Annotated in this window: 58 protein-coding genes (2 of these 58 only partly in view); 25 read left to right on the top strand and 33 right to left on the bottom strand. The window is 71.0% G+C overall.

Annotated features, from left to right (window positions below; translation table 11 throughout):
* Positions 1–394, top strand: partial view of a fumarylacetoacetate hydrolase family protein gene (locus EZM51_RS00285; RefSeq protein WP_136706091.1) — the final stretch only. Its footprint begins 596 nt before the window's first position; 394 of the gene's 990 nt are visible here — the last part of the coding sequence; its start codon lies beyond the left edge, outside the window; its stop codon occupies positions 392–394.
* Between the two features lie 38 nt (positions 395–432).
* The gene (locus tag EZM51_RS00290) at positions 433–1,668 is read left to right on the top strand and encodes an MFS transporter (RefSeq protein ID WP_136706092.1); all 1,236 of its coding nucleotides are present in this window, start codon (positions 433–435) and stop codon (positions 1,666–1,668) included.
* Here EZM51_RS00290 and EZM51_RS00295 read toward each other — a convergent pair.
* Positions 1,652–2,629: a LysR family transcriptional regulator gene (locus EZM51_RS00295; protein ID WP_136706093.1), complete on the bottom strand. Its 978-nt coding sequence runs from the start codon at positions 2,627–2,629 to the stop codon at positions 1,652–1,654. The genes EZM51_RS00290 and EZM51_RS00295 overlap by 17 nt on opposite strands.
* A gap of 127 nt (positions 2,630–2,756) precedes the next feature.
* Complete coding sequence (locus EZM51_RS00300) at positions 2,757–3,332, bottom strand: GNAT family N-acetyltransferase (RefSeq protein ID WP_136706094.1); 576 nt, start codon at positions 3,330–3,332, stop codon at positions 2,757–2,759.
* Positions 3,333–3,362: 30 nt separating this feature from the next.
* On the opposite strand from EZM51_RS00300, the gene EZM51_RS00305 reads away from it, so the two are divergent.
* Positions 3,363–3,755 carry a GNAT family N-acetyltransferase gene (locus EZM51_RS00305; protein WP_248305379.1) on the top strand — a complete coding sequence of 131 codons (393 nt, stop codon included), beginning with the start codon at positions 3,363–3,365 and terminating at the stop codon, positions 3,753–3,755.
* 42 nt (positions 3,756–3,797) lie between these two features.
* Here the strand turns inward: EZM51_RS00305 and EZM51_RS00310 are convergent, their stop codons facing one another.
* The 10 genes from EZM51_RS00310 to EZM51_RS00355 all read right to left on the bottom strand — a co-directional run bounded on the left by EZM51_RS00310 (position 3,798) and on the right by EZM51_RS00355 (position 13,756).
* On the bottom strand, positions 3,798–5,012 hold the full coding sequence (locus EZM51_RS00310; protein ID WP_136706095.1) for a multidrug effflux MFS transporter: 1,215 nt from the start codon (positions 5,010–5,012) through the stop codon (positions 3,798–3,800).
* Positions 5,009–5,872, bottom strand: a complete 864-nt coding sequence (locus EZM51_RS00315; RefSeq protein ID WP_136706096.1) for an ABC transporter ATP-binding protein — start codon at positions 5,870–5,872, stop codon at positions 5,009–5,011. The genes EZM51_RS00310 and EZM51_RS00315 overlap by 4 nt, the downstream gene beginning before the upstream one ends.
* Positions 5,862–6,638: an ABC transporter permease gene (locus EZM51_RS00320; RefSeq protein ID WP_136706097.1), complete on the bottom strand. Its 777-nt coding sequence runs from the start codon at positions 6,636–6,638 to the stop codon at positions 5,862–5,864. Before EZM51_RS00320 ends, EZM51_RS00315 begins: the two co-directional genes overlap by 11 nt.
* Positions 6,635–7,480 (bottom strand): ABC transporter permease, encoded by an 846-nt coding sequence (locus tag EZM51_RS00325; RefSeq protein ID WP_136706773.1) that lies wholly within the window; start codon positions 7,478–7,480, stop codon positions 6,635–6,637. Before EZM51_RS00325 ends, EZM51_RS00320 begins: the two co-directional genes overlap by 4 nt.
* A gap of 2 nt (positions 7,481–7,482) precedes the next feature.
* Complete coding sequence (gene menE / locus EZM51_RS00330) at positions 7,483–9,045, bottom strand: o-succinylbenzoate--CoA ligase (protein WP_136706098.1); 1,563 nt, start codon at positions 9,043–9,045, stop codon at positions 7,483–7,485.
* A gap of 78 nt (positions 9,046–9,123) precedes the next feature.
* Entirely contained in the window at positions 9,124–10,104 is a 981-nt protein-coding gene (locus tag EZM51_RS00335) for an ABC transporter substrate-binding protein (RefSeq protein ID WP_136706099.1), read from the bottom strand.
* A 97-nt stretch (positions 10,105–10,201) separates the two neighbouring features.
* On the bottom strand, positions 10,202–10,654 hold the full coding sequence (locus EZM51_RS00340; protein WP_136706100.1) for a MaoC family dehydratase: 453 nt from the start codon (positions 10,652–10,654) through the stop codon (positions 10,202–10,204).
* Between the two features lie 37 nt (positions 10,655–10,691).
* Entirely contained in the window at positions 10,692–11,819 is a 1,128-nt protein-coding gene (locus EZM51_RS00345) for an acyl-CoA dehydrogenase family protein (protein ID WP_248305435.1), read from the bottom strand.
* Positions 11,820–11,875: 56 nt separating this feature from the next.
* Positions 11,876–12,766, bottom strand: a complete 891-nt coding sequence (locus tag EZM51_RS00350) for an amidohydrolase family protein (protein ID WP_136706101.1) — start codon at positions 12,764–12,766, stop codon at positions 11,876–11,878.
* A gap of 54 nt (positions 12,767–12,820) precedes the next feature.
* A complete protein-coding gene (locus EZM51_RS00355; protein WP_136706102.1) occupies positions 12,821–13,756 on the bottom strand; it encodes an SDR family NAD(P)-dependent oxidoreductase in 936 nt (311 codons plus the stop codon).
* A gap of 94 nt (positions 13,757–13,850) precedes the next feature.
* Between EZM51_RS00355 and EZM51_RS00360 the strand changes: the two genes are divergently transcribed.
* Together EZM51_RS00360 and EZM51_RS00365 are read left to right on the top strand one after the other, a co-directional pair.
* Entirely contained in the window at positions 13,851–14,348 is a 498-nt protein-coding gene (locus EZM51_RS00360) for a MarR family transcriptional regulator (protein ID WP_136706103.1), read from the top strand.
* Between the two features lie 70 nt (positions 14,349–14,418).
* A complete protein-coding gene (locus EZM51_RS00365) occupies positions 14,419–16,128 on the top strand; it encodes a formate--tetrahydrofolate ligase (protein ID WP_136706104.1) in 1,710 nt (569 codons plus the stop codon).
* Between the two features lie 27 nt (positions 16,129–16,155).
* Here EZM51_RS00365 and EZM51_RS00370 read toward each other — a convergent pair whose 3' ends face one another.
* The 3 genes from EZM51_RS00370 to EZM51_RS00380 form a co-directional block, all read right to left on the bottom strand.
* On the bottom strand, positions 16,156–18,123 hold the full coding sequence (locus tag EZM51_RS00370; RefSeq protein WP_136706105.1) for an FAD-binding monooxygenase: 1,968 nt from the start codon (positions 18,121–18,123) through the stop codon (positions 16,156–16,158).
* Between the two features lie 104 nt (positions 18,124–18,227).
* On the bottom strand, positions 18,228–19,121 hold the full coding sequence (locus EZM51_RS00375) for a MarR family winged helix-turn-helix transcriptional regulator (RefSeq protein WP_136706106.1): 894 nt from the start codon (positions 19,119–19,121) through the stop codon (positions 18,228–18,230).
* Positions 19,122–19,128: 7 nt separating this feature from the next.
* Positions 19,129–20,337, bottom strand: coding sequence for an MFS transporter (locus tag EZM51_RS00380; RefSeq protein ID WP_248305380.1), 1,209 nt, complete (start codon positions 20,335–20,337; stop codon positions 19,129–19,131).
* Positions 20,338–20,548: 211 nt separating this feature from the next.
* Between EZM51_RS00380 and EZM51_RS00385 the strand changes: the two genes are divergently transcribed.
* The 4 genes from EZM51_RS00385 (at position 20,549) to EZM51_RS00400 (ending at position 23,302) form a co-directional block, all read left to right on the top strand.
* Entirely contained in the window at positions 20,549–21,577 is a 1,029-nt protein-coding gene (locus EZM51_RS00385; RefSeq protein ID WP_136706107.1) for an NADPH:quinone reductase, read from the top strand.
* Between the two features lie 95 nt (positions 21,578–21,672).
* On the top strand, positions 21,673–22,074 hold the full coding sequence (locus tag EZM51_RS00390) for a metalloregulator ArsR/SmtB family transcription factor (protein ID WP_136706108.1): 402 nt from the start codon (positions 21,673–21,675) through the stop codon (positions 22,072–22,074).
* The gene (locus tag EZM51_RS00395) at positions 22,071–22,508 is read left to right on the top strand and encodes an SRPBCC domain-containing protein (RefSeq protein WP_136706109.1); all 438 of its coding nucleotides are present in this window, start codon (positions 22,071–22,073) and stop codon (positions 22,506–22,508) included. Before EZM51_RS00390 ends, EZM51_RS00395 begins: the two co-directional genes overlap by 4 nt.
* On the top strand, positions 22,508–23,302 hold the full coding sequence (locus tag EZM51_RS00400) for an SDR family oxidoreductase (protein ID WP_136706776.1): 795 nt from the start codon (positions 22,508–22,510) through the stop codon (positions 23,300–23,302). The genes EZM51_RS00395 and EZM51_RS00400 overlap by 1 nt, the downstream gene beginning before the upstream one ends.
* Before the next feature lie 89 nt (positions 23,303–23,391).
* On the opposite strand, the gene EZM51_RS00405 is transcribed toward EZM51_RS00400, so the two are convergent.
* Positions 23,392–23,763: a hypothetical protein gene (locus EZM51_RS00405; protein ID WP_136706110.1), complete on the bottom strand. Its 372-nt coding sequence runs from the start codon at positions 23,761–23,763 to the stop codon at positions 23,392–23,394.
* Between the two features lie 274 nt (positions 23,764–24,037).
* Between EZM51_RS00405 and EZM51_RS00410 the strand changes: the two genes are divergently transcribed.
* Entirely contained in the window at positions 24,038–24,613 is a 576-nt protein-coding gene (locus EZM51_RS00410; RefSeq protein ID WP_136706111.1) for a TetR/AcrR family transcriptional regulator, read from the top strand.
* On the opposite strand, the gene EZM51_RS00415 is transcribed toward EZM51_RS00410, so the two are convergent.
* The 7 genes from EZM51_RS00415 to EZM51_RS00445 form a co-directional block, all read right to left on the bottom strand.
* A complete protein-coding gene (locus EZM51_RS00415; RefSeq protein ID WP_136706112.1) occupies positions 24,508–26,136 on the bottom strand; it encodes a cation acetate symporter in 1,629 nt (542 codons plus the stop codon). The genes EZM51_RS00410 and EZM51_RS00415 overlap by 106 nt on opposite strands.
* Positions 26,133–26,552 (bottom strand): heavy metal transporter, encoded by a 420-nt coding sequence (locus EZM51_RS00420; protein ID WP_136706113.1) that lies wholly within the window; start codon positions 26,550–26,552, stop codon positions 26,133–26,135. Before EZM51_RS00420 ends, EZM51_RS00415 begins: the two co-directional genes overlap by 4 nt.
* On the bottom strand, positions 26,549–27,325 hold the full coding sequence (locus tag EZM51_RS00425; RefSeq protein ID WP_136706114.1) for a LytTR family DNA-binding domain-containing protein: 777 nt from the start codon (positions 27,323–27,325) through the stop codon (positions 26,549–26,551). Before EZM51_RS00425 ends, EZM51_RS00420 begins: the two co-directional genes overlap by 4 nt.
* On the bottom strand, positions 27,322–28,494 hold the full coding sequence (locus tag EZM51_RS00430) for a histidine kinase (protein ID WP_136706115.1): 1,173 nt from the start codon (positions 28,492–28,494) through the stop codon (positions 27,322–27,324). The genes EZM51_RS00425 and EZM51_RS00430 overlap by 4 nt, the downstream gene beginning before the upstream one ends.
* A 16-nt stretch (positions 28,495–28,510) precedes the next feature.
* Positions 28,511–28,771 carry a YbdD/YjiX family protein gene (locus tag EZM51_RS20940; protein ID WP_349236049.1) on the bottom strand — a complete coding sequence of 87 codons (261 nt, stop codon included), beginning with the start codon at positions 28,769–28,771 and terminating at the stop codon, positions 28,511–28,513.
* Between the two features lie 8 nt (positions 28,772–28,779).
* A complete protein-coding gene (locus EZM51_RS00440) occupies positions 28,780–31,068 on the bottom strand; it encodes a carbon starvation CstA family protein (protein WP_136706117.1) in 2,289 nt (762 codons plus the stop codon).
* 199 nt (positions 31,069–31,267) lie between these two features.
* Positions 31,268–31,789: a MarR family transcriptional regulator gene (locus EZM51_RS00445; RefSeq protein WP_136706118.1), complete on the bottom strand. Its 522-nt coding sequence runs from the start codon at positions 31,787–31,789 to the stop codon at positions 31,268–31,270.
* Positions 31,790–31,836: 47 nt separating this feature from the next.
* Between EZM51_RS00445 and EZM51_RS00450 the strand changes: the two genes are divergently transcribed.
* Positions 31,837–32,307 (top strand): hypothetical protein, encoded by a 471-nt coding sequence (locus tag EZM51_RS00450; RefSeq protein ID WP_136706119.1) that lies wholly within the window; start codon positions 31,837–31,839, stop codon positions 32,305–32,307.
* A gap of 145 nt (positions 32,308–32,452) precedes the next feature.
* Here the strand turns inward: EZM51_RS00450 and EZM51_RS00455 are convergent, their stop codons facing one another.
* Both EZM51_RS00455 and EZM51_RS00460 read right to left on the bottom strand, forming a co-directional pair.
* Positions 32,453–34,789, bottom strand: a complete 2,337-nt coding sequence (locus EZM51_RS00455; RefSeq protein ID WP_136706120.1) for an Ig-like domain repeat protein — start codon at positions 34,787–34,789, stop codon at positions 32,453–32,455.
* Between the two features lie 153 nt (positions 34,790–34,942).
* Complete coding sequence (locus EZM51_RS00460; RefSeq protein WP_136706121.1) at positions 34,943–35,596, bottom strand: NAD(P)H-dependent oxidoreductase; 654 nt, start codon at positions 35,594–35,596, stop codon at positions 34,943–34,945.
* A 98-nt stretch (positions 35,597–35,694) separates the two neighbouring features.
* Here EZM51_RS00460 and EZM51_RS00465 point away from each other — a divergent pair, with 98 nt between their 5' ends.
* The gene (locus EZM51_RS00465; protein ID WP_136706122.1) at positions 35,695–36,165 is read left to right on the top strand and encodes a helix-turn-helix domain-containing protein; all 471 of its coding nucleotides are present in this window, start codon (positions 35,695–35,697) and stop codon (positions 36,163–36,165) included.
* Positions 36,166–36,281: 116 nt separating this feature from the next.
* Positions 36,282–36,758, top strand: coding sequence for a cupin domain-containing protein (locus tag EZM51_RS00470; protein WP_136706123.1), 477 nt, complete (start codon positions 36,282–36,284; stop codon positions 36,756–36,758).
* 28 nt (positions 36,759–36,786) lie between these two features.
* Here EZM51_RS00470 and EZM51_RS00475 read toward each other — a convergent pair whose 3' ends face one another.
* Positions 36,787–37,443 carry a response regulator transcription factor gene (locus EZM51_RS00475; protein WP_136706124.1) on the bottom strand — a complete coding sequence of 219 codons (657 nt, stop codon included), beginning with the start codon at positions 37,441–37,443 and terminating at the stop codon, positions 36,787–36,789.
* Positions 37,440–38,633, bottom strand: a complete 1,194-nt coding sequence (locus EZM51_RS00480) for a histidine kinase (protein ID WP_211195766.1) — start codon at positions 38,631–38,633, stop codon at positions 37,440–37,442. The genes EZM51_RS00475 and EZM51_RS00480 overlap by 4 nt, the downstream gene beginning before the upstream one ends.
* Before the next feature lie 133 nt (positions 38,634–38,766).
* Between EZM51_RS00480 and EZM51_RS00485 the strand changes: the two genes are divergently transcribed.
* Together EZM51_RS00485 and EZM51_RS00490 are read left to right on the top strand one after the other, a co-directional pair.
* Positions 38,767–39,297 (top strand): hypothetical protein, encoded by a 531-nt coding sequence (locus EZM51_RS00485; RefSeq protein ID WP_248305381.1) that lies wholly within the window; start codon positions 38,767–38,769, stop codon positions 39,295–39,297.
* A gap of 105 nt (positions 39,298–39,402) precedes the next feature.
* Positions 39,403–39,981 (top strand): helix-turn-helix transcriptional regulator, encoded by a 579-nt coding sequence (locus EZM51_RS00490; RefSeq protein WP_248305437.1) that lies wholly within the window; start codon positions 39,403–39,405, stop codon positions 39,979–39,981.
* A gap of 289 nt (positions 39,982–40,270) precedes the next feature.
* Here EZM51_RS00490 and EZM51_RS00495 read toward each other — a convergent pair whose 3' ends face one another.
* Positions 40,271–40,483 carry a hypothetical protein gene (locus EZM51_RS00495; protein ID WP_211195767.1) on the bottom strand — a complete coding sequence of 71 codons (213 nt, stop codon included), beginning with the start codon at positions 40,481–40,483 and terminating at the stop codon, positions 40,271–40,273.
* A gap of 18 nt (positions 40,484–40,501) precedes the next feature.
* Positions 40,502–41,080 carry a dihydrofolate reductase family protein gene (locus EZM51_RS00500; protein ID WP_136706126.1) on the bottom strand — a complete coding sequence of 193 codons (579 nt, stop codon included), beginning with the start codon at positions 41,078–41,080 and terminating at the stop codon, positions 40,502–40,504.
* Positions 41,081–41,277: 197 nt separating this feature from the next.
* Between EZM51_RS00500 and EZM51_RS00505 the strand changes: the two genes are divergently transcribed.
* On the top strand, positions 41,278–42,153 hold the full coding sequence (locus EZM51_RS00505; RefSeq protein WP_136706127.1) for an RNA polymerase sigma-70 factor: 876 nt from the start codon (positions 41,278–41,280) through the stop codon (positions 42,151–42,153).
* A gap of 8 nt (positions 42,154–42,161) precedes the next feature.
* Here EZM51_RS00505 and EZM51_RS00510 read toward each other — a convergent pair whose 3' ends face one another.
* Both EZM51_RS00510 and EZM51_RS00515 read right to left on the bottom strand, forming a co-directional pair.
* On the bottom strand, positions 42,162–43,694 hold the full coding sequence (locus tag EZM51_RS00510; protein WP_136706128.1) for a multicopper oxidase family protein: 1,533 nt from the start codon (positions 43,692–43,694) through the stop codon (positions 42,162–42,164).
* The gene (locus EZM51_RS00515; protein WP_136706129.1) at positions 43,678–44,160 is read right to left on the bottom strand and encodes a hypothetical protein; all 483 of its coding nucleotides are present in this window, start codon (positions 44,158–44,160) and stop codon (positions 43,678–43,680) included. The genes EZM51_RS00510 and EZM51_RS00515 overlap by 17 nt, the downstream gene beginning before the upstream one ends.
* A 198-nt stretch (positions 44,161–44,358) precedes the next feature.
* Here EZM51_RS00515 and EZM51_RS00520 point away from each other — a divergent pair, with 198 nt between their 5' ends.
* The 3 genes from EZM51_RS00520 to EZM51_RS00530 are packed head-to-tail and all read left to right on the top strand — an operon-like array spanning position 44,359 to position 47,605.
* The gene (locus EZM51_RS00520; RefSeq protein ID WP_136706130.1) at positions 44,359–46,458 is read left to right on the top strand and encodes an ATP-binding protein; all 2,100 of its coding nucleotides are present in this window, start codon (positions 44,359–44,361) and stop codon (positions 46,456–46,458) included.
* Complete coding sequence (locus EZM51_RS00525) at positions 46,451–47,143, top strand: response regulator transcription factor (protein WP_248305382.1); 693 nt, start codon at positions 46,451–46,453, stop codon at positions 47,141–47,143. The genes EZM51_RS00520 and EZM51_RS00525 overlap by 8 nt, the downstream gene beginning before the upstream one ends.
* Before the next feature lie 57 nt (positions 47,144–47,200).
* Positions 47,201–47,605 carry a nuclear transport factor 2 family protein gene (locus EZM51_RS00530; RefSeq protein ID WP_136706132.1) on the top strand — a complete coding sequence of 135 codons (405 nt, stop codon included), beginning with the start codon at positions 47,201–47,203 and terminating at the stop codon, positions 47,603–47,605.
* Between the two features lie 32 nt (positions 47,606–47,637).
* On the opposite strand, the gene EZM51_RS00535 is transcribed toward EZM51_RS00530, so the two are convergent.
* The gene (locus EZM51_RS00535; RefSeq protein ID WP_136706133.1) at positions 47,638–48,096 is read right to left on the bottom strand and encodes a DUF6194 family protein; all 459 of its coding nucleotides are present in this window, start codon (positions 48,094–48,096) and stop codon (positions 47,638–47,640) included.
* An 80-nt stretch (positions 48,097–48,176) separates the two neighbouring features.
* Between EZM51_RS00535 and EZM51_RS00540 the strand changes: the two genes are divergently transcribed.
* Positions 48,177–48,893: a MerR family transcriptional regulator gene (locus EZM51_RS00540; protein ID WP_136706134.1), complete on the top strand. Its 717-nt coding sequence runs from the start codon at positions 48,177–48,179 to the stop codon at positions 48,891–48,893.
* Positions 48,894–49,012: 119 nt separating this feature from the next.
* Here the strand turns inward: EZM51_RS00540 and EZM51_RS00545 are convergent, their stop codons facing one another.
* Entirely contained in the window at positions 49,013–49,723 is a 711-nt protein-coding gene (locus EZM51_RS00545; RefSeq protein ID WP_136706135.1) for an alpha/beta hydrolase, read from the bottom strand.
* A gap of 273 nt (positions 49,724–49,996) precedes the next feature.
* On the opposite strand from EZM51_RS00545, the gene EZM51_RS00550 reads away from it, so the two are divergent.
* From EZM51_RS00550 to EZM51_RS00565, 5 genes are all read left to right on the top strand, one after another.
* Complete coding sequence (locus EZM51_RS00550) at positions 49,997–52,126, top strand: helix-turn-helix transcriptional regulator (protein ID WP_136706136.1); 2,130 nt, start codon at positions 49,997–49,999, stop codon at positions 52,124–52,126.
* Positions 52,127–52,203: 77 nt separating this feature from the next.
* A complete protein-coding gene (locus tag EZM51_RS20945) occupies positions 52,204–52,617 on the top strand; it encodes an LLM class flavin-dependent oxidoreductase (RefSeq protein WP_248305383.1) in 414 nt (137 codons plus the stop codon).
* Positions 52,617–52,826, top strand: a complete 210-nt coding sequence (locus EZM51_RS20950; RefSeq protein WP_248305384.1) for a hypothetical protein — start codon at positions 52,617–52,619, stop codon at positions 52,824–52,826. The genes EZM51_RS20945 and EZM51_RS20950 overlap by 1 nt, the downstream gene beginning before the upstream one ends.
* 238 nt (positions 52,827–53,064) lie before the next feature.
* Positions 53,065–54,246, top strand: coding sequence for an ABC transporter substrate-binding protein (locus tag EZM51_RS00560; RefSeq protein ID WP_211195770.1), 1,182 nt, complete (start codon positions 53,065–53,067; stop codon positions 54,244–54,246).
* A gap of 86 nt (positions 54,247–54,332) precedes the next feature.
* Positions 54,333–55,133, top strand: partial view of a branched-chain amino acid ABC transporter permease gene (locus EZM51_RS00565; RefSeq protein ID WP_136706137.1) — the 5' portion only. The gene runs 75 nt beyond the window's last position; only the first 801 of its 876 coding nucleotides appear in the window; its start codon is at positions 54,333–54,335; the stop codon falls past the right edge of the window.

The following is a 55,133-nucleotide window of genomic DNA, read 5'->3' on the forward strand; positions in this document are numbered from 1 at the left end:
GTGGATCGCCACCGCCGACGAGTTCGACGATCTCGTCGACGACGACGGCTTCCTGCCCATCGTGATCGAGGCGTTCGTCAACGGCGAGCGCGTCGGCCACGACCTGCTCTCGAACATGGGCTGGCCGTTCCGTGACCTCGTGGCCTACGCGTCCCGTGATTCACGCGTCGTGCCCGGCGACGTGCTCGGCTCGGGCACGGCCGGGAACGGCGGATGCCTCGCCGAGCTGTGGGGGCGGGCCGGCTCCCTCACGCCGCCGCCGCTGGTCGAGGGCGACGAGGTCGTCCTGCGCGTCGAGGGCATCGGCGAGCTCCGCAACACCGTCGGACGTGCGGTTCACGTCCCCCCGATCCCTCCGGCACGGTCGCGCTCGCGCGCCCGCGCCAGAGGGTGATCCCACCCATCCGCACACCCATCACCCGAGGAGTCTCAATGGCGAACACCTCAGTCCAGACCGAGCCCGGCACTCGCCGGCCCGGTGTCCTCCAGGCCGTCCTGCTGCTCGCGGGCAGTTGCATGCCCGTGCTGGGGTCGGTGCTCCTGACGCCGATCCTGCCGCAGCTCTCGGCCGAGTTCGGCGGTGCCCCGGGGGGCGAGATCCTCGTGCCCATGGTGGTCGCCATCCCGGCGCTGATGATCGCGCTCTTCGCGCCGTTCGCCGGGCAGATCGTCGACCGACTCGGGCGCAAGAAGCTGCTCATCATCGCGATGTTCGCGTACACGCTCGTCGGCATCGCGCCGGCGTTCCTCGACACGCTCCCGGCGATCCTCGCCACGCGCGTCGGCGTGGGCATCACCGAGGCGGCGATCATGACGGTCTGCACGACGCTCATCGTCGACTACTGGCATGAGCCCGAGCGGCGGGCGAAGTACCTCGGGCTGCAGACCATCGTGACCACCCTGGCCGCGACCGCGTTCATCGCGATCGGCGGCGCGGCGGGCGCGGCGGGCTGGCGCACGCCGTTCTGGATCTACCTGGCGGCGGCGATCATCGCCGTGCCGATGATCTTCCTGCTGTGGGAGCCGAACAAGGCCGACCCCACCGATTCGCACGCGCGCGCGCCGAAGGTGCCGATTCCGTGGCGCCGGATCGCGATGCCCCTCATCGTCGGCCTGTTCGGCGGGTTCACGTTCTACGTGCTCGTCATCGAGGCCAGCTACCTCCTCGTCGACGCGGGCGTCGCACCCACCGACACCCCGACGATCGGCGGGATCGCGGCACTCGCCTCGCTGGCGACGGCGGCCGGCGGCTTCACCTTCACGCGGATCGCCAAGGTCGGCGTGAACCGGATCCTCCCCGTGGCGTTCGCCCTGCAGGCGGTCGGCATGCTCATCATCTGGTTCGTCGGGGGTGTTCCCGGAGTCGCGGTGGGAGCCATCGTCGGCGGCGCCGGTTCGGGTCTCCTGCTGCCGTCGATGCTCACGTGGGCGGTCGGGTCCACCCGCTTCGAGGAGCGCGGCCGCGTCACCGGGCTGTGGACCGCGGCGTTCTTCTTCGGCCAGTTCCTCACGCCGATCATCATGGGCGCGATCACGGCCGCCGTCGGATCGCTGCCGGTCGCCGTGGGCGTCGTCGGCATCGCGTGCGCGGTGGCGGCGATCCTGCTCGGCTTCGGCCTGCGGAAGTCGAACATGGCTCCGGCCGAGGAGGTCACCGCGACGGTCTGACCCCCGGACGGCGGGGCGGGGCGCCGGTGCGCACCGCCCCGTCGCCGAGTTCGGCCGCGGCCTCCTCGAACAGGGTGCGCATCCACTCGTGCTCGGGGTCGCGACGGTGCATCGGATGCCACCACAGCGCGTTCGAGATCGGGGTCGCGTCGAACGGCGGCTCGTACACGCGCACGTCGGCCATGGCCCGCGCGTAGCCGGCGAGTCCGGCCTGCAGGAGGCCGAGCCGCTGGGTGCCGGCGACGTACAGCGGCAGCGCGAGGAAGCTCTCGACGACCGTGCCGACGGTCGGCTCGACGCCGAGCTGCTGGATCTGCCGGCTCGCCGAGGTGAAGGCGGTCTGCGACTGGTACGTGAACACCCACTCCGACTCCGCGACATCCGCCATCGTGACCTCGCCCCGGATGCGCTCGTTGTCGGCCGAGGCGATCACGACCCAGCGGTCCTTCCAGAGGTCGGTGTAGGGCAGGTCGCTGAGGAAGCCGTGCGGGATCATCAGGGCATCCGCCGAGCGGAGCCGGTTCACGGCGTCCTCGATCACCTGCGGGGAGTGGTACATGAACCGGAAGCGGATGCCGGGCGCCCGTTCGGCGGCCAGCATCGCGACCCGGCGGCCGAGCGTCGCGAACGCGTAGTCGGACCCGTAGACGGCGAACTCCCGCGACGATTCCTCCGCGTTCCACTCGGCCTGGCTCTCGAACACCCGGCGTACCGCCTCGAGCGCCGCGGGCGCCTGCTCCGAGAGCCGGGAGGCGAGCGGCGTCAGTTCGTAGGTGTTGCCCCGTCGCGCCAGGATCGGGTCGTTGAAGTGGGTGCGGAGCCGCGCCAGCGACGCGCTGAGCGCGGGCTGGCTGAGGCGCAGGCGCTCCGCCGCGCGCGTGACGCTGCGCTCGGTGAGCAGGGCGTCGAGCGAGACGAGCAGGTTGAGGTCGAGGCGGGAGAGGGAAGGCTGGTCGGACACGTCGTCGTGGTCCTTCGAACGGGGCTGGGGTCGGGCCCCAGTCTATCGACCCGGCCGATTCTCGGGGGCTCGGGTATCGCGGTGGATGATTGCGATGGCCTTCGGCCTGACCGGTCCGTGCCCGTGCTCACCGCAGGTCGAGCCGCATGAGCACTCTCGGGAACCCGTTCAGCACCGAATCGGTGTCGGCGGCCTTCGTGAACCCCGCCCGTTCGAACAGGTTCCGGGTGCCGACGTAGGCCATCGTGAGGTCGATCCTGGCGCCGCGGTTGTCGAGCGGGTACCCCTCGATGGCGGGCGCGCCGTGCTCGCGCGCGAACTCCACGGCGCCGGCGAGCAGGTGATGCGAGATCCCGTTTCGGCGGTGGCCGGGACGCACGCGGATGCACCACACCGACCAGACGTCGAGGTCGTCGACGTGCGGGATCTTGCGGTTCTTCGCGAAACTCGTGTCGGCGCGGGGATGCACGGCGGCCCAGCCCACGACCTCGTCGCCGTCGTACGCGAGCACGCCGGGCGGCGGATCCTCGAGCACGAGCTCGCGCACGCGCTCGCCACGCGCGGGACCGCGGAGCGAGGTGTTCTCCTTCGAGGAGAGCAGGCGGTAGCTCAGGCACCAGCACACGCTCGCGTCGGGCCGCTTGGGCCCGACCATCGTCGCGACATCCTCGAACACGCTCGCCGCGCGCACCTCGATCGCCATACCGATACCCTGCCACCCGCCGCCGACAGCGTGAGGGCAGTCGAACCCGACGACAGCATCGCGCCCGAGCGTCGCGACGCCTACGAGCACGCCTTCGAAGCGATCGACGCAGACCCCGCCCAGACCCTCGTGGCGGTCGAGGCATCCGGCGGAGAGGCGGTCGGCACCATGCAGCTCACGCTCATCCCCGGACTCGCGCGGGGCGGCGCCACGCGGATGCAGATCGAGGCCGTCCGCGTGGCCGAGTCGGCGCGGAGCCTCGGACTCGGCACGGCGATGATGCGGTGGGCGATCGAGCGGGCGCGCGCGAGCGGGGCGGCCCTCGTGCAGCTCACGTCGGACGCCCGCCGCGCCGACGCGCACCGGTTCTACGAACGGCTCGGATTCGAGGCGTCCCACGTGGGCTACAAGCTGTTCTTCTGAGCGGGATGCCCCGGCCGCGGCATCCGGCGGACCGGAGCTCGGTCAGTGGCGCGTGCGCGATCCCGCGAACCAGGCGCTCAGCAGCCCGAGCACCGCGAAGCCCGTCATCGCCGCCATCGCCGGCAGTGCGGTCTGCGTGCCCGCGATACCGCCCAAGGGCGACGCGAACGCGCCGAAGACGAACTGCGTGAAGCCGACGAGCGCCGAGCCGGCACCCGCGGCGGCCCGGGCCTCGCCGACCGCGAGGGCGGAGGCACTGGACATCACCGAACCGCACCCGATCGCGAAGACGGCCACCAGCACGAGGTACGACGTCAACGTCAGGGTGCCCGTGAGCGCCAGCACCACCCCGGTCGCCGCGGAGAGGGCCTGCAGCGACTGCGCGATCCGAAGCGTCGCGTGCGCTCCGATCCGCTGTGCGATCACGCCGTTGAGCCACGCACCGGCCATGACCGAGACCGAGCTGAACGAGAACGTGAGCGAGTACCCGAGCGGAGTGATTCCGAGGACCTCCTGCACGATGAACGACGACGAGCTGATGTAGACCATCAGCGCGCCGTACCCTGCGCCGAAGGCGATCGTGTAGCCGACGTAGACGGGATTGCGCAGCAGCCGGCCGATGTTGCGCGCGAGCGCGCCGACGGTGAAGGGATGCCGGCGATCGGGCGGCAGGCTCTCGGGGATGAACAGCGCCGCGGCCACGAGCATGCCGGTCGCGAGCACCGCGAGGCCGAGCAGCGCCGCGCGCCACCCGCCCAGCTGCGTCAGCACCGCGCCGAGCGGGCTGGCGAGGGCGGGGCCGAGGGCGATCATGACGAAGATGGTGCTGAAGGCACGCACCGCCTGGGCGTGGTCGACGAGGTCGGCGATGACGGCGCGGGCGAGCACCGTGCCCGAGGCGCCGGCGAATCCCTGCACCGCACGGACCAGGATCAGCACCTCGATCGTCGGGCTGACGACCGCCAGGTAGCAGCAGAGCACGAACACGGCGAGCGCGGCCAGGAGCGTGCGGCGCCGGCCCAGCGCGTCGGAGACGGAGCCGATCGAGAGCTGCCCGAGCGCCGAACCCGCCAGCAGCGCCGTGAGGGTGAGCTGCACGGTCGAGGCGCCGACCCCAAGGTCCGCCGCGATGGCCGGGAACGCGGGAAGGTAGAGGTCGGTCGACAGCGAACCCGCCATCGACACGTAGCCGAGCACGAGCATCAGGCCCGGGCTGATGCGTCGCAGCCGGCCCTCCGCCGCTGCCGGTGTCGTCACTTCGTCGCGGCGACGTCCGGGCGGAACCCTCGCTTGGCCAGCTGGATCTGCTCGTAGACGTGGTGGCGGAGCTCGGTGAACCGGGGCATCGACCGCGTCTCGAGCTGGTCGCGCTCCTCGGGGAGATCCACCACGAGATCCTCCTGCACGACGGTCGGCGAACTCGAGAGCATGATGACGCGCTCCCCGAGGTACACCGACTCGTCGATGTCGTGCGTGACGAAGAGCACCGACAGCCCCAGCGTCTTGCGCACCTTGCGCACGAGGTCTTCCAGGTCGGCGCGCGTCTGCGCGTCGACCGCGGCGAACGGCTCGTCCATGAGCAGCACCTCGGGCTGGTACGCGATGGCGCGGGCGATCGCCACCCGCTGCTGCATGCCGCCCGACAGTTGCCACGGGTACGAGCGCGGGACGTGGTCGAGCCCCACGTTCGCGAGGGCCTCCTCGACCAGCTCGGTGCGCCTGGCCTTCGGCACCCCGGCGTTCTTGAGCGGCAGCTCCACGTTGTCGGCGACCCGGAGCCAGGGGAACAGCGACCGGCCGTACTCCTGGAAGACCACCGCCATCTTCTTGGGCGGCGCGGTCACGACCTTGCCGTCGAGCACGACCTCGCCGCTGGTGGGGGCAAGCAGGCCGGCGATGCACTTGAGCAACGTCGTCTTGCCGGATCCCGAGGGACCGACCAGGCAGGTCAGCTCGTTCTTGCCGAGGTCGAAGGTGAGGTCGCGGACGGCCTCGATGTCGCCGCCGTCGGTGCTGTAGACCTTCTTCAGGTTGCGCACCGAGAGCAGCGTTTCCTCGGCGGGAAGCGTGCGCCCGTGGGAGACGGTGTCGATGGGAACGGGTGTGTCATGCAGCATTCTCAAGCTCTTTCAGTCCGTGGTACCAGCGGAGGATGCGTCGCTCGACGTAGCGGAAGACGGCCGCGACGGCGAAGCCGATCAGTCCCAGCACGAGGATGCCCGACCACATCTCGGGGATGGCGAACCTGCGCTGGAACTGGATGATGCTGAAGCCCAGGCCCGACGACGACGAGAACATCTCCGAGATGACCATGAGGATCAGGCCGATCGGGAGACTCTGACGAACCCCGGCCAGGATCTGCGGTGCGGCCGAGGGCAGCACCTGGTATCGCACGCGATTCAAGCCGGAGATGCCGTACGACCGGCTCGTCTCGGTCTGCACGGGGTCGGCGGCGCGCACGCCCTCGATGGTGTTCAGCAGCACGGGCCAGATCGCCGCCAGGACGATGATGAAGACCTTCATCCAGTCGGTCGGGCCGAAGAGCAGCAGCAGCACCGGAATCAGGACGGGAGGAGGCAGCGCACGGAAGAACTCGAAGACCGGCTCGGTGAACGCGCGCAGGTCGCGATTGAGGCCGACGAGCATGCCCAATAGGATGCCGGCGACGATGGCGATCACGACGCCGATGCCGAACCGGGCGATGCTCGGGAGGATGTCCACCCACAGGCGCGGACCGAACCAGGTCTCGACGAAGGTGACGATGAGCTCACCCGGTGTCGGCACGAAGAAGCTCGGCGACACGGTCGTCGCGATCCACCACAGCACGACGAGGATCGCCGGAAGTCCCAGCGCGAAGCCGAGGGTGACGAACGCCTTCTTCATACCGGGATCTCCCCACGTACCGAGTGGTGCCACGACAACAGCGCCCGCTCCAGGAACCTGGCGCCGAAGTTGATGAGGACTCCGAGGAATCCGGTCGCCAGCACCAGCGCATACATCGTCGTGTAGAGGCCGGCGTTCTGCGCCCGCGCGATCTCGAGCCCCAAGCCGGGGGTTCCGATGATCAGCTGTGCGGTGATGGCGAGGATGAGCGCGACCGCGGCGGCCAGCCGGATTCCGGTCATCAGGTACGGCAGCGTCGTGGGGAACACGATGTCGCGAATGCGCTGCCACGTGGAGAACCCGTAGCTCTGACCGGTGTCCATCGCGATCTTGTCGACATCGGCGACGCCGTAGAGCACCTGGATGAAGATCTGCCAGAACGCGGCGTACACGATCAACAGCAGGCTCGCCTCGATCCGCACGCCGAACAGCAGCACCGCCAGGGGGATCAGCGCGACCGAGGGAACCGGGCGGAGGAACTCCACGGTCGAACTGGTGGCCCGTCGCAGGAACGGGGAGAGCCCGATCACCACACCGGTGACCGAGGCCAGCACGAGCGCGATGGCCAGGCCGAGTCCCCACTGCACCAGCGTGTCGCCGACCGCGATCCAGAACGGCGCGATCGTCGCGATCTCGAGCAGGCGCGGCAGCACTTCGGAAGGCGGCGGCAGGAAGCGGGGGTCGACGAGACCGACGCGGGCCGCGATCTCCCAGATGGCCAGCAGGGTCAGGATGCCGGCGAGTCCCAGCAGCGCGCGGCGGGGACGGTAGCGGCGTCGTCGGCTCTTGGCCTGGACGGCGGCGACGCTGCGCGTGACGGTCTGGTCGCCCGGTGATTGCACGGTCAAGAGCGGGGCCCCCCATCGGCCGGCCGGTCGGTCGACGGCACCGCGAACTCGGCGCGCAGGTCGGCCTTGCGGATCTTGCCGCTCGCGGTACGAGGCAACTCGTCGACGAACACGACGCGCTTCGGGATCTTGTACTTCGCGAGGCGCCCGGTGAGGTGTGCGATGACGTCCTCGGCCGTCAGGGACGCTCCGTCCTTCAGGGTGGCGACGGCGAGCGGGACCTCGCCCCACTTCGCGTCGGGCACCCCGATCAGGGCGACGGCGGAGACCTCGGTGAGTTCCATGATGACCCCCTCGACTTCGGCGGAGTAGATGTTCTCGCCGCCTGAGATGATCATGTCCTTCAACCGGTCGGAGATGTAGATGTAGCCGTCCTCGTCGAAGTAGCCGAGATCGCCCGAGCGGAACCAGCCGTCGACGAGGGCGGCCTCACTGGCCTCGGGACGGTTCCAGTACTCCGTGATGACGTTGGGGCCGCTGATCCAGATCTCCCCGACCTCGCCGGGCGGCAGTTCGTCACCGTGCTCGTCGACGATCTTCACGTCGGTGAAGAAGTGCTTGAGGCCCGACGATCCCAACTTGTGACGAGCCATGTGGGCGGGCATCGCGGTGGCCCCGGGCGCGGTCTCGGTCATCCCGTAGCCGCCGGTGAAGCCGAGCCCGCGCGCCTCGTAGGCCTGCAGCATCCGTTCGGGCATGGCCGACCCGCCGCAGGTCAGGTGTCGCAGGCTGCTGATGTCGGTGGAATCCCATGCCGGGTGTTCCTGCAGCATCTGGAACGTCGTCGGCACGCCCGAGAGCATCGTCACCTGTTCGGCCTCGATGGTGGACAGGACCCGACCGGCGTCGAATTTCTCATGCAGGATCACCGTGCCGCCCTGCAGGAGCACCGGGAGCGCTCCGTTGGTGAGCGAGGCGACATGGAACATCGGCGAGATGAGCAGGACGCGCTCCCCGGCGGTGACGCCGTAGTCGACCATGACGTTGAAGCAGTTCCAGGTCAGGTTGCCGTGCGTGAGCACGGCGCCCTTCGGGTGACCCGTCGTGCCGGAGGTGTAGAGGATGAGGGCGGCATCGTCGAGCGTGACGGGCTCGTCGCGATGGTCGGCGGCGCCGGATGCGACGACCGCTTCGTATTCCTCGATCCCCTCGACGGGGGGCTGCCCGGCGACGATGAAGCGGCGCTTCGCGCGGGTGGACCAACTGCCCGAACGGGCGAGGTCGGTCAGCTCGGAGTGGAAGACGAGGGTGGTTGCACCCGAGTCCTCGAGCGCGAACTCGATCTCGGGTGCGGCGAGGCGCGTGTTGAGCGGAACGAAGATGGCGCCGAGCGTGGCCGTCGCGAAGAAGGTCTCGAGGAACGACGGATGATTGTTGCCGAGGTAGGCCACGCGGTCCCCGGCCGCGACGCCGCGGTCGGCGAGGGCGTTGGCCAACCGGTCGATCCGCTCGGCGAGCACCTCGTAGCGGATGCGCTGATCGCGGTAGGTCAGGGCGATGTCGCCGCGAGAACGCTCGCGCCGACGCCAGACCCATGGCCCGATCCCGTGGTTGTGCACGGCAGTCCCTTCTTGACAGGGGGTACGGATGCGAGGGGATGGGCCCGGTGCCGCCGGGAGCGGCACCGGGCCCGGCCGTCACTCGAAGATGACCTTGTCGAGGTCGGGCTCGCTGTCGATGAAGCCGTACTTGAGCGCCATCGCGCTGAGCTCCTCGATGATGCCTCGGTCGAGGTCGCCCGACAGCCGTTCGAGGTTGATGTTCTCGACGACGTCGGCGGGCATGCCGGTGTAGTCGACGATGGCGGCGCGGTACAGCTCGGTGTCGTCCATCGCCAGGGCGGTGGACTCGCTGATGGCCGCGGCGAACGCCTCGACGACCTCGGGGTTGGCCTCCGCGTACGCCGTGGAGCTGAAGGTGACCATCGTGTAGAGGTCGTCGATCGCCGCGAGCGGGTCGCCGAGGAACGTCGCACCCTCGGTGGCGAGCGACGCGCTGAGGAACGGCTCGGGGACCCACGATGCGTCGATGTGCCCCTGCTCGAGCTGGGCGAGCTGGTCGGGGAACGCGATCTCGGTGAAGGTGACGGCATCGGGGTCGCCGCCGTCCTCCTCCACCATCGCCATGGTGGTCAGGTCGCCCTGCGTGTTCACGGCGTTCAGGGCGACGGTCTTGCCCTCGAGGTCGGACCAGGTCTGGATGCCCGAGCTCTCCATCACGACGATGCCGGACGGTGCCGGATCGGCGATCTGCGAGTAGCCGGCGACGATGCTCATCTCCAGGCCCTGGCTGGCAGCGACGAGAACGGAGAGCGGGTTTCCGACCGCGAACTCGATCGACTGGCTGGACACGGCGGGCAGCAGTGCCGCACCGCCCTGACCGAGCTGGACCTCGACGTCGAGGCCGTGCTTCTCGAAGATGCCCTCGTCGATGCCGAGCTGGACCGCCGCCGCCGGTGCGATCTGGAGCAGGCCGACCGTGACGGGGATCAGCTCGCCCGACTCGGTGCCGTCGGCTTCATCGGTGGGTTCGCCGCTGAGCGTTCCCTGAGAGCAGGCGGTGAGCATGAGTGCCCCCGCCGTGAGGGCTGCAAAGCCCGCGAGGCGCTTTCGCATCATTTCAGTGACTCCTTTGTGACTGTGCGTGTGAGTGCAGGATGCGCCCGCCGAGTGACGGTCGCCGGTATTCAGTTGTGGGTATGGGGCGCGGGCCCCGTCAGGCGTAGAAGCGTTGCAGGCTGCGGGCGACGACGGCGGGCTTGCTGCCGCCCTCGATCTCGATGGTGACGTCGACGGTGAGCTGGTAGCCGCCCGCAACCTCCGTCACCTCGGCGATGGTCGCCGTCATGCGGATGCGAGAACCGACCGGGACGGGGGAGACGAAGCGGACCTTGTCGAGGCCGTAGTTGACCTTGGTGCCGACGCCCTCGACGTCGAGGAGCTCGGTCCACAGCGGGATCAGCAGCGACAGCGTGAGGAAGCCGTGGGCGATGGCGGTGCCGAACGGGCCGTCCTTCGCCCGCTCGGGATCGGTGTGGATCCACTGGTGGTCGCTGGCCGCCTCGGCGAAGGTGTCGACGCGCTCCTGGCTGATCTCCATCCAGTCGGTGTAGCCGAGGTCGGCTCCCACCAGCGAGGGGAGGTCGTCGTAGGCGACGGTCGTGGTCATGTGGTGTCCTTTCTCAGTCCCCGAGCATGCCGAGGGGTCAGACGAATGCGGAGGCGCCGGTCAGCGCGCGTCCGACGATGAGGGAGTTGATCTCGTGCGTGCCCTCGTACGAGTACACGGCTTCGGCATCGGCGAAGAAGCGGGCGACGTCGTGCTCGAGCAGGATGCCGTTGCCGCCGAGCACCTCGCGTCCGAGCGCGACGGTCTCGCGGGCCATCAGCGACGTCTGCATCTTGGCCAGGGCCGAGTTCGTGTCGCTCCACTCGCCGGCATCCTGCCTGGCCGACAGCTGCACGGCCATGCCCAGCGAGGAGACCGCGTTCCCCAGCATCCGGGCGAGCTTCTCCTGCACGAGCTGGAAGCCGCCGATCGGTCGGCCGAACTGCTCGCGCGAGCGCACGTACTTCACGGCCGCCTCGAGTGCGCCGGCCTGGAGCCCTGCCGCGATCCACGCGACATCCGACCGCATCGTGCGCAGGATGCCCGCGACATCGCGCCACGAGTTCACGTTCTGCATGCGCCACCGCTCAGAGACGCGGGCGCCGTCGAGCGTGATGACGGCGTTCTGCATGGGGCGCAGCGACACCTTGCCCTGGATGATGTCGATCGTCACGCCCGGGGCCTCGCGGTCGACGAGGAAGAGCTTCACCTCGCCGTCGGCGACATCACGCGCGAATATCGCCAGCTTGTCGGCCGCCGCGGCGCCGCCGATCCAGCGCTTGGCGCCGTCGATGATCCATTCGTCGCCGTCGCGGCGGGCCGACGTGGCCAGTCCCCCCGCGACGTCCGACCCGTGATCGGGCTCGGTGAGGGCGAAGACGCCCTTCAGCCCGAACGTGCGGATCAGCGGGTCGAGCTCGTCGGCCTGTTCGGCGGACCCGCCGAGTCGGACGGCCGCGCGGAAGAGCCCCGACTGCGCGTTGTACACCGTCGCCACCGAGACGTCGGTGCGGGCGAGCACGTAGGTGCGGAAGCCGGAGAACATCGAGGATCGGGCCTCGTCGGCCGAGACGCCCCGTGGCTGCATCAGGTCGAGCGGGACGAGCGCGCCGAGGATGCCGTCGGGCATCGTGGCGGTCTCCCACGCGTCGTTCAGCAGGGGGCGCACGTCGCGTCGGAGCGTCTCGTCGAGCCGTGCGAGGGCGTCGAGCGCCCCGGCGCTCAGGTGCGACGCCGCATAGCCGTACGGATCGAGGCCGATCGCGGGCGAGGTGGCGATGCTCACGACGCCTCCCCGAGGCCGAGCAGTCGCACGGCGTTGTCCTTGAGGATCCGCGGCATGACCTCGGGCTTGAGCGCCGTCTGCTCGGCGTCGCGCAGCCAGCGCTCGGGGGAGATCAGGGGGAAGTCCGATCCGAACAGCACGCGATCGGTGATGACCGAGTTGGCGTAGCGCACGAGTTCGGCGGGGAAGTACTTGGGGCTCCACCCCGAGAGGTCGATCCACGTGTTGTGCTTGTGCGTCGCGACGGACAGCGCCTCGTCCTGCCACGGCACCGACGGGTGGGCCATGATGATCTGCAGGTCGGGGAAGTCCGCGGCGACGGCGTCGAGGAGCATCGGGTTCGAAAGCCCGAGTCGCAGGCCGCGCCCGCCCGGAAGCCCGGCGCCGATACCGGTCTGGCCGGTGTGGAAGAGCGCCGGCAGGCCGGCGTCCCGAATGACGCCGTAGAGCGGATAGTGGGCCCGGTCGCTCGGGTCGAACCCCTGCACGGTCGGGTGGAACTTGAAGCCGCGGACCCCGTGGTCCTCGATGAGTCGGCGCGCGCGGTCGACGGCATCGGGCCGACGGGGGTCGACCGACCCGAAGGGGATCAGCACGTCGTTGTTCCGCGCCGCTCCCTCCGCGATCTCGGCGCTCGAGACCGGCTCGTGTCCGAGCTGCGTCTCGGCATCCACGGAGAAGACGACCGCGGCCATCCCCAGCCCGCGATAGTGCTCCGCGACGCGGTCGAGCGTCGGCCACCCCTCGCCGCTGCCGAAGTAGCGGCTCGCCGCTGCGGACAGGTCGGCGGGGAGAGCACCGTGGCCGTGATCGTCCATGTCGACGTGCACGTGCACGTCTATCGCCTGGATCGCGTCGAGGTCGATCGCGGGTTCGTAGCGGGTCATGTTCTGCCGTTCCTGGTCCGGGTCGAAAGGCGGTCGTGAGTGACGGGACGCCGGTCAGGCGCCGACGGGCGCCGGGCGCTGAAGTTCGTCGGGCAGGGGCGGGAAGGTCTCGCCGACCGACTGCAGCTGCTCGCCCACGACCGACTGGAACTCTGCTCCGAGGGCCTCGTAGGACCAGCCCCCGTCGTGGTACGCGGTGACGACCGGCTCGGGGTGCGACCAGAGCTGGAGGCGGTCGCCGCCGACGCCGAGCGCCTGGCCGGTGACGCCGGCCGCGGCATCCGATGCGAGGAAGGCGACGAGCCCGGCCACGTCGTCGGAGGTGCCGAAGCCGAGGTCGTGGCGGAAGAACGCCGGCATCGGCTCGCCCTTGGACTCGGCTTCGACCGCTGCGGCGAAGTAGGGCACGGTCGCCGTCATCGCGGTCGCGGCGACGGGGATGACCGCATTCGCGGTGATGCCGGCCTTCTTGAGCTCGAGCGCCCAGGTGCGCACCATGCCGACGATGCCGGCCTTGGCGGCGGCGTAGTTCGTCTGCCCGAAGTTGCCGCGCTGCCCGGTCGGCGAGCCGATCGTGATGATCCGGCCGGCGATCTGGTTCTCGCGCATGTAGGTCGCGGCTTCGCGGACGCAGGTGAAGGTGCCGCGCAGGTGCACGTCGATGACGGTGTCGAAGTCGTCGTCGCTCATCTTCCACAGCACCGTGTCGCGAAGGACGCCGGCGTTGGTGACGAGGATGTCGAGCCGGCCGAAGTTGTCGACGGCCGCGGCGACCAACTGCTTCGCCGTCTCGGTGGGGCCGACGGGTGCGACCACCGCGACGGCCTTGCCGCCCGCCTGCTCGATCGACGCCACGGCTTCGGCGGCGGTGGCGTCGTCCACGTCGTTGACGACGACGGATGCCCCCTGCCGGGCGAGTTCCTGCGCGTAGGCGAGGCCGAGGCCGCGGCCGGATCCGGTGACGATGGCGACTTTGCCGTCGAGTGACATGTGGGGCTCCTTTGCTGCTCACGTCTATGAGAATCCACTTTATTGAGATTGTCAATAGTTACTTCTTCCAACTGGCGCCTGCTAGCATGCTGCAATGCTGAATCCGACCGAGTCGCTGGCGACGGCGCCGATGCTCTCCGGTTCCGAGCGCCTCTGGGCGACGTCCGTCGTGCGTGACCTGGCGTTCCTCCTGGCCCGCGCGAACGCACTCTCCCTCGCGCAGGCGAACGCCGCCGCCGCGACCCACGGCCTGAAGGTGCGCTCGTACACCGTGCTCGCCATCGCCGTGAGCGACACGCGGCCGACGCAGCGGGAGCTGGCGGAGTTCCTCCGGCTCGATCCCAGCCAGATCGTCGCGCTCGTCGACGAACTGGAGTCGCGCGCCCTCGTGCGCCGGGAACCCGACCCCAGCGACCGGCGCGCCAACGTCGTCGTCGCGACCGACGAGGGTCGTGCGACCTACGCCTCGGCGCATGCCACGGTGGCCGACTCCGAGCGCGCCATCTTCGCGGCGCTCTCCGCAGAGGAGCGCACGACGCTGATGGAGATGCTGCGCCGCCTCGCCGGCGCGCCCGACGCGCTGTCGGCCTGAGCGCCATCGGATCGTCTCGCGCCGTAGGCTTGGCTGGCGCGGGCAGCGGCGCCCGCTGACAGGAGGACTCGTGGCGCTCAGCAGCATCGAGATCGGTCAGGCGGCGGAGCTCCGACCCATCGGCGCGATCGCGGCCGGCCTGGGCATTACCGACGAGCACCTCGTGCCGTACGGCCGCTACAAGGCGAAGGTGCCGCTCGCCTACCTCGAGACCCTGACCGACCGCCCGCTGGGCAGGCTCGTGCTGATGACCGGGGTGTCACCCACCCCGGCGGGCGAAGGCAAGTCCGCGACGTCGGTCGGGCTGGGCGACGCGCTCCGACGCATCGGCGAGCGCTCGATGATCTGCCTGCGCGAGCCCGCCCTCGGCCCGGTGTTCGGCATGAAGGGCGGCGCCGCCGGCGGCGGGTACGCGCAGCTCGCGCCGATGGAGGACATCAACCTGCACTTCACCGGTGACTTCGCGGCGATCCAGATCGCCACGAACCTGCTCGCCGCGATGATCGACAACCACGTGCACCACGGCAACGAGCTCGGCATCGACGTGCGCCGGGTCACGTGGCGCCGCGTGCTCGACGTCAACGACCGGGCGCTGCGCGACATCGTGATCGGACTCGGCGGAACCGGCAACGGGTATCCGCGCGAGGCGGGCTTCGACATCGTCGTCGCGAGCGAGGTGATGGCGATCTTCTGCCTGGCCACGAGCCTCGCCGACCTCAAGGAGCGGCTCGGCCGGATCGTGGTCGCCCATACCCGCGACCGCAGGCCGGTGCGCGCGAGCGACCTGCGCGCGCACGGCGCGATGGCCGCCGTCCTGCGCGATGCGCTCGCACCCAACCTCGTGCAGTCGCTCGAGGGCACCCCCGCGTTCGTGCACGGCGGCCCGTTCGCGAACATCGCGCACGGCACCAACTCGCTCATCGCGACCCGCTCCGCGCTGCGGCTCGCCGACTACGTCGTCACCGAGGCCGGGTTCGGCACCGACCTCGGCGCGGAGAAGTTCGTCGACATCCTGTGCCGTTCCTCGGGCCTGCGGCCGTCGGCGGCGGTCATCGTGGCGACCGTGCGGGCGATGAAGTACCACGGCGGGGTCGCCGTCGGCGACCTCACCACCGAGGACGTGGCCGCCCTCGAGCGCGGGCTGCCCAACCTGGAACGGCACGTGCACATCCTCCGCGAGGTGTTCGGGATCCCATGCGTCGTGGCGATCAACGAACGCGCCGAGGACACCGAGGCCGAACTCGACGCGCTCGTCGCGGGGGCCGCCCGGTTCGGGGTTCGCGCCGTGCGGGCGCGTCACTTCGCCGAGGGCGGCGCCGGGGCGGAGGACCTGGCCCGCGAGGTCGTCGCCCTCTGCGGGGACCGCCCGGCCGAGGCATCCGGTGCCGTGGCGACCTCCGGCGACGGCCTGAGGTTCACCTATACCGACGACGCGTCGCTCTGGCAGAAGATGAAGGCCGTCGCCACGCGCATCTACGGCGCGTCCGACGTCACCGCATCGACCGCGGTGCGTGCGCAGCTGAAGCGGCTCGAGGAGGAGGGATACGGCCACCTGCCGGTGTGCGTCGCGAAGACCCAGTACTCCTTCTCGACCGACGCCAAACTGCGCGGGGCGCCCACGGGCCACGTCGTCGACATCCGCGAGGTGCGGCTCGCCGCCGGCGCGGAGTTCGTCGTGATGGTGTGCGGCGACATCATGACGATGCCGGGGCTGCCGGTGCGTCCCGCGGCCGAGTCGATCGACGTCACCGACGACGGCCGCATCGTCGGGCTGTACTGACGCGTCGCCCCGGGCGGGCGAGTCCGCTCAGCCGGCTGACCCTCCGGCCATCGCGGGCGCCCGCTGCGGCAGCAGGAACCGCGCGAAGAACTCCTCGAGTTCGTCGTGGGAGTCCAGCGGCAGCACGTGCGCGACGTACTGGTCGGGCCGCACCACGACGAGGCATCCGTGCTCGCGGTCGATGCCCCGAGCGTCGAAGACGTCGTCGCCGCGCACCGACGGCGCGAAGGCCTTCTCGTAGTCCGCCAGGCCGTAGCGTCCCTTGTGCGGTCGCAGCAGTTCGGGCAGCGACGTCGGCTCGACGTCGCGATGGCTCTGCTGCAGGATGCCGCGAACGTCGACGACCGCGTCGGGGTCGGCGCCGTCCGGGGTGAACCGGGCGCCGGGCCCGGCACGCCAGGACTCGGCGAACGCGCGCAGCCGCGACCGCGGGTCGTCGATCGGAAGGCGGTCGCCGAAGGCGTAGATGCGCCAGCGGCCGTCGGCCCGGTGGACATGGCCGAGCTCGAGGGGCTGGGCGTCGCCGACCCGGGCGACGGGCGCGGAGTGGAAGCGCTCGCCGATCGGGAAGCCCGTCGCGAGGTGCTGCCACGTGCCCTCGCCGGTGAGCAGGCCCGGCTCGTAGCGGGTGGCCATGCCGGCCGTGTAGCGCCCCTGCTGCTGGAAGTGCCGCTGGAGGGCGGCGGGGTCGACGCCGTCGTCCGTGCCGGATGCCGTGTCGAGCGGCTTCGCGCTGAGCATCGCGGCCCACTCGCGGTCGAAGTCGATGAGGTCCTGCGCGACCGACTGGCGCTCCGCCGAGTAGGTGTGCAGCAGTTCCGGCGCGCTGCGGCCCTCGAGCACGGCCGCGAGCTTCCAGCCCAGGTTGAAGGCGTCCTGCATCGACACGTTCATCCCCTGACCGGCCTTGGGGCTGTGCGTGTGGCAGGCGTCGCCCGCGACGAACACGCGCGGCGTCCGGGTCGCGAGCGCGTCGTCGGGCACGTCGTCGAACTTGTCGGTGAGGCGCTGGCCGATCTCGTACACCGACCACCACACGATCTCCTGGACGTCGAGCGAGTGCGGATGCAGGATGCGGCGGGCCGCCGCGATGAGGTCGTCGGACGTGATCGCCCGCCCGGCCACGCGCTCGCCCGGCTCGAGCTCGTCCATCTCGATGTAGAGCCGCACGAGGTAGCCGCCCTCGCGCGGGATGATGACCATGTTGCCGGCGTCGGCGGACTGGATGACCGACTTGAAGCGGATGTCGGGATAGTCGGTGACCGGGAGCACGTCGATCACGCCCCACGCCTGGTTCGCCGAGTCGCCGCGCAGTACCCGCCCGATCGACCGCCGCACCGTGCTGCGAGCACCGTCGCAGCCGACGACGTAGCGGGCGCGGATCGTGAGCTCCTCGCCGTCGTCGACCCGCCGCATCCGCACCGTGACGGGGTGGTCGCCCGCCGCGTCGCCCGCCGCGTCGCCCGTATCGGCGGCCGTCTCGGCGATCTCGACGTCGACGACCTCGAGGCCGTAGTCGGGTTCGAGGCGGCGGGGCGAGTTGCGCATCTTCTCGAGCAGGAACTCCTGCACCCGGGCCTGGTTCAGGATGAGGTGGGGGAACTCCGACAGGCCCTCCTCGACGTCCTGGATCCGGCCGCTGCGTACGATGCGCGACCGATCGTCGGGGTCGGGCCGCCAGAACACGGTCTCGGTCACCTGGCACGCCTCGGCGAGCAGGCGGTCGGCGACGCCGAACGCCTCGAACATCTCGACCGAGCGGCAGGCGACGCCGTCGGCCTGCCCGAGTTCCAGCGGTCCTTCCCGGCGCTCGACGATCCTGGTGCTGATGCCGGGGAAGGCTGCCAGTTGCGCGGCGAGCACGCATCCGGCTGGCCCCGTGCCGACGATCAGCACGTCGACGGTGTCGGGCAGCTCGGCCGGGTTCGCGAGTGCGGGATCCGCGGGCGGGACGGCCGGATCGCCGGTGTGGAACCCGTTCAGGTACGCCTGCATGCTGCTCCTCGTCGTCGATGACGCATTCGCTTCGGGAATTAATACGTATACTGAGGATATGTGACGGGCGATGGTGCCGCAAGGCCGGACTCGGATTCGCCCGCCTAACCGGTCGCGAACGCGATGGGCACGAGGAGCGCGAGGAAGCGCTCACGCTCGGCGGCGTCGAGCGGTTCGAGGAGCCGATCCTGCACGGCGGCGACCCGTGGCGCGAAGGCGTCGGCGGCTCGGCGCGCCGCCGGGGTCAGCGACAGGACGCGACGCCTGCCGTCGGAGACATCCCGCGCCCGCAGGATCCAGCCGCGCCCGACCAGCCGCTGCACGAGGTCGGCGGCGGTGGACCTGTCGAGGCCCGCGCGATCGCCGAGCTCGCGCTGGCTGATCGCCGGATGCTCGACGAGCACGTGCAGCGCCGCGTACTGCGGGCCCGTGAGCTCCCGGCCGAACTCGTCGGCGAACAGCGCGGTGTGCACCTGCTGCGCGCGACGGAGCAGATGGCCGGGGATGTGCATGGGCGAGAAGCCGGCGCCGTGCGCGGGTTCCGCGCGTGCGACCCGGCGGAGCAGGTCGACGAAGGCCTCACGCGCCCCCGGGGGCAGCGGTTCGAGCAGCCGGTCCTGCACGCGCCGCACCCGCGGCCGGAGTCCATCGAGGGCGGCGGCCGCCCCGTCGGTCGTCGTCAACATGTCGCGTCGCCCGTCGGCAGGGTCGCGCTCGCGTGCGATCCAGCCGCGACGAGCCAGGCGCGCGACCACGTCCATCGTCGAGGACGTGTCGAGCGAGGCGAGCTCGCCGACCTGGCGCTGATCGAGGCCGGGGGATGCCGCGATCGCGGCGAGCACGGCGTACTGCGGGCTCGTCGGCGCGGCGCCGACCTCGTGGAGCCAGAGCGCGTTGTGCACCTGTTGCGCGCGGCGCAGCAGGTGGCCGCACACCGCGCCGAGCGGCACGCCGCCGAGCGGCCGGGATGTCGCGTGCTCCGACGCCTCCTCCGTCACGCTCGCATCACCGCCCCTCGAGCACGTACCGGTCGCGTCCGGCGAGCAGCCCGGTGACGACCTGGCCGGCCATGACGAACAGGAGCAGTCCCAACGGCGCCACCCAGCCCCCGACGGTCGCATGCAGCCACCCGAACGCGACGGGACCGATCGCCGCGAACAGGTACCCGATCGACTGCGACATCCCCGACAGCGCCGACGACGCCTCGTGGTCACGCGCGCGCTGCGCGATCAGCGTGAGGGCCATGGCGAGGGACGAACCCGAGAACAACCCCATGATGATCGCCCACAGCGGGACCCACTGCGGCGCGAGCATGAGGCCGACGGTGGCGACGATCCCGAGCACCGGGATGAGCGCGGGGATGAACCGCTCGGCGCGTGCCCGCAGCGCGAGCGGCAGGATCAGCGATCCGGCCAGCGAGAGGAGCTGGTAGATCATCACGTCGAAGCCGGCCACGACCGGACTGCGTCCGATCGAGGTGGAGATCGTGGCGAGCCAGGTGACCACCATGTAGAACGTCGCCGACTGGAACGCCATGTAGCCCGCGACCTGCCACGCCACCGCGTCGCCCCAGATGCCGGTTCGGCGGTGCCGGACCCGTGGCGCACCGCGGAGCACCGGGTGCGTGCCGCGGTGCGCCCACGCCCATGCGACGATCGCGAACGGCAGGAGCGCGCCCCCGGTGACGAGCAGTGAGATGCGCCATCCCGCGGACGGGTCGTCGGCGAGCTGCGAGATCGGCACCGCGACCCCGGAGGCGACGGCCCCCATGCCCCCGAGCAGCGCCGTGTACACCGACATCATGAGCGGGACGCGGCGCGGGAAGTCGCGCTTGACCGCGGCCGGCATGAGCACGTTCGCGATCGCCAGGGCGACGCCGATGAGTGCCGTGCCGAGCCAGAGGCCCACCGTGGGGCCCGGCAGCGATCGCACCGCGGTGCCCACCGCGAGGAGGAGCAGCGACCAGAGCACGACCCGCGACATCCCGAACCGCCTGCTCAGGCCGTGCGCGAGCGGCGAGACGACCGCCCAGGCGACCAGCGGCACCGAGGTGATCAGGCCGAGCGTGGCGAGCGGCATGCCGGTGTCCGCGCCGATCGCTTCGAGCAGCGGTCCGACGGCCGTGATGGTGGGCCGCATGTTGGCGGCCACGAGGCACAACGCCACGACGAGCGCGATGACGGCGCCGCGCCGGTTCCCGCTCTCGTTGCCCATGACTACCGGACTCTAGTCGAGGTCTCCCTCGTTCCCGACTTCGTCCCTCCTGAGTCCGTCCCGACCTCCTCCGGTCCGGCCCCCCATTCCGCCGACTGTTGACGTTCGCCGGCGAGTGACGTCGGTAGGGAGCGGTCCCAGGCTGCGAACGTCAACACTCGGGGTTGGCGTAGTGCGGAATCCCAGGCGGGTGCCGCCGGTTGCACCTGCCATGAGAGCGATCGTCTACCGCCTGCCCGGAGATTCCTCGGTGCTCGAGCTCGCCGAGCGAGACATCCCCGAGCCCGGCCCCGGAGAGCTGCGCGTGCGCCTCGTCGTCTCGGGCGTGAACCCCACCGACTGGAAGTCGCGACGCGGCACGGGCACGGCGGCCGCCGCGGGCGGCGAGAGCGTGCCGAACCAGGACGGCGCCGGCATCGTCGACGCGGTGGGCGAGGGTGTCGCCGGATTCGCCGTCGGCGACCGGGTGTGGCTCGCGATCTCGGCGTGGCAGCGCCCCGCGTCGGGCACGGCGCAGGAGTTCACGATCACGCTCGCCGAGCGGGCCTTCCCGCTGCCCGACGAGGTGTCGTTCGACGTGGGGGCGAGCCTCGGCGTGCCGGCGGTCACCGCGCACCGCGCGCTGACCGTCTCGGAGGACGGCCCCGACCGGCTGCGTCCCGGTGCGCTCGACGGGAGGACCGTGCTCGTCGCCGGGGGAGCCGGCGCCGTCGGACATGCGGCGATCCAACTCGCGCGCTGGGCCGGCGCGACGGTGATCACGACGGTGAGCAGCGCCGACAAGGGCGCGCTCGCTGAGGCCGCCGGCGCGCACCACGTCGTGGACTATCGAGAGACGGATGCCGCGGAGCGGATCCGCGCGATCGCGCCGGGCGGCGTCGACCTGGTCGTCGAGGTGGCCGCGGGCGCGAACGCCGGGCTCGACCAGGCCGTGACCCACGAGCGTTCGACGATCGCGAGCTACGGCAACGACGGCGGGGCGCCGGTGACCATCGACTTCGGCCGGGCGATCATGCAGAACCTGCGCTATCAGTTCGTGCTCATCTACACGATGGGCGCGCGCGCCTGGGCCGCGGCGGGCGAGGACGTGACGGCGGCCGCCCGCGACGGCGCGCTGGCGGTCGGCGATGCGGCGGGCCTGCCTGTGCACCGGTACCCGCTGGAGCAGACCGCGGCCGCCCACGACGCGGTCCAGGGCGGAGCGGTGGGCAAGGTGCTCATCGACGTCGCCTCGCGCTGACGCGGCATCCCGTCTGCCGGATCGCTCGACCTTCCGGATCGCTTGACCTTCCGGATCGCTTGACGCCGCCGACCGGCGTGCGTATATTCACCCATATGGGTGAACATCAACTCGACGCCGTGCTCAGCGCGGTGGCCGATCCGACGCGGCGGGCGATCCTCGATCGGCTGCGGGCGGGCGACGCGCGGGTCACCGACCTCGCGAGCGCCTTCCCGATCTCGCTGAACTCGACGAGCAAGCACATCAAGGTGCTCGAGCGCGCCGAGCTCGTGCACCGGGAGGTGCGCGGTCGCGACCACGTGCTCTCGCTGCGGGCCGAGGCGCTCGGCGAGGCCGTCGCCTGGATGCAGCAGTACCGCGAGTTCTGGGAGCAACGCCTCGAAGCCCTCGAGGCGTTCGTGCTGGCGGGCGACGCGGGCGAGACGGGGGATGCCGCGGCCGGGGCATCCGGCCCCGAGGCATCCGGTACCGAACCGAGCGACGGAGGCGCCCGATGACGGCGGCCGTGACGGTGAGCCGGCGCATCGCGGCATCCGCCGAGCGCCTCTTCGACGCCTGGCTCGATCCGGCGGCGATCGCGCAGTGGATGCGCCGCGACGACAGCGGCCGGCCGTCGGTGGTGGTCTCCGACCCGCGCGTCGGCGGCACCTACTCGATCACGATGATCGATCGCTTCGGCGAGAACGTGCACGTCGGCGCCTACCGGGTGATCGACCGGCCGCGCGAGCTCGAGTTCACGTGGCGCTCGGAGCACACCGTCGGCATCGACTCGGTGGTGCGCGTCACCTTCGAGCCCGACGGCGACGGCACCGTCGTCGAAGTGCATCACACGAGGCTGCCCGACGCCGCGGCGGCCGCAGTCCACGAAGCAGGCTGGACCGAGCTCCTCGGCCGGCTCGAACGAACCATGAACGGAATGGAGGCGGCGTGATGCTGCTCGACGACAAGGTGGCCGTGATCCACGGCGGTGGCGGCTCGATCGGACGCGCCGCGGCGCGGGTGTTCGCGCGCGAGGGCGCGCGGCTGTTCCTCGCCGGGCGGTCGGCGCCCCGGCTCGAGGAGGCGGCATCCGCTGCCCGTGCCGAGGGCGCCGAGGTGTCGACGGCCGTCGTCGACGCGATGGACCAGGCGGCCGTCGACCGGCACGTCGACGAGGTGACGGATGCCGCGGGCCGCATCGACATCGCCCTCAACGCGGTCGGCTTCGATCACGTGCAGGGCAGGTCGATCGCCGACACGTCGCTCGAGGACTACCTGCACCCGATCACGGGGTACCTGCAGACGAACTTCGTGACGGCGAAGGCGGTGTCGCGGCCGATGATCGCGCGGGGGAGCGGCGTCATCCTCACGATCTCGACGCCCGGAGCGCGGCTCACCGGGAAGGGGCTCATCGGCAACGCGGCGCAGTCGGCCGCGCTCGAGGGCTTCTCGCGGGCGCTCGCCGGGGAGCTCGGCCCGTCGGGGATCCGCGTCGTGTGCGTGCGACCGAACGCGATGTCGGATGCCGTCGCGACGTCGTACACGGGCGAGATGTTCGGCCGCATCGCCGAGGTCGGCGGCATCTCGATGGACGAGTGGCTGACGGGGCTCGCCGGCGGCACGCTGCTCGGGCGGCTGCCCGTGCTCGACGAGGTGGCCGAGTACCTCGCATTCGCGGCATCCGACCGCGCGGGCTCCATGACCGGGGCGATCGCGAACCTCTCGGCGGGCATGCTCGTCGACTGAGCCGGTCGGCGCGGCGGCGGCCGCTTTTCGCGGCGGCGGCACGAACTCGGGCCGCCATTGCGAGGGGCAGCCGCCGCCACGCGCCTGAGTCACGTTCCCGTGCGGCCGACCGGCTTCCGCCCGTGCGCCGACCTGCCGGATGATCGCAACAGGCGGATCGCCGTGGCGGTCACGGCGATCGCCGCGCCAAGTTCGAGGACGCCGGTCACCTCGAAGAGCACGTCGTCGGGAGGGAAGTGCTCGTCGGGGTTGAGGAGGACGTAGAGGTCGGCCGGCCCGCCCGCGAGGAAGACCACGTCCTTGTAGAGGTGCGAATACGCGCTGTGCACGACGCCGAGGAGGCCGGCGAGCACGAGGGCGATGGTCGCATACGTCTGCAGGGCAGCCCGCCGCCCGGTGCGCCCGAAAATCCCGAGCGCCGTCACGGCGGCCGCGACGGGGAGCCCCACCAGTACGGGCACGAGCAGGCGGTTCGGCGAATCGAGCGCGAGTCTCCGTAGAGGTGATGCGCGGTGGTGACCGCATAGAGCGCCAGAAGAGTGATCAGCGCGGGCCGGGTCGCGGGCGGTGCCGCGACGGCGGGGTCGAGGCGGGCGGTGGTCATGGCGGTCCCTTCTGTCGGAGACATCCGTCGACTATTTCGACAGGTGTAGCCGAGACGGTAGTCTGGAGCCCGGCGAGCCGCGAGCGTCAGCCGGGCCCGCTGCGTCGAGTATCCCGACACGGAGGGTGCGAATGTCGAACAACGTCGCTCACGATCGGGTCGACCTGCGCAGCCGCCGCACCGAGCAGCACCTCCGCGACGCGCTCGTGGCGCTCATGGCGCAGCGCGGCTACGACTCGATCACGGTCGTCGACATCTGCGACCGGGCGATGGTGCACCGCACGACGTTCTACAAGCACTACGAGGACAAGTTCGATCTCCTCGACGACGTGCTCGACACGAGGCTGCTCGAACTCCTCGGACCGGATGTCCTCGCGGGCGATCCTGCACGACCCGGACCTGACGAGGTCGCCCACCTGCTCCTGCGCATGGCCGGGAGGATCCAAGCCGATCGGGACTTCTTCGGACTGCTCGCCAGCCCGGATGCAACGAGCCTCGTGCCGCGGCTCACCGAAGCGCTGCGACGGCGACTCCTCGAGACGCCGCGGGGAGCGCGCGCATCCGCCCACGATCGCGAACGCGCCGAGCTGCAGGCCCACCTTCACGCCGCGCTCATCGTCAATGCCATCACGTGGTGGATGGCCCGCCCCGACCGGCTCACCCCCGCAGAGGTCGCCGAGGTGCTCACCGGCGAGCTCACGCGTTGATCGGCGACCGCGTCGGCGCCACGCCGCGTGGCCGCCGCACGGTCAGCCGACGCCGCCGCTCGGCCGCGCGGCAGCTCGGGCGAGTGCAGCCGGCTGAGCATGCGCTCGGTGTTCAGCGGCGCGCGCCGGTCGAGCAGCGAGACGACGATGGTGGTGATCGCGGCGGCGGCGATCGTCCACGCTCCCGGCTGCGCGAGCAGCGCCGCCGCGGGGCCCGCGCCGGTCCCGAGTAGCGGCGACGCGAAGAGCGCGCCCGAGCAGAGCACCGACCCGACGAGCATGCCGGCGATCGCACCACGTGCGGTCAGGCGGCGCCACCAGATGCCGAGCACGATCACGGGCGAAAGCGCCGAGGCGGCGAAGACGAACACCGTGCCGACCGACGTGACGAGACCCTGCGGGACGGTGGCGAGCGCGACCACGAGCGGCACGGCGGTCGTGAACACCGCCGCCCAGCGGAACGAGCGCACCGTGCCGCGGAACAGGTCCTGGCTGACCGTGCTCGAGAGCGACACCACGAGGCCCGACGACGTGCCGAGGAACGCGGCGAGCGCGCCGGCGATGACGAGCGCCGTGAGCAGGTCGCCGGCCATGCCGGGGATCAGCCGCGACGGCAGCAACAGCGCCACGGTGTCGGCGATGCCTGGCTGTGCGAGGTCGGGCGCGGTCGCCCGGGCGATGAGTCCGACCGTGCCCGAGACCATGTAGAAGGCGCTGATCATGACGATCACGATCACGGTCGTCCATCGCGCCGAACTGCCGGTCGGGCTCGTGTAGAAGCGCACGAGCACATGCGGCAGGCCGATCGTGCCCAGGAGGAGCGCGACGAGCAGCGAGGCCGTGGTGTACGTGTCGAGTCCGCTCGGACCCCGTTCGGGCGGGAAGACCAGGGACGGGTCGATCGCCGGCTCGTGCGCGCCGAGCGTGATCGCGAAGAAGACCACGGGCACGGCCAGGGCCGCGAACTTGAGCCAGAACTGGAACCCCTGCACGAACGTGATCGATCGCATGCCGCCCGCCGCGACCGAGCCGCTCACCACGACGGCGACGGTGACCGCGCCGACCCACGGCGGGATGTCGGCGACGACGTTGAGGGCGAGTGCCGCGCCGTGCAGCTGGGGGACGATGTACAGCCAGCCGATGACCAGCACGAGCACGCTCGTGATGCGCCGGGCGACGACCGAGTCGAGGCGGGCGTGGATGAAGTCGGGGATCGTGTAGGCGCCGCTCCGGCGCAGGGGAGCGGCGACGAACATCAGCACGAGCAGGTAGCCCGCCGCGTAGCCGATCGGGAACCAGAACGCGTCGGAGCCCGAGAGCAGCACGAGGCCCGAGAGGCCGAGGAACGTGCCGGCCGACAGGTACTCGCCGCTGATGGCCGACGCGTTCCAGATCGGGCGCACGGTGCGCGAGGCCACGAAGAAGTCGCTCGTGGTGCGCGAGATGCGCAGGCCGTAGACGCCGATCACCGAGGTGACGACGAGCACGAGCGCGATGGCCGCGATGGGCAGCAGCGGGTTCATTCGTGCTCCACGAGGGCCCTGAACCGGCGTTCGGTGCGCATCGCGGCGACCGTGTAGGCGACGGCGAAGACGATGATGATCGGGTAGTACCCGTACGCCTGGATCAACCACGGCAGGGGGACGCCGGCGATCGACTGGTCGTGCAGCGACGGGATGCCGCTGATGACGAACGTGACGAGCACGACGGCCAGGACGAACGAGACGACGAAGACCAGCGCGAGTCGGCCCTGCGCGCGCATGAGGCTTCGGGTGAAGAGCGTCTCGGCCTCGCTCACGTGCGCCCGGCCGGCGCGGGCGAGCGGTTCGGTGCGCGGGGCGGGCCGGTCGACGCTGGTGACGCGCTCGCGTGCCGGTCGCCCCGGCCGGTGCCGACGGTCGGCGGCGGGCGCCGTGCGCGTGGCATCCGGATCGCTCACCGTCGCTCCTCGCGGGGTTGCAGGATCGCCTCGCGGACGACGGGGATCGACCGGCGGCTGACCGGGATCTCCTCTCCGGCGACGGTGAGGGTGGGGTGCGCGCCGATGAGCTTCACGGTGGTGATCGCGCGGCGGTCGACGAGGTACGAGCGGTGCACGCGGATGAAGCCCGCGTCGGCCCACCGCAGTTCCAGGTCGGAGATCGGCTCCCGGATCAGGTGGCTGTCGGTCTCGGTCACGAGCCGGGAGTAGTCGCCCTGCGCCTGCACCCAGCGCACGTCGCTTCGGTGCACGACGCGCATGACGTTGCCGATCCGCACGGCGATCGACTCGTCGGCGATCGGGTCGGGCTCGGCGTTCGCGTCGCGGCCCGCGAGGATCCGCCCGACGGCGCGCTGCAGCCGCTCCCGGCGGATCGGCTTCAGGATGAAGTCCACCGCCTGGAAGTCGAACGCCTCCACGGCGCCCGCCTCGTCGGCGGTGACGAACACGATCGCGGGCGGCACGTTGAACCGCGACACCGCGCGGGCGAGGTCGAACCCCGAAAGCCCCGGCATGTGGATGTCGAGGAACGCGGCGTCCACCCCGTGCTCGGCGAGCAGGCGCACCGCCCCCGAGCCCGACGAGGCCCGCCAGATCCGCCCCACCCGGGTGTCGCGGCGCAGCAGCAGCTCGAGCTCGTCGAGCACGGGGCGCTCGTCGTCGGCGATGAGCACGTCGATGGTGCGGGTCGCCGCATCTCCCGCGCGAGCGCCCGCGTCAGCGGCCGTCATCCGACCACCTGCCTCTCCGTCTCGTTGAAGGGCTGGGACTTGGGGATGCGCATGCGCACCATCGTCCCGGCCCCCGGGTTCGTCTCGACCACGAGCGCGTGGTCGTCGCCGTAGATGCCGCGCATGCGCGAGTCGACGTTGCGCAGGCCCACGTGGTCGGTGGGCTCGCTGTCGGTGAGCAGCGCGCGGAGTTCGGACGGTCGCATGCCGACGCCGTCGTCGTCGACCGTGATCTCGGTGTGGGTGCCGTCGTCGACCGCGGAGATCACGACGGTGCCGCCGTGCTCGCGCGGCTCGAGCCCGTGCCGGATGGCGTTCTCGACGAGCGGCTGCAGGCTGAGGAACGGGATGACCGTCGCGAGCGTCTCGGGGGCGATACGCAGCGTGACGCTCAGTCGCTCCTCGAAGCGGGCGCGCTCGAGCTCGACGTACGAGTGCACGCTCTTGAGCTCCTCGGCCAACGTGGTGAACTCGCCCTGGCGTCGGAACGTGTAGCGGATGAAGTCGGCGAAGTCGAGCAACAGGTCTCGCGCGCGCTCGGGGTCGGTGCCGATGTACGACGCGATGGCGCCGAGGGCGTTGTAGACGAAGTGCGGGCTGATCTGCGCGCGGAGGGCTCGCAGTTCGGCTTCGGCGAGGGCGGCTCGGGATGCCTCGAGCCCGCCGAGCTCGATCTGCGCGCCGCTCCACTTCGCGACCTCGGTGGTGGCCCGCACGAGCGGGGGGCGCACTTTCGCCGCGAACGCGACGATCACCCCGACGACGCGTCCGTTGGCGATGATGGGCGCTCCGACCGCGTCGCCGGCCTTCGTGGAGAGGAGCTGTCGCTGGCCCGTCTCGATGACGCCCGACGCGAGTTGCCAGGCCTCGGGCCCGAGGTCGAGCCGCCCGTCGACCGACACGATGCCGTTCCGGTCGGCGATCGCGATCGCGTCGCTGCCGAGGAGCGCCTTCAGCGAGCGCGCCGCCCGGTGCGCCTCGCCCGTGTCGAGGCCGCCGCGCAGGTGCACGGCGGCCCGCGACGCGAGCGAGAGGGTGCGGAACGTGGCGCGTTCCGCGTCGCTGCCGAGGTCGCGTGAGCCGCGCGCGAGGCGCCAGGCCAGCTGCGCGAGCAGCGTGACCGCCACGCTGATCGCGGCGACGACGGGAAGCCACATGGCGTCGATCATGCGCCTCCTCGTCACGTCAGCAGCAGCGGGCCCCGGGGTTGCGGTCCTGGTCGTCCATCCTCTCCCGCCAGAACTCGCGCTCGGTCAGTGGCGGATGCTCCGCGCCGTGGTTCGCGAGGTGATGGTCGAGGTAGACCCGGTAGGCATTGTCGCCCATCAAGTTGTGCACGTACCACGCGATGCCGCGGCATCCGCGGATCAGCAGGTCGAGGGCGACGGGGGCGCCCGCCCGAACCTCGGAGGTTCGGGCGGGACGCCGCTCGGTGGTGTCGGTCACGTCGGACATCAGTGGCGGGTCGACTCGGGCTGCCGCTCGGCGGGCAGGGCGGCCCACTGGCGTTCGAGCGCCTTCTCGGCCTTCGTGGCGAACAGTCCGGCGGGAGCGAAGCGACGGGATGCCACGGCCGGGTCTTCGTGGTTCTCGCCGCCGCCGTTCCGCCACGCCTTCACGGTGGCGACGACCGACGTGATCAGCACGATGATCGCGAGCGTGACGAACACGATCGACAGGGTGCCCTGCACGAAGGTGTTGCGCACGACGGCCTCCATCGCCTCGACGGTCGGCGCGGTGCCGAACGAGGTCTCGCCCGCGTCGAGTGCGTTGCGGAACGCGACGTGGTTCGCCCAGTAGCCCACCTGCGGCACCGGCGAGAAGATCTTGTACATCGACGCGGTGATGGTGACGACGGCGGCGAACGCCAGGGGAAGGGCCACGATCCAGAGCCAGCGGTGGTAGCTGCGACCGCGCTTGGCGACGATCGCGAGCACCACCGCCAGGGCGATGACCGCGAGCAGCTGGTTCGCGATGCCGAACAGCGGGAAGAACGTGTTGATGCCGCCGAGTGGATCGGTGACGCCGAGGATCAGGATGTAGCCCCACCCGGCGACCATGATCGCGGTGGTGATCCAGACTCCCGGACGCCAGGCCGTGTCCTTGAACCGGGGGATGACGTTGCCGATCGAGTCCTGCAGCATGAAGCGCGCGACCCGGGTGCCCGCGTCGACCGCCGTGAGGATGAACAGCGCCTCGAACATGATGGCGAAGTGGTACCAGAAGCCCGCCAGCGCTGCGCCGCCGAACGCCTGCTGCATGATCTGCGAGAGGCCGAGCGCGAGGGTCGGGGCGCCGCCCGTGCGGGAGACGATCGACTCCTCGCCGACCGCGGCGGCCGTCGAGGTGAGCACGTCGGGCGTGAGGTTGACGCCCGTGAGCCCGAGCGAGTTGACGAACGCGACCGCACCCTCCACGGTGCCGCCGGTCGCGGCGCCCGACGAGTTCATCGCGAAGTAGATGCCCCGGTCGAGCGAGATCGCGGCGACGAGCGCCATGATCGCCACGAACGACTCCATGAGCATGCCGCCGTAGCCGATGAAGCGGGTCTGCCGCTCTTTCTCGATGAGCTTGGGCGTGGTGCCCGACGCGATCAGGGCATGGAAGCCCGAGAGGGCGCCGCACGCGATCGTCACGAACAGGAACGGGAACAACGAACCCGAGAAGACGGGGCCGAGCTCGCCGCCGGCGAACTCGCTGAACGCGGGAACCGAGATCTCGGGGCGCACGAGCACGATCGCGCCGGCGAGCATCACGATGACGCCGATCTTCATGAACGTCGACAGGTAGTCGCGGGGGGCGAGCAGCAACCACACCGGCAGCACCGCGGCGATGAAGCCGTAGACGATGATGCCCCAGGCGATCGTGGTGCGATCGAGGTGGAAGATCTCGGCGCCCCACGGGGTCGCGGCGACCCAGCCGCCCGCGACGATCGCGGCGAGCAGCAGCACGAAGCCGATGATCGAGACCTCGGTGATGCGGCCGGGCCGGAGGTATCGCAGGTAGATCCCCATGAACAGGGCGATCGGGATGGTCATCGACACGCTGAACACGCCCCACGGGCTCTCGCCGAGTGCGTTCACGACGACCAGCGCGAGGATCGCGATGATGATGAGCATGATGAGCAGCGACGCGACGATCGCGGCGGTGCCGCCGATGCGACCGAGCTCGTCGCGCGCCATCTGGCCGATGCTGCGGCCACCGCGGCGCGTCGAGAAGAAGAGCACCAGGTAGTCCTGCACCGCGCCGGCGAGGATGACGCCGACGATGATCCAGATCGTGCCGGGCAGGTAGCCCATCTGCGCCGCGAGCACGGGGCCGACGAGCGGGCCGGCGCCGGCGATCGCGGCGAAGTGGTGGCCGAACAGCACGCGCCGGTCGGTGGCGTGGAAGTCCTTGCCGTCGGCCTTGACCTCCGCCGGGGTGGCGCGCCGGTCGTCGGGGCGCGCGATGTAGCGCTCGATGACCTTCGCGTAGAAGCGGTAGCCGATGAGGTAGCTGGCGACCGCGGCGAAGACGAACCACATCGCGTTCACGGTCTCGCCGCGCACGATGGCGATCATGGTCCAAGCGATGCCGCCGACCAGGGCGATGGCGCCCCAGAGCAGGATCTTCGGCCAGGTCCACTTGCGCTCGCGCTCGAGTTCGGCCTCGGGTACGGCCGTCGGGGGAAGGGTGGGATCGGGTTCGAGTTCGGCGACGGAATGCCCGTCGTTCGTCGTTCGCGGGGGTTGCGACGTCATTGTGCTCCTCCTCGGAGTGCCTCGTTGCGTACGGTGAGTCACCCTACGAACGCCGTTGCACGTCGAACCGCCCGTCGCGGTCAGCGGCGGCTTCGTGCGACAGGCGGTCGGATTCTGCGACGAATGGCGGTGCGTGATACGTCGATCTGCGTGCCGCCCCGGGGCAGCCCTGACCGTCCGGGTGCCCCTCCGGCCTGTGTCAGTCCGGCGGCCGAGGCGGAGCGGCGGATGCCCCGCGGGGCCACGACTCGACGAACCGATCGAGCAGCTCGGCCAGCACCCGGGCCTCCTGGTCGGTGAATCCGGCGAGCGCCTCGGTGACGTTTCGGCGGCGCGCGTCGTGCACCCGGTCGACGATCTCCTTGCCGTCGGCGGAGAGCTCGATGCGCGCGTAGCGGGCGTCGTCGGGCGCCGTGGTGCGCCGGATGAGCCCATCGGCGAGCAGTTCGGTCGTCAGGCGGCTGGCTCGGGGCCGGTCGATGCCGATCGCGTCCGCGATCTCCGAGATGGAGCGGCCGTCACCGGTCTCGTCGAGCGCATCGAGGTAACGGAAGCGTGCGGCATCCGCGGCCGCCGCCCGCGCGCGTGAGTCGCCCGCGTCATTGGCGTCGCGTGCGTCCCGGCGGTGCAGCCGGCGTGCCTGCTGGTCGCGCCGGATGCGCACCAGCGCACGTTCGATCACGATCTCGGGCGCGATGGCCCCCTCGTCGGGGACGGGCATGTGTGCTAGTTTACAACAGTTGTAAAAACACAACTATTGGAGGAGCAATGTCCACGCTCGCACGCGATTCCCGATCGGGCGACGATGCCCGACAGGGGAGGATCCGCACCGGCCTGCTGCGTCGCCTCGCCATCGGCGTCGGGGCGGTCGTCGTCTACGTCGCGGTCGCCGTCCTCGTCGCTGTCGGGGCTCCCGCCGGCTGGCCCGCGATCGGAGCCGCCGGGTACGCGCATGCGCAGGCGACGATCGTGCCCGCGCTGAACGTCTTCGGGCTCACCGCGATCGTGCTGAGCATCGTCGGCCCGGTCGTGCCCGCCGTGCTCCGCGCGTCGGTCGCCGCCGTGCTCGCGTTCGCGGCTGCTCTGGCCGGGCCGTTGGCGGCGGTCGCCGACGGCACGATCGGTGCGGGTGCGATCGTGTCCGTCGGAACCGCCGTGCTCGCGGTCGCCGGGGCCGCGATCGGCGTGGCACTGGCGCTGCTCGTCGGCCCGGCCATGCGATCGACCGAGCCGGCCTGACCGCGCCGACATCGTCGGTCGGCGGCCGCGATTCCTCGTGCCGGCGACTCGAACTCCGCCGCCGGCTCGAATTCGGCCGCCGACGAGGAGGAGTCCTGCCGCTCGGGATGCCACGGCGTGCTGCCGCGGCATCCCGAGCCCAGTATCACGAGTCGCCGGTGCTCCGGCTTCGCCGTCGGTGATGGAGCAGGAGCAGCACGCCCCCACTGATCAGGGCGATCAGCGCGAGTGATCCCGCGCCCAGGGCGAAGGGTCCAGCGTCGAAGCCGGTCCGGGCGAGGGTGCCCTGACCGTCGGCGGACGGTGCCGTCGAGGGATCGGCCGGGGGCGGCGTCGGTCCGTTGCCCGGAGTCGGCTGCGGCGCCGGCGCGGCGACGACCTCGTACATCGTCTCCTGCGTCGTCGTGTTGCCGGCCTCGTCGATCGCCGTGACGACGAACTCGAAGGTGCCGACGGCGTCGGTGGGGATCGCCTGGCCGGAGGGCACCGTGCCCTCGCACGACTCGATGCCCGAGACCTCGTCGTGGCACGTGTAGTCGGCGAGGAGTTCGCCGCCGACCTCGACCCGGGCGATGCCGGTGTCCCCCGCGCCCTGCGTGCCCGCGGAGGGAGAGCGCAGCGCGACCCGTGGGGCGGTGCCGTCGATGCGCACGTCGATCCGGGTCCAGCCGGTGGTGTTGCCCGCGCGGTCCCGCGCTTCGACCTGCACTTCGTGGTCACCGTCGGCGGTGAAGGTGTGCGAGTATGCGAACCCCTCGGCAGAGACGGGCACGCCGCCGTCGATGCGCACGACCAACGACTCCATGCCGGAGTGCGCGTCGGTCGCCTTCAGCTTCACCCTGACTGGCTCGTCGTACCACCCCGTCGGCGGTTGTTCCGGCATCGTGACCTCGACGGCCGGGGGCACTTGGTCGGCGGCGATCGTGTACGACACCGTCCGACTGACGGTGTTCCCCGCTTCGTCGATGGCATCGACCGTGAATGCGTGGTCACCCGGCTGCGACGTGTCGACCGGTGTGCCGCTGGCGAGCGAACCGTCGCACGATGCGACGCCCGAGGTCGCATCGTCGCACTCGAAGTCGGCGATGACCTCCGCGCCGATGTCGTATCGAGCACCGTCGGCGGGAGCTCGAAGGTCGATCGACGGCGCCGTCTCGTCGATCCGGATGGTGGCGGCAACGGGATCGCTCGCGTTGTCCTGGTGATCGATCGCGCGGAAGACCAGTTGGTGCGTCCCATCGCCGGCGACGGGTACCGCGATGGAATCGCCGTACCCGGTCGTCTCTGCGGAACCATCGAGTCGCCAGCTGATCCGGGAGACTCCCGGGGCGTGGTCGACGGCGTGGATCGTCGCGGTGATATCCTGCGTGAACCAGCCGGATGGTCCGGGCTTCGCGGGGTCGGTCGTGATGCTGGTCATCGGCGCGGTGGAATCGGCGGGGACCACGAGCGCCGATGCGGTGCGCGAATAGGTCTCGTCGCCGATGGTCGCCCAGACCTTCACGAGGTAGACACCCGGTTCCAGCGTGCCGAACCGGGCGCGGTAGCCTCCGTTCTCGAGCGTCATTGCCGCCTCGCTGGAACCGCCCGTCGAGTCGGTGATCCGCGCCCGGGGCTGCAGGTCACGCCGTGCGACGCCGTCTACGGCGAACCCGGCGGTGACGTCGACCGTCGGCTGTGACGGGCGCACGCCGACGTTCACCGTGGTGCGTGTGGTATGCCAGCCCCACTCGTACGATGCCTGCGCGGCCTCCCCTCCGGTGTTCGTCAGCCGCAGGATCCACACGCCGCTGACCGGAGTCTGGAGCGACAGGGTGAGCTGCTTCACCGCATCACCGGACGTGTCGCCCCAGGCGGTCGGGCCCGATGGCGGGATGAGCGACAGGTGCACGCTCGGGTCGCTGACCGAGTAGGCGTTCACCGACGTTGCGTCCGTCGTCCTGAAGACGAAATCGCGGGCCTCGCCCGCGGCGATGACCCCCGCCGACAGCTCGGTGCTCGGCGTGACCGCCTCGTGTATCGAGTCGGCAGTTGCCGGTTGATCGGACACCTGCTCCACGGGCTCGGGTTCGGCGGCGTCACCGTCGGTCGCCGCGGCATCCCCGGATTCGAGGTCGGCCGGGTCGGCCGGGTCGATCGGTGCGGAGTCGACGGAGGCCGCCGGCGTGTCACGGGACGCGTCCGAGAGGCTCGATGAGCTCGTGGCATCCGACTCCGCCGGGGCCGCTGCCAGGGCATCCGGGGACCGGTCGGCGGGCGCCGCGGGCGCCGCGGCCGAATCCGATGCCGTGTCGACCTCAGCGGCCCAGACCCCGCTGGTCAGCAGCGACGCGGTGAGCAGCGCGGCGACGGTCGCGGAGACTGCGCCGACGATTCGACGTCGTGAGGATCGGCGGGGATCGCCGATGTGTTCATCGTGGACAGCGGAGGGAGCCGGCGCGACGAGCCGGTTCGCGCGTCGGCCGCGGGTGGGTGGTGTCATGGCTGCGTGTTCCTGGTCGGGTGACCGCGCGCGCCGGCGGACGCGCGTGGGCGACGGATGTCACGGCTCGACGGTCCCGCGCGCGGCGTCCCGACGGCCAGAGACGGATGTCCCGGATCATCCGGGCGCCGCCGTCATCACCACGCACGCCGCTCAGGAGGCGCGGCGCAGCGGCATCCGGCCGAACTCGGCACCCATGCGGCGAGCGGCCTCGTGGGCGGCGGAGCGACCCGGCTCCGCGTCGGCGACGGCGAGGTTCGGACGGAATGCGATCGACGAGACATCCGTGATCCCCGCCCAGTTCAGCCAGTTCTCGAAGTAGGGCTGCTGGAAGTCGCTGCCGAACGCGGGCGGGCGGTCTTCGCCGTACACGGCGCTCGTGTACACGACGACGGCGCGCCGGCCCTCGAGCAGCCCGCTGTACCCGGCCTCGGGGTCGAACCCGAACACCATGCCGGGCTGGCTGACGACGTCGATGAACTGCTTGGCGATGTACGGGATGCCGGCGTTCCACATCGGCAGGCTGAAGAGGTAGAGGTCGGCCGCCGCGAACCGCTCGAAGGCGAGGCGCGCGCGGTGCCAGGCGACCTCCTGCGGGCCGACGGGCTGCTCGCCGGCGAAGATCCGCATCTTCGCGCCGGCGCCCTCGGGTCCGAAGTCGGGCAGCGAGCCGTCCCACAGGTCCCATTCGTCGACGGATGCCGCGGGGTTCGCCTTGCGGAAGGCGCCGACGAACGCACGGGCGATCGCGAGCGACTCGGATGCCTCGCCGCGAGGCGATGCCGAGACGTGGAGGAGGGTGGTCATGGTCCGATCCTTTCTTGCGTGCAGACGCACATAAATGAGGATGAGCGCCACCATAACATGTACGTGCGCACGCACACAATCTCGGATAGGATGGCCGCATGCCGAAGCCGAGCGATGCCGAACGCGCGTGGGAGGCGGTGCTGCGCCTGCACGCCGCGCTGCTGCCCCGACTCGACCGGGTGGTCGCGCGCGAGGGCGGCATGCCGCTGGGCTGGTACGACGTGCTGCTCGAGCTCAACGACGGGGGCGGCCGGCTCACGATGGGGCAGCTCGCCGAGCGGGTCGTGCTGAGCCGCACGCGCGTGAGTCGTCTCGTCGACGAACTGACCGGTGCGGGTCTCGTGGCCCGAGAGGCGAACCCCGACGACGGGCGGTCGGCATTCGCGGTGCTCACCGCCGATGGGCGGCGCCGGTTCCTCGCCGCCGCACGCGCATACCTCCCGGCGATCGAACGCGAGTTCGCGCCGGTCGACGCCGACCGGCTCGCCGAGGTCGCCGACGGGCTCGAGGCGGTGCTCGGAGCGGTGACGGGGGAGCCGGCTGCGCGCGAGCGTCGCAGCCGTCGGTAGCACCGCGTCCGCGGCATCCTCTCGTCCGCCGGGGCTGCGCCGCGCCGCGCGCCGCGGCTACGCTGAGCAGAGAAGGGGGCGCCGGTCGGCGTGCCCGAACAGGAGGGGGACGACCGATGGACATCACCGACAACGGGCCCGAGCCGAACGCGTTCGACATCGAGACCGCGACCACGGAGAATACCAACTACCGCGTCGCGGCCTGGACCGGCAAGTACCTGCAGGTCACGCTGATGTCGATTCCCGTGGGCGAGGCGATCGGTCTCGAGGCGCACCCCGAGACCGACCAGTTCCTGCGGGTGGATGCGGGCCGGGGCCGCGTGAAGATGGGCCCGTCGAAGGACGAACTCACCTTCCAGCAGGATGTCGCGGACGGCTGGAGCATCCAGGTGCCGGCGGGCACGTGGCACGACCTCGAGAACACGGGTGACGAGCCGCTTCGGCTGTACACCATCTACGCGCCCGTGCATCACGGGGCGGGCATCGTGCAGCCCACGCGCGAGGACGCGGAGCGCGACGAGGAGGCGGGCGTCGACGAGCCGCCGTCGTGGAGCGTGCAGCCGCCCAAGGCCGAACCCGACAAGCACGCCTGACTGCACGCGCCGCGATCGCGTCGACCGGTCAGTCGACGAGCCCGGCGCGGTGGGCGAGGATCGCGAGCGCGGTGCGGTCGCGAACCTCGAGCTTGGCGAGCAGGCGGCTGACGTAGGTGCGTGCGGTCGCGGGGCTCAGGAACAGGGCGGTCGCGATCTCCTCGTTGGTGTCGCCGTGCCCGACCCGCACGAGCACCGCCCGCTCGCGCTCGGTGAGGAGGTCGAGTCGCGCGGCCGCCGCCGGCGGCGGCGGTGCCGGTGACCGGGCGACGTGCTCCATCACGCGTCGGGTGATCGCGGGCGAGAGCAGGTTCTCTCCCGCGGCGGTGGTCTTCACGGCGCTGCGGAGCGCGTCGGCGGGCGTGTCCTTCAGGAGGTAGCCCGCCGCTCCGCGCGTGATCGCCTCGATGATGTCGTCGTCATCGTCGAACGTGGTGAGGATGACGATGCGCGACGCGTCGAGCGCCGGGTCGGCGCGGATGGCCTCGGTCGCCTCGAGCCCGTCCATGACCGGCATCCGGATGTCCATGAGGACGATGTCGGGGCGCAGCGCCCGCGCCTGGGCGACCGCGGTGCGCCCGTCCGCCGCCTCGCCGACGACCGCGAGCTCGGGATCGTTCTCGAGCAGGGTCCGGATGCCGGCGCGCACCAGCGCCTGGTCGTCGACGATCAGCACGCCGATCACGGGGCCTCCCCGAGCGGCAACACGGCCTCGACCGTGAAGCCGTCCTGATCGGCGCGGGCGGTGAGCCGTCCACCCAGGGACTCGGCTCGCTCGCGCATGCCGCGGATGCCGTGGCCGCCGCCCCCGCCGCCGGCGCCGTGGTCGCCCGTCCCGCGGTCGCCGGCGCCGCGGTCGACCGCACCGTCATCGTGCACCCGCACCCGCACGTCGTGGTCGAAGGCGGTGACCTCGATGCCCAGACGGGTGCCGCCCGAATGCCGGACGGCGTTCGTCACCGCCTCCTGCGCGATGCGGAAGACGGCCGCCTCGACGAGCGGCGGAAGCACCGGCGCGTCGATCGAGACGTCGACCTCGAAGCCCGCGACCCGCGCGGCATCGGCGAGCGACGGGACATCCGCCACTGAGATGACCGTGCGCCCGCGCTCGGCCGGATCGCGCAACAGCGCCACGGTTCGCCTGAGCTCGGCCATGGTGGTCGCAGTGGTCGCCGCGATCACGTCGAGCGCACGGCGGATCGCGTCGTCGTCGCGACCGACGGACTCGCGTGCGACCTCGGTGTGCAGTGAGGTCACCGAGGTGGCGTGACCGATGGAGTCGTGCAGGTCGCGCGCGACGGCGAGTCGCTCGGCGTGGATCCTGGCGTCCGACGCCTGCTGCAACTGCCGCGCGGTCAGGTCGGCGATGAGCCTCGCGCTCGCCTGCGCCGCACGCCGCGACCGCACGCTGTCGCCGAGGGCGATGGCGGCCGCCATGAGTGCGACATGCCCCACGAGCTCGTAGCCGACCACGAGCGAGAAGGCCTGCCCCTCGAGCAGTCGGAAGCCGACCGACACGACCGTCACGACGACGGCGGTGACGATCGACGGGACGAGTCGCCCGAACTCCGCCGCCGAGTACAGTGCCGCGGCCACCGGCACGGCCAGGCCGATCGCGGGGTACCCGATCGCGTAGTACGCGAACAGGCCGAGCGCCGTGACGGCGAGCACGACGATCGGATGGCGTCGGCGCGCCAGCATCAGGGCGCCGAGCCCGACGGCCCACAGGTACGCGATGGCGTCGGGGCGCTGACGGCCGCCCTGGTCGGCCGTGATGACCACGGCGAGCACGGCGGCGACGCCGGCACCGATCACGGCATCGACCACCCACGCGGGCCACCGCCTCGGCGACTCGGGCATGAGATCCTCCGCCATGACCTCGAGCGTACGCGGGCCCGGATGCCGCGTGCAGTCGCCTCGAGGCGACGCGGGATGTCGCTCCGCGGCGACCCAGAAGACGCCGGTCGACGGATGTCGCGGGCCGGGCTCGATTCATAGCGTGAACGCCATGACCACACCACACGGATCCCAGCACCCCGACCAGCCCCGCCCCACCGCGCCGAGCGCGGCGGAAGCGCCGGCCGTGCCGCCCGCACGACGCAATCGAGCGCTCGGCCTCTCCTTCCTGGCGATCGTCGGACTGGCGCTGCTCGCGGTGCCGCGCGTCGTGCTGCACGACCTCCATCTCATCGACGAGGGCACGTTCGTCAACGCCCTGCTCGTGTTCGTCCCGCTCGTCGTCTGGATCGCGGTCGTGCTGTGGCGACGGGTGCCGAACCCGTTCCTCACGCTCCTCGTCGTCGGTGCGTGCTACGGCGTCTTCCTCGCCGCCGTGCACCTGCTCCTCTGGAACGTCGCGATGGCGGGCAACGAGCCCGCGCTCGGCGGCAACCTCGTCGACGTCGACCCCACGGTGCAGGCGTTCGTCTTCCGCGCCTACACGGTCGTCAGCAGCCTGTTCACCGGGCTGATCGCCGGAGCCGTCACCGGGCTCGTGGCGTGGGGGATCGCCGCGCTGAGTCGTCGGAACGCCCATTGAGCGGCTTCCGGATGCCGGCCGGTTCGGTGCGACTGCTCCCATGAACGGATGCGATACTCCCGACGTGGTAATGTTGGTGTATCCGCAAACACTCTGGAGGTGGCCATGACACGAGCCGGCACGCTCCTGCGCGCGGCCCGCGCCTCTTCGGGTCTGACGCAGGCTGAGGTCGTACGCCGTTCCGGCGTCGACAAGTCGACGGTGTCCCTCATCGAGTCGGGCCGCCGGAACCCGTCGCTCGAGAAGGTGGATCACCTGCTGCGCTCGACCGGTCGACGGGTCGGCATCTATCCGACGACCCGCAGCGGCTCCGTGGAGGCCGGGGGAATCATCGGTGAGTGGGTGGCCGACGGAGACGAGGAGGCCGCGCTTCGCGCATTCCTGCGATTCAGCGACAACCTCTCCGCGACGACGGGAGTCGATCGCGTCGTACTCGCTGCTGCCGAACCACCACCCACGGGGTCCGCGACATGGGATGCTGCGCTCGCCGCGGTCACTGAGTACTGGCTCGAGCAGGAGAACCTTCCCAAGCCCGCCTGGGTCGATGACGAATCCCGCACGCTTCGCGAGGCGACGCCGCTGATACTCAATCGTTGGACGTCCGCGCGCTCGATTCGCGACGTCCCGAACGCGTTCGGCAAGCATCGGGTTCTCGTCGACGAGTCCACCCTGCAGAGCGCATGACCACGCTCACTCGCGACGACATGATCGAGGGTCTCAGGGAGCTCGTCCGTGAGCTGCATGCCAGAGGCGAGTCCGGTGGCGTGCGCATCGTCGGCGGGGCGGCCATGCTGTCGGCATCACGACGGTCGACGACGCGGAGGCGCTGTATGAGCGGTTCTACCCCGGGGAGCTGCCGAAGGACGTCGCCTACGTGATGCTCGAGGACATCATTGATGCGGGGCTGGCCGACGCCCCTCCGGCCCCTCCGCTGCCCTACCTCGGCGCCTGACCGCGGTGCATTTGCACGCACTCACGGGCGTCTATAGAAGCCTCGTGAAGGTCGCGACCCGCCGGATGGTCGGCCAGATGCCGACGGCTGCAGCACCTCGGCGCCGACGAGCACCTCCGCGGCGTGCAGGGTCGCGGCGTACGCCGACATCCGGCGCATGCCCTCGGCGATCACGTCGTCGCCGATCGACTCGGGCGACTCCTCGGCGTAGTGCAGTAGCAGTGTGTATCGCATCATCATCCCCGTGCCGGTTCAGCCAACAGCGTACTTCGCGATGATGACGCCGGTCGTGGTGGGCACGGTGCGCTGCAGCCCGAACTCCACGCGCGTCGACCCGAACAGTCTCGTTCCGGTTCCCAGGACGAGTGGATGCCGCAGCAGCACGAGCTCGTCGACGAGCTTCGCGCCGAGCAGCGCCCGCACGAGTTCGCCGCTGCCGAGCACCGTGATCGCGCCGTCGAAGGTCCGGCGGAGCTCGGCGACGGTCCGGGACGCCTCGCCGGCGAGGAGGGTGGAGTTCGGGTACGCGAGACGGAGGTCGTGATCCCGCGAGGCGACGTGCTTCGGCGTGTTCACCAGGACCTCGGTGAACGGGTTGGGTTCGGGGGTCGTCGTCCAGAACCCGAGCAGGTCGTCGTAGGTGCGCCGCCCGAACAGCAACGCGCCGCCGCGCGACATCTCCTCGGCCGCGAACCGACCGGCGACGTCGTCCCGGTACGGCGCCGCCCACCCGCCGTGTCGGAACCCGCCGCGGGTGTCCTCGTCGGGCCGTCCGGGCGCCTGCATGACGCCGTCGAGCGTGACGCTCTCGAACGCTGTGATGGTGGCCATGGTGTGCTCCTGTCCCGGGCGCCGGATGCGGCCCGTCATCCCATGAACGAGCGATACGCCGCCCGATCGACACCGGGCGGGGATTCTTCTGCCCGGGGTGTCACATTCCCGGGTCGGGCGGTGTCTGCATGTCGAGAGGATTCGCACCCGATCTCGGAGAAGACATGAACGGCAGCACTCGGACCGGTCTCGCCCCTATGAGCGAGGATCCGTTCGTCACCCATCGCAACCTGCTCTTCACGGTCGCGTACGAGATGCTCGGCTCGGCCGCCGATGCCGAGGACGTGTTGCAGGAGTCGTGGCTGCGGTGGTCGGCGGTCGACCAGGCGCAGGTCCGCGAGCCGCGCGCGTACCTCGTGCGCATCGTCACCAGGCAGGCGCTGAACCAGCTGCGCACGGTGTCGCGCCGCCGCGAGGACTACGTGGGCGAGTGGCTGCCCGAACCGCTGCTCACGAGTCCGGATGTCGCCGACGACGTCGAGCTCGCCGAGAGCGTCTCGATCGCGATGTTGACCGTGCTCGAGACGCTCGGCCCCGCTGAGCGTGCGGTGTTCGTGCTGCGCGAGGTGTTCGACCTGCCCTACGACGAGATCGCCACCGCGGTGGACAAGACGCCGGCCGCGGTGCGGCAGATCGCCCACCGCGCCAAGGAGCACGTCGCGGCGCGCCGACCTCGGGTGGTCGTCGACAGCGCCGAGCAGGAGGCGGTCGTCGCCCGGTTCGTGGCGGCGGTGAACTCGGGTGACCTGCAGGGGCTCATGGACGTGCTCGCGCCCGACGTGGTCTCGGTCGCCGACGGCGGCGGCAAGGTCCGCGGTGCCGCGCGGCGGCCGATCGTGGGCGCCGCGAAGCTGGCGGCCTACATCCTGGGCGGCATGGAGAAGTTCGGCGTGCAGCTCACGGCCACGCCGGCATGGGTCAACGGCGCGCCGGGCGCCCGGGTCGAGGTCGACGGCGCGCTCGTCGGCGCGATGAGCGTGACCGTCGAGCACGGGCGCATCACCCGGATCTACTCCGTCGCGAACCCCGACAAGCTGGCCCGGCTCGACGCGGAGGCGGAACTCGCCCGGTAGCGGCATCCTCACTCGGGCCGGTTGCCCTCATCGCCGTCGATCGTGAACGGCGTGGCGACGCCCTCGTACATGACGTGGGCGATGAGCCCGTCGACCGCGTGCGGGAGCGTGTGGCAGTGGTCGCTCCAGATGCCCGGGTTGTCGGCGACGAACGCGATGTCGTACGACTCGCCGGGTCGCGCGTCGAGCGAGTCGACCCACCACGGGCTGCCGGATGCCGCGACCCCGTCCCGCGAGAGCACGACCACGTGGTGGCCGTGCAGGTGCATCGGGTGCACGTCGCCCGAGTCGTTGCGCAGGCGCATCACCACGACATCGCCCTCGCGCACCTCGAACATCGGGACATCGGGGAACATGCGGCCGTTGATGGTCCAGAAGTTCCCGGGGCGGCCGTCGATGATTCCGAACCGACGCCCGATGACGTAGTCGTACGAGCGGTCGGGTGCTGTCGGGTCGAAGTCGAGCGGTTCCGGCGACCCGTAGGCGAGCAGGTCGAGCGACTCCGCCGGCTGCGGCGCCGAAGGGGCGGATGCCGCGGGGTCGCCGATCACGACGCTGCGCGCGCCGCCGACGTGCAGCCGCACGGCACGGCCTTCGGAAGGCGCGGCGACCGCGACATCCGCCCGCCCGCCGGCCGGGATCAGCAGGCGCCGCCCCTCGACGTCGGTCGGCTCGTGCACGTCGCGCCCGTCGATCGCGACGACGCGGAACGGATCGCCCGACCACACGGCCGCGGTGCCCTGGTCGGTGTTGATGACGCGCACCCGTACGATCGAGCCGGGTTCGGCGGCCACCTGTTCGTCGCCGACTCGGCCGTTCAGCGAGTGCTGCCCGCCATAGACGTGGAGCAGCGCGGTGACATCGACGTCGGGCGCGGCACCCGTCGATGCGGTGGATGCCTCGGCGGGCTCGATCACGACCGCCCCGAGCAGTCCGCCGACGACCTGCTCGTGCGAGACCTGGTGCGAGTGGTACCAGTACGTGCCGGCGTCCTCGGCCACGAATCGGTAGACGTGCCGCCCGCCGACGGGTACCGCGTCCTGGGTGATGCCGGCGACGCCGTCGGCCGCGTTCGGCACGTCGATGCCGTGCCAGTGCAGCGTCGCGCCGTCGCCGACCGACTCGTTGACGAACACGACCTCGACGAGATCGCCCTGCTTCGCCCGGAGCTCGGGTCCGGGCGACGAGCCGTTCACGGTGTACCCGTCGACCGAGCGGCCACCGGGCACGTCGATCGTCTCCTGCCGCGCGACGAATTCGACCCGCACGTCGGCGGGACGGTCGGGGTCGGCGGTGAGCGATGTCACGCTGACCGCGCTCGCCGCGTCAGCGGTTCCGCCGGCTCCCGATGCCGCCGCGCCATCGGCCTCGCCCGCCCCGTGCTCCCCGTGGCTCCCGCCGTCGTCGGCGGGGTGGCCCATGTCCATCACGGAGTACTCGCCGAGCAGCGTCGAGCTCCATGCGAGCGCGCCGACGCCGAGCGCGGTGGTCACCGCGACGGCGACGGCGGCTCGCCGGATCAGTTCACGCCTGGACGGCATCGGAGTCCGCCCCTTCGACCTCGGACCCCGCGTCGGCCGCGCCGGCCGTTCGCCGTTCCCCGACGCGGCGTGCGGACATCGACGCCGTCGCGACGATCGCGATGGCGACCGCGCCGTGGATCGTCCCGATGAACGGCACGTCCGCGACCGCGTAGCCCAGGGCCACCTGCATCACGACGAGTCCGAACACGATCGCCGCCCACAGCTTCGCCCCGCGTGTCCGTACGAAGAACGACACCACGAGCAGCGCGAGCGCGAGCACCGGAATGACGACCCCGCCGACGAGCGCGTGGACGACGGATCCGGGCTCGCCGCCACCTTGGCCGCCCTCGAGGGCCGCCGTGTCGAGGACGCTCCCCTCGGAGACCCGGTTGAGCACGCCCCCGAATGCGAACGCGATCGCGGCGGATTGGACGACGACCCCGCCGGCGACGAGCCAGGCGAGGACCGAGTAGAGCTTGCGCATGGAGACCTCCTCGTTCGTGCGGCGCCAGGTCGCGGCATCCGCTCGTTCCCCACCCTCGCCGGAGTCGCACGGTCGGCGGATCGCAGGGAACCGGATGCCGGATGGCGGCGAGCCGCACCGCCGATGGAGGCCAGCCGCCATGTGCGGGGCGTGGAGCGCCCCCTCCCGCAGGCGCCGTGACAGGAGCACGATGGGAGGGTGCTTCGCAGATGGGGATGGTTCGCGGCCCTCGCCCCGCTCGGCACGGCGTCGCTCGTGTACGCCGTGATCGCGCGGGGGTTCATCGCCGGCGACGCGGGCCACGGACTCGCGTGGCCGCTCCTCGGGATCCTGCCGCTGTTCACGTTCGGCATGTGGCTGCTGACCGCGTCGACGTCGAGGTCGGCGCTCTACATCGCGTGGGCATCCACGGCCATGGCCGTGGGGTCCGCCGTCGACACGTTCGTGCGATTGAACGTCGACGTGGTGCGCGAGCCCTGGTTCCCCGCCTTCTCCCTCATCGGGCTCATCGCCGATGCGGTCACTGCGGCGGGCTTCATCAGCATGTTCGCCACCTTCCCGACCGGGATCCCCGAGCGGAGATGGCAGCGCATCATGGTCGCCCTCTTCTGGCTCCCCGTCGTCGTGGCGCCGCTGTCGCTGCTGACCACGCCGCACGCCGTCACGCCGTTGTTCCTCGGCGTGGACGGCGAGGGTGTCCCCAACCCGTTCGCCGTGCCGTGGCTCGAATGGGCGGACCCCATCGTCGAATGGATCGTGTACCTGTGGCCGTCGGCGATCGCGGGGATCGCGGTGCTCATCGCGCGGGCGTTCTTCGGCGACCCCGAGGTGCGCAAGCGCATGCGGGTGATGACGGTGGCCGTGCTCGCCACCGTCGTGAGCTGGTCGCTCTGGACGCTCCTCACGCCGAACTGGCTCGCCGACCTGGCGGTCTACGTCTCGCTGGCCGCGGTCCCCTTGGCCGCGATCCACGGCATCCTCCGCTACGGCGCCTTCGATATCTCGCCGGGGGACCGATCGCGGTTCGTCGCCCGGTCGTCGGACCTGCTGATCACCCTGCTCTACGGGGTCGGCACCGCCGCGCCCGGTGTGCTCCTCGCCGACGTGCTGTCTCCCGTCGGCGCCGTGCTGCTCACCACCGTCGCGGCCCTGCTCCTGCTGCCGGTCAGGTCGCTGCTGCAACGCTGGATCCACTGGGTCGTGTTCGCCGACCTCGATCGCCAGCTCGCGATCCTCGGCGATCTCGGCGCGCAGCTCGAGCGAGCCGGCGAACCGCTCGATCTGCTCACCAGGCTGGCGGAGGCGGTGCACGACGGCCTCCACTCTTCCTGGGTGCGCATTCGGATCGCGACGATCGCGACGGAGGACCACGACCTCGTCACGCCGGTCGCGATCGCCGGCGACGAGGAAGCCGCGGCGCGGGACGAGCCGGTGCTCTCCTCCGACCTCGTCCGCGGCGACGAAACGCTCGGGCGCATCGAGGTCGGCCCGCGCCGTCGCGGCGAGTACAGCGACGCCGAGCGGGCGCTGCTGCGCACGGTGGCCGGCCAGGCCGCGGCATCCGTCGCCAACGTGCGGCTCACGGCCCGGCTCGCCGAGCAGCTCGACGAGCTGACCGCCTCGCGAGAACGGCTCGTGGCCGCGCAGGACGACGAGCGGCGACGCCTCGAGCGCGACCTGCACGACGGCATCCAGCAGGACGTCGTGGCCCAGATCGCGGGACTCCGGCTGGCGCGCAACCGTCTCGAGCGCGGCCAGCTGACGCCCGAGGAACTCGCCGAGCTGCAGGATCAGGCCCGGGCGACGCTGAACGACCTTCGGGAGCTCGCCCGGGGCATCCACCCGCCGGTGCTGAGCGACAACGGACTCGTCGCCGCGGTCGAATCGGGCGTGGCCCGGTTCCCGATCCCCCTCGCAGTGGAGGCCGAGGAGAGCGTGCGTGGCGAGCGGTTCCCCGAGGAGGTCGAGACCACGGCGTACTACGTGGTGCGCGAGGCGCTCGCGAACGCGGCCAAGCACGCGAACGCGACCCACGCGTCGGTCGCGATGGCGCGCAGCAACGGGCGCCTCCGGATCTCGATCAGCGACGACGGCCGGGGCATCGGGCCGATCGTGCCGGCGTCGGTTTCGAGGGGTGGGCTGGCGAACATCCGCGACCGGGTCGCGGCGCTCCGCGGCACGATGCGGGTAACGTCGGATGGACCGTCGGGCACCGGTACGACGGTGCTCGTGGAGTTGCCGGTGGGCGGCGTGGCGCCGGCGGCGGGCGCGCCGCGGGAGGGAGCACCCGTTGGATGAGCCGGGCACGCTTCGGGTCGTCATCGCCGAGGACAACTACCTGGTCCGCGAGGGCGTGCGGCGGCTGCTGGAGGACTCCGGCGAGGTCGACGTGGTCGCCGGAACGGGCAACGCGACCGAACTGCTCGACGCGGTGCGGCGGCTGTCGCCGCACGCGGTGCTCACCGACATCCGGATGCCGCCCGGCCACCACATGGAGGGCATCGAGGCGGCACGCACGATCCGGGCCGAGCATCCCGACATCGGGGTCGTGGTGTTGTCGCAGCACGCCGACGAGAGCTACGCCCTCGCGCTCTTCGCGGACGGCTCGGCGGGACTCGGCTACCTCCTGAAGGATCGGATCGGCGACCTCGAGGACCTCGTGCATGCGCTCCGCGAGGTGCGGGCCGGCGGCTCGGTGATCGACCCGCAGATCGTGGACACGCTCGTGCGCCGTCGCAGCGTGGCCGGAGCGTCGAGCCCGCTCGCGGCCCTGTCGCCGCGTGAGCTCGAGGTGCTGCGGCAAATGGCGGCCGGCAAGACGAACGCCGGCATCGAGCAGGCCCTGTTCCTGTCGACCTCGACCGTCGAGAAGCACGTGAACGCGATCTTCTCCAAGCTGCGGCTGCCCGTGAGCGGCGTGCATCGGCGCGTCGCGGCCGTGCTCGCATTCCTGCAGAATGACGGCGGCCGGACGGCGTCGTAGGCTGAGGGCATCGATCATCCGCAACGGCGCGGGATGCCGCGCGAGGGGGTAGGCCAGATGGACCTCACGACCGAGGCGACCGACGCGACCGACACGACCGAGCACGTCGTCACGACCGAGATCGAGAAGATCGCGCGCGCGTTCTCGAGCCACCGCTTCGACCAGGCGCTGCCGCACCTCACCGACGATGTCGTCTGGACGAGGGTCGGCGAGAAGCCGCTGATCGGGCGGAAGGCCGTGAAGAAGGCCTGCGAGCGCACCGCCGCCGGCCTTACCGATGTGACGACCGAGTTCCAGCGATTCCGCACGGTGGTCGGCGACGAGAGCGTGGCGGTCGAGAGCCTGGCGAGGTACACCGGCGCCGACGGCAGCGTGTCGGTCGTCGCGGCGTGCGACGTGTACGACTTCGACGACGAACGCGTCACCGAGATCGTCTCCTACATGGTGGAACTGCCCGGCTGACGCTCGGACGGGGTCACAGGCGCAGTCGGCGGTCACCCCTCGCGGCGACGCTCGTGGCGGAGTCGTGCGGCCTCGTGCGCGTCGCGCAACAGCTCGATCGCCGTCTCCATGGTGCGCTCGCCCGGGTTCACGATCGCGATCCAGCCGAGCGGCCCGTAGACGGGATGCGGGTTGATCTCATCGACGGCCGCGAAGTCGCGGACGCGACGGAGCGTGCGCGGAGTCTCGCCGGTGAGCCGTTCGAAGGACTGCCGGCCGACGTGGATGTTCAGCCGCCAGCGCTCGGGTGCAGCGAGGTGGGAGGCGGTGTCGTCGGGGTAGTCCTTGGTGACGACGGTGCCGTAGGGCTGCACGTTCTGCGGCACCCGTCCATCGGGCGCGTAGTAGAAGAACGCGTCGCCCCACGCCAGTTCGGGGAACTCGCTGCCGGGCCCCGGGGCGAGGATCAGCACGCCGTCGAAGGTGCGCACGATCTCGAGAATCTGCTCCATACTCATAGTTCAAGCGTGACCTTGAAGTGCTTCTGTGGGGTTCGGCCATGACGTTGACTTCCGAAGGCGCCGGGAGCCGGATGCTTCGGACGGCACAGGTCTCCGCGGCGTCCGGGTACTCGGTGCAGCAGGTTCGCGACCTCGAGCGGCTCGGAGTCATTCCGGCGGCCGCGCGCGGGGAGAACGGCTACCGCTCCTACTCGTCGCTGCATGTGCGCGCGCTCGCCGCGTATCGGGGGCTCGCCGCCGCGATCGGCCCCGTCGAGGCACGCCGCCTGCTCGTCGGGATCTGGACGATGACGGTCGCCGATGCCGCGGCCGAGATCGGGTCGGTGCACGTGCGCCTCGCGACCGAGCGGGCGCGCCTCCTTCGGGCCCAGGATGCGCTGCGATGGATCCGAGGCGACTCCGACGTCGAGGCCGGCGCCGCGGCATCCGGTGCCGACGACACCATGACCATCACGGAGCTCGCCCGCGCGCTCGGCGTGCGGTCCTCCACGCTGCGCTTCTGGGAGCAGGAGGGCCTCGTCGTGCCGGAACGGGTGACCTCGTTGCGCGTCCGGATCTACGACGCGGCGAGCATCCGGGCGCTGCGGATCGTCGCCGCCCTGCGCGGCGCGGGATACCGGATCCCCGACGTCCGCGACATCCTCGCCTCGCTCGACGACGTCGATGCGGGCGACGCGACCGGCCGCGTGCTGCAGCGGCGACTCGACGACCTCGCCACCCGCACGGTCCTGCTCCTCGAGGCGGGGACGGACCTCGCGCAGGTCATCACTCGCCTGCGCCGAGCATAGCGCGCTCCCTCGGTGGAAGCCGGCACGACGAAGGGGTTCGCAATGCCTCGACTAATCCCGTCAGGGCCGGTCCGCACGGAGTGTGCGAACCGGCCCGAGTCCGGATGCGGTCGGTGAGTTCAGCGGGCGCGGACGAGGGCGTTCTCTGCGGCCGTGGCGATCACGTCGGAGACGACGCCGGCCTGCGTCATGAAGAGGGCGTGACTGGCCGAGACGTGCGTGATCTCTGCACCGGCCCGCGTCGCCATGTGGTTCAGCATCGCCTGGTCGAAGGACTGGTCCTCGGTGGCGATGACGGCCCACGTCGGCTTGTCCTTCCATGCGGCGTGTGTCACCGAGGTGGCGAAGGCCGACATGTTGATCGGCACCTGCGTGTCACGGAGGAACGCGGCATCCGCATCACTGGCATCGGCAGCGAACCCGATCTTGAATGTGTCGTGGTTGAGGAAGCCGAATCCGTCATCGGTGACGTCGATGACGAAGTTCGGAGTGGGCGCGAACCCTTCGTACTGCTTCGAGGTGTTCTCGCCACTGTCGGGGGCGAGCGCCGACACGTAGACCAGTCCGGCGACCGCGGGATGGTTGCCGGCCTCGGTGATGACCGTTCCGCCCCAGGAGTGGCCGACGAGGATCGTCGGGCCGTCCTGCAGGTCGAGGACTCTCCTGGTGGCGGCGACGTCGTCCTCCAGCGAGGTGAGCGGATTCTGGACGATGCTCACGCGGTAGCCCCGGGCCGTCAGGTTGTCGTACACCCCGCGCCATCCCGAACCGTCGGCGAACGCCCCGTGTACCAGCACGACGTTCCTGATCTCTTGCTCTGTGGTGGTCATTTCCGTTTCCTTCCGTTTCCTTTCCGTTCCCGCCGGCGTCGCCGGCGGGAGTCCCGTGGAGTGGGCGGTCGCTCGGCGACGCATGGGGTTGTAACAAATATCGCACGCAATATATTGCACCGCCGCCTGGCGTCCGGCGAAGAGTCGATCGACCCGTCCGAGTCATCGGCGGGTCGATCGGGACGAGCGATCGGCGGCCGGAATCACGGCACAGCAGGGCGAGAGGGTGATCGGGGAATGCGCGCCGACCCGCGCTTTCCGTATCATCGGACAATGGCCCCCCGGTCGTCTCTCGGGAACGACACGCCCGCCCCATCCGCCCTCGCGCTCCGACACCTCGAGGACGTCTACGGTGCGGGAGCCGTACCGGCGGTCGCGGCACAGCGGCTCGACCCGCAGGATCAGTGGTTCGGCGTCCTACCCCGACTCGTCGACCTGAATTCCGAGGGTGTGGAACTCGTCGATGACTTCCGCGCATTGACGCCCGAGCTCCGTGGCCGTCTCCTCGCGTTCGCCCTCCAGGGCGAGATGGGCGCACTGACCGCCGAACGAGCCTCCGCGGCGGCGACCGGATTCGTCGACATCGCCCAGTGGGGGCGGATTCGCTGGACGTCGAATCTGCACCGCGTCGCCGTCCTCGCCGGGGCCGAACCCGACGACCACCGGCTCGCCGGCGGCATGCGTTCCTCGGATCACTCCCCGCGCGGAGGCGCGCTCCACCTGCTCTTCGCCGACGAGACGGTCGAGGTCGCCGACCTCGTCGACGCCGCCGACTTCTTCGCCCGCGCGGACCGGCCGTCGTGGGCCGTGCACTGCCTTGTCAGCGCTGCCGACTCCGCGCCCGACCCGAAGACGGCCGCCGCGCTGGCCGCCGCCGCTGCGAACATCGCGGCACTCGATGGCGACTTCGCGGTCACGGAACGAGTGATGGAGCGGTTCGCGTCGGCCGACACGCGGGTGCTCATCCGAGAGAGCGCTCCCGCCCGGGCGCTCCGCCAGGCGCTCGTCGAGAGCGATCCCTCCGCGGGGAGGGCGACCATTCGCGCGCGGCTCACGAGCGACCGCCTCGATTCCGACGCCGTCGGCGAGGCGCTCGCCGCATATGCCCTCATCAACGTGGTCGACGCGGACCCCGGTGCGTGGGAGGGGTACATCCAGGCCTGCTCCGCGGCCTCGGTGCCACTGCACCCGGAGGTCGTCGCGATCGCCACGACGATCGGGGCGCCCAACGCCGCATCCGAGCCGCACTTGGGCTTCCCGGCTGCGACCGATGGGCGAGGGTGGTCGCAGTTGGCCGGATGCGTGGCCACCATCGTGCACGCGTACCGCCACATGCGTCTGGGGTCGTTCGCTCCCTCTGCCGGGCTGGCGAAGCGCGTCGGCAACAGACTCGTGCGGGCGGTCGAGGCGACCTACGTATCGGTCATGCTCGCGCACAATCAGCTCTGGAACGAGCTCGAGACGGCACTGGGGGTCGCGCTCGAGACCACGACCGACACCGTGCCCGTTCCGCTGATGCGTGTCGGGTCCGAGGCCATGCTCGCCTTCGCCGAAGCGTTCCGGGGGGAGCGTGAAGCGGCGCGGCGGCGCGTGGACCGCGTGCTCGCCGAGCCGGTCGTGCGGCGAGCGCATCGGTTGAGGGCGATCCTCGATTCCGTCGTGGTCATGATCGAGGGGCCGCGCGGCCACTACGAACACGCCATGGCCCTGCTGTCCACCAGGCAGTCCGACGTCCTCAATCTGACGACGGGCCCCTGCGGGCCCATCGAGCTGTTCGATTTCGTCGACTACGCGCTCATGGTGCAGGAGGAGGATCAGGCGGTGGCGCGGGTGGAGCGGTTCCGCGACGCTCTCCGACAGCAGCACTCGCAACGGGCGGACTTCGTGCTGGCCGCCTGCGACGCGGTCATCGCTGCGCGGACGACGCTGGCACCCATGGAGGAGTTGCTGGCCCGCGCGGAGTCGCTTCCGTTCGTGTACGAGGCCGCCCGGCTGCGTCTCGTGTACGCCGAACGATTGCGACGGGCGCGCCGAACGGCCGAGGCGCGGCGCCATCTGGTCCGCGTCGAGTTCGACTTGGCCAGCGTGCAGGCGGGCGCCTGGCTGGACCGCGTGCAGCGCGAGCTCCGTGCATGCCAGAGGGAGATCGAGGTGCGCGTCGCCGATCTCACCGAGCAGGAGACGCGAGTCGCGGAACTCGCGGCCGGGGGCCTGTCGAACAAGGAGATCGGTGCACGGCTGTACCTGTCGCCGCGGACCGTCGGCGGCCACCTCTACAAGATCTTTCCCAAGCTCGGCATCGCCACCCGCGCGCAGTTGCGCGACGCACTCTCCGCGACCGTCGAGGCCGACGACGGGCCGACGCACTCGGAGACCCGGCGAGACGAGTCGCGAAGCGGCTGAGCGTTTCGCGCGGTGGCCGCGTCTCGAACGGCCTCGCTCGCCCCGGTCTGAGCGCCCGCCAGGCGGTCGACCTCGCCGTGACCACCGACCGCGCGGGCCTCGACCTCGTGACGTTCCAGGACCACCCCTACCAGTCGGCCTTCCTCGACACCTCGACGCTGCTCGCCTACGTGGCCGCCCGCACCGAGCGCGTGCACGTCGGTGCGAACGTCACCAGCCTGCCGCTGCGGCCGCCGGCGGTGCTGGCCCGCGCCGCGGCATCCCTCGACATCCTGAGCGGCGGCCGCTTCGAGCTCGGAATCGGCGCCGGCTCGTACTGGGACGGCATCGCGGCGATGGGCGGCCGCAGGCTGACGCCCGGCCAGGGCGTCGACGCGCTCCGCGAGGCGATCGCGATCATCCGCGACCTCTGGAACGTGGATGCCCCGAGCCGGATGTCCCATCACGGCGCCTCGGCGCCGGGCGGTCGCCGAGCGACGTGCGCCGCCTGATGAACTTCATGCGGGTCGGCCTCTCGCCCGTGTCGCGCGGACCCCAAGACGGCCCCGTCGAGCAGTGGATCGACGAGCTCGCCGGCCTCGCGCTCGAGCACGGCCTGAGCGCGTTCCTCATCGGCGGCGACGACCCCGGCATCATCGAGCGGTTCGGCGCCGAGATCGCGCCGGCGGTGCGCGAGCTCGTGGCGCGGGAGCGCGGCTGACGTCGGCCGTTCGCGACCGAGCGCGGGGGATCCCGCGGGCCGGGGGATGCGCCGCGAGCCGATTCGTGCCGAGCGTCCCCCGCCGTCCCGCGCGTCGGCGTCGTTCGTCCCGACTTCCCCCATGCATCGATGCGAATCGATAACGATTTCGAGCGTGCACCGCCACGGGGGATTCGGCGTCGAGCGGCCGTCATAGGATTACGCCACCCTACCTATCCCCCCCCAAGAGAGGTCCTCAATGATGAGCTCACGACACCTGTCCGCCATCGCGGGCGGCTCACTCCTCCTACTGGCCCTCGCCGCCTGTTCGACGACGCCTCCCGCGGGCGACGACGCGGAGGCCGGCGGACTCGTCGGCACCGGCACCGGCGCCGAGTGCAGCATCGAGTCCGAGGTGCCCATCGCCGCGGCATTCAGCCTCACCGGGGCCGCGGCGCAGTACGGCAGCAGCCAGAAGAACGCCCTCGAGATGGCGGTCGACGACCTCAACGAGGTCGGCGGCGTCACCTACGCGCTGACCGTCGAAGACGACGCCACCGACCCCCAGCAGGCGATCCAGGTGTTCGACGGGTTCATCAGCAGCGGTGCGAGCGTCATCATCGGCCCGACGCTCTCGAACACGGCCAAGCAGACGAACCCGATCGCCCAGGAGGCCGGGGTTCCGGTGCTCGGCGTGTCCAACACCGCCGCCGGGATCACCGAGATCGGCGACTACATCTTCCGCGACTCGCTCACCGAGGACGCGGTCATCCCGCAGACGGTGGCCGCCGCAGTCGAGGAGTTCGGCCTCGAGAAGGTCGTCGTGATGTACAGCAACGACGACGCGTTCACGGAGTCGGGATACCAGGCGTTCGCCGCCGCGCTCGAGGACGAGGGCGTCGAGGTCATCGAGACCCTGACCTTCTCCAAGACCGACACGGACTTCCGTGCCCTCCTCGACAAGGCGAAGCAGTCCGACCCCGATGCGCTCGTGGTGTCGGCGCTCATCGAGGCGGCAGTGCCGCTCGTCACGCAGGCGCGTGAGATCGGCATCGACGCACCGATCATCGGTGGCAACGGGTTCAACTCGCCTGCGCTCATCAGCGGCGCCGGCGAAGCGGCCGAAGGCGTGATCGTCGGTGCGGCGTGGAACTCCGCGTCCGAGAACGAGCAGAACGTCGCGTTCATCGAGGCGTACACCGAGCGGTTCGACGGCGCCCCCGACCAGTTCGCCGCGCAGGCGTACGCGGGCATGCAGATCGTCGACGAGGCCGTCCGTGCGAACTGCTCCGGTGAGCGCGAGGACATCAAGGCAGGACTCGGCGGCATCACCGGCCTGCCCACCGTCCTCGGTGACGTCTCGATCAACGAGAACCGCGACGCCGAGCACGAGGCGCTTGTGCAGGTCGTCGAGGGCGGGAAGTTCGCGATCCTCGACTGACCCTTCACCAGGGCACGCACACGCTAGCGTGAGCCGTGCGTCGCCGGATCGTTCGGCGGCGCACGGCTCGACTTAGGGACGACATCATGCAGCTATTCGTCGATGGGATCTTCCTCGGCTCGATCTACGCGCTGTTCGCCATCGGGTTCACGCTCGTCTTCGGCATCCTCGATCGACTCAACCTCGCCCACGCCGCCGTGTTCTCCGCCGGTGCGCTCGTGGGGATCGAGGTCGTCACCCGATGGGGTCTCTCCATCTGGCTGGCCATCCCGATCGTCTTCGCCCTCGGCGCGCTGCTCGGCGTGCTCATCGAGCGGATCGCGTTCCGGCCGCTCGCCGGGCGACACGACGCGCATTTCGCCGGGCTGATCTCGTCGATCGCCTTCGGGGCCATCATCCTGTCGGTGCTGCAGGCCCTCTACGGGGCCGACACGCGCCGCTTCCCCGCCGACGCCTTCCCCTCCACCCGGTTGGAGTTCCTGGGGGCCACCTTCTCGCTGCTGCAGCTCATGATCCTGGTGATCAGCGTTGGGCTCATGGTCGTGCTGACCTGGGTCGTCGCGAAGTCCAAGCTCGGACGCGGCATGCGCACGATCGCCGAGAACCCGCATGCGGCCGCGGTGCTCGGGCTGAACGTCGGCCGCATCAGCAGCATGACGTTCGCGATCTCCTCCGCCCTCGGCGCGGTGGCGGGCGTGCTCTTCACGCTCAACGTGAACGCCGCCAACCTGGGAATCGGGCACGCCGTCGAGCTCAAGGCACTCGCCGTGATCATCCTCGGCGGGCTCGGTTCGCTGCCGGGCGCCCTCATCGGCGGGCTCATCCTCGGCCTCGCCGAGGTGTACGCGGTCAACACCGTCGGCAGTTCATGGCGCGACATGGTCGCG

Source organism: Agromyces sp. H66 (genome assembly GCF_004959775.1).
Classification (GTDB): Bacteria; Actinomycetota; Actinomycetes; order Actinomycetales; family Microbacteriaceae; genus Agromyces.

What these genes read in the sequence shown, in the direction of transcription:
- EZM51_RS00460 (WP_136706121.1), bottom strand. Translation starts at nt 35,596, where the DNA reads ATGACCACCCTCCTCCACGTCTCGGCATCGCCTCGCGGCGAGGCATCC.
- EZM51_RS00450 (WP_136706119.1), top strand. Translation starts at nt 31,837, where the DNA reads ATGTCCACGCTCGCACGCGATTCCCGATCGGGCGACGATGCCCGACAG.
- EZM51_RS00535 (WP_136706133.1), bottom strand. Translation starts at nt 48,096, where the DNA reads ATGGAGCAGATTCTCGAGATCGTGCGCACCTTCGACGGCGTGCTGATC.
- EZM51_RS00445 (WP_136706118.1), bottom strand. Translation starts at nt 31,789, where the DNA reads ATGCCCGTCCCCGACGAGGGGGCCATCGCGCCCGAGATCGTGATCGAA.
- EZM51_RS00490 (WP_248305437.1), top strand. Translation starts at nt 39,403, where the DNA reads ATGACACGAGCCGGCACGCTCCTGCGCGCGGCCCGCGCCTCTTCGGGT.
- EZM51_RS00360 (WP_136706103.1), top strand. Translation starts at nt 13,851, where the DNA reads ATGCTGAATCCGACCGAGTCGCTGGCGACGGCGCCGATGCTCTCCGGT.
- EZM51_RS00385 (WP_136706107.1), top strand. Translation starts at nt 20,549, where the DNA reads ATGAGAGCGATCGTCTACCGCCTGCCCGGAGATTCCTCGGTGCTCGAG.
- EZM51_RS00315 (WP_136706096.1), bottom strand. Translation starts at nt 5,872, where the DNA reads ATGCTGCATGACACACCCGTTCCCATCGACACCGTCTCCCACGGGCGC.
- EZM51_RS00340 (WP_136706100.1), bottom strand. Translation starts at nt 10,654, where the DNA reads ATGACCACGACCGTCGCCTACGACGACCTCCCCTCGCTGGTGGGAGCC.
- EZM51_RS00370 (WP_136706105.1), bottom strand. Translation starts at nt 18,123, where the DNA reads ATGCAGGCGTACCTGAACGGGTTCCACACCGGCGATCCGGCCGTCCCG.
- EZM51_RS00300 (WP_136706094.1), bottom strand. Translation starts at nt 3,332, where the DNA reads ATGGCGATCGAGGTGCGCGCGGCGAGCGTGTTCGAGGATGTCGCGACG.
- EZM51_RS00550 (WP_136706136.1), top strand. Translation starts at nt 49,997, where the DNA reads ATGGCCCCCCGGTCGTCTCTCGGGAACGACACGCCCGCCCCATCCGCC.
- EZM51_RS00320 (WP_136706097.1), bottom strand. Translation starts at nt 6,638, where the DNA reads ATGAAGAAGGCGTTCGTCACCCTCGGCTTCGCGCTGGGACTTCCGGCG.
- EZM51_RS00560 (WP_211195770.1), top strand. Translation starts at nt 53,065, where the DNA reads ATGATGAGCTCACGACACCTGTCCGCCATCGCGGGCGGCTCACTCCTC.
- EZM51_RS00530 (WP_136706132.1), top strand. Translation starts at nt 47,201, where the DNA reads ATGGACCTCACGACCGAGGCGACCGACGCGACCGACACGACCGAGCAC.
- EZM51_RS00440 (WP_136706117.1), bottom strand. Translation starts at nt 31,068, where the DNA reads ATGACGTCGCAACCCCCGCGAACGACGAACGACGGGCATTCCGTCGCC.
- EZM51_RS00500 (WP_136706126.1), bottom strand. Translation starts at nt 41,080, where the DNA reads ATGGCCACCATCACAGCGTTCGAGAGCGTCACGCTCGACGGCGTCATG.
- EZM51_RS00410 (WP_136706111.1), top strand. Translation starts at nt 24,038, where the DNA reads ATGTCGAACAACGTCGCTCACGATCGGGTCGACCTGCGCAGCCGCCGC.
- EZM51_RS00455 (WP_136706120.1), bottom strand. Translation starts at nt 34,789, where the DNA reads ATGACACCACCCACCCGCGGCCGACGCGCGAACCGGCTCGTCGCGCCG.
- EZM51_RS00395 (WP_136706109.1), top strand. Translation starts at nt 22,071, where the DNA reads ATGACGGCGGCCGTGACGGTGAGCCGGCGCATCGCGGCATCCGCCGAG.
- EZM51_RS00485 (WP_248305381.1), top strand. Translation starts at nt 38,767, where the DNA reads ATGACCACACCACACGGATCCCAGCACCCCGACCAGCCCCGCCCCACC.
- EZM51_RS00495 (WP_211195767.1), bottom strand. Translation starts at nt 40,483, where the DNA reads ATGCGATACACACTGCTACTGCACTACGCCGAGGAGTCGCCCGAGTCG.
- EZM51_RS00380 (WP_248305380.1), bottom strand. Translation starts at nt 20,337, where the DNA reads ATGGGCAACGAGAGCGGGAACCGGCGCGGCGCCGTCATCGCGCTCGTC.
- EZM51_RS00355 (WP_136706102.1), bottom strand. Translation starts at nt 13,756, where the DNA reads ATGTCACTCGACGGCAAAGTCGCCATCGTCACCGGATCCGGCCGCGGC.
- EZM51_RS00545 (WP_136706135.1), bottom strand. Translation starts at nt 49,723, where the DNA reads ATGACCACCACAGAGCAAGAGATCAGGAACGTCGTGCTGGTACACGGG.
- EZM51_RS00335 (WP_136706099.1), bottom strand. Translation starts at nt 10,104, where the DNA reads ATGATGCGAAAGCGCCTCGCGGGCTTTGCAGCCCTCACGGCGGGGGCA.
- EZM51_RS00505 (WP_136706127.1), top strand. Translation starts at nt 41,278, where the DNA reads ATGAGCGAGGATCCGTTCGTCACCCATCGCAACCTGCTCTTCACGGTC.
- EZM51_RS00470 (WP_136706123.1), top strand. Translation starts at nt 36,282, where the DNA reads ATGGACATCACCGACAACGGGCCCGAGCCGAACGCGTTCGACATCGAG.
- EZM51_RS00480 (WP_211195766.1), bottom strand. Translation starts at nt 38,633, where the DNA reads ATGGCGGAGGATCTCATGCCCGAGTCGCCGAGGCGGTGGCCCGCGTGG.
- EZM51_RS00430 (WP_136706115.1), bottom strand. Translation starts at nt 28,494, where the DNA reads ATGATCGACGCCATGTGGCTTCCCGTCGTCGCCGCGATCAGCGTGGCG.
- EZM51_RS00350 (WP_136706101.1), bottom strand. Translation starts at nt 12,766, where the DNA reads ATGACCCGCTACGAACCCGCGATCGACCTCGACGCGATCCAGGCGATA.
- EZM51_RS00510 (WP_136706128.1), bottom strand. Translation starts at nt 43,694, where the DNA reads ATGCCGTCCAGGCGTGAACTGATCCGGCGAGCCGCCGTCGCCGTCGCG.
- EZM51_RS00465 (WP_136706122.1), top strand. Translation starts at nt 35,695, where the DNA reads ATGCCGAAGCCGAGCGATGCCGAACGCGCGTGGGAGGCGGTGCTGCGC.
- EZM51_RS00540 (WP_136706134.1), top strand. Translation starts at nt 48,177, where the DNA reads ATGCTTCGGACGGCACAGGTCTCCGCGGCGTCCGGGTACTCGGTGCAG.
- EZM51_RS00515 (WP_136706129.1), bottom strand. Translation starts at nt 44,160, where the DNA reads ATGCGCAAGCTCTACTCGGTCCTCGCCTGGCTCGTCGCCGGCGGGGTC.
- EZM51_RS00415 (WP_136706112.1), bottom strand. Translation starts at nt 26,136, where the DNA reads ATGAACCCGCTGCTGCCCATCGCGGCCATCGCGCTCGTGCTCGTCGTC.
- EZM51_RS00400 (WP_136706776.1), top strand. Translation starts at nt 22,508, where the DNA reads ATGCTGCTCGACGACAAGGTGGCCGTGATCCACGGCGGTGGCGGCTCG.
- EZM51_RS00290 (WP_136706092.1), top strand. Translation starts at nt 433, where the DNA reads ATGGCGAACACCTCAGTCCAGACCGAGCCCGGCACTCGCCGGCCCGGT.
- EZM51_RS00390 (WP_136706108.1), top strand. Translation starts at nt 21,673, where the DNA reads ATGGGTGAACATCAACTCGACGCCGTGCTCAGCGCGGTGGCCGATCCG.
- EZM51_RS20950 (WP_248305384.1), top strand. Translation starts at nt 52,617, where the DNA reads ATGAACTTCATGCGGGTCGGCCTCTCGCCCGTGTCGCGCGGACCCCAA.
- EZM51_RS00425 (WP_136706114.1), bottom strand. Translation starts at nt 27,325, where the DNA reads ATGACGGCCGCTGACGCGGGCGCTCGCGCGGGAGATGCGGCGACCCGC.